Below are 54,597 nucleotides of genomic sequence, written 5' to 3' on the forward strand. Positions count from 1 at the left end.
CGCGCCGGGCCAGCATCCGGCACAGCCCGGCGACCAGCACGCTCTTGCCCGCGTCGGAGGTCGTTCCGGCGACGAGCAGCGCACCCTTCACGACCGGGGCGGGCCCCGACATCATGGCAGCGTGAGGATTTCCGCGCCCGTGTCGGTGACGACGATGGTGTGCTCGAACTGGGCCGTCCACTTGCGGTCCTTGGTCACGACGGTCCAGCCGTCGTCCCAGATGTCGTAGTCGACGGTGCCGAGGTTGATCATCGGTTCGATGGTGAACACCATGCCCGGTTCGATGACGGTGTCCACGTTCGGCTGGTCGTAGTGCAGGATGACCAACCCGTTGTGGAAGGTCTCGCCGATGCCGTGGCCGGTGAAGTCCCGCACCACGCCGTAGCCGAAGCGGTTGGCGTAGGCCTCGATGACCCGGCCGATGACGTTGAGCTCGCGGCCGGGCTTGACGGCCTTGATGGCGCGCATCGTCGCCTCGTGGGTGCGCTCGACGAGCAGGCGGTTCTCCTCGGACACGTCACCGGCCAGGAAGGTGGCGTTGGTGTCGCCGTGCACCCCGCCGATGTACGCGGTCACGTCGATGTTGACGATGTCGCCGTCCTGGATCACCGTCGAGTCGGGGATGCCGTGGCAGATGACCTCGTTCAGCGAGGTGCAGCAGGACTTGGGGAAGTCCTTGTAGCCCAGCGTGGACGGGTAGGCGCCGTGGTCGATCATGTACTCGTGCGCGATGCGGTCGAGCTCGTCGGTGGTCACGCCCGGCGCAACCGCCTTGCCCGCCTCCTGCAGGGCCTGCGCGGCGATCTTGCTCGCCACCCGCATGGCCTCGATGGTCTCCTGGGTCTGCACCCACGGCTCGTTGCCCTCGTTGACGGTCGGCTTCCACGCGTACTCCGGCCGCTCGATGTTGGCGGGGACGGCGAGCGTCGCGGAGACGGTTCCGGGGCTGAGCTGGGTGCGAACTGGCATACGGACAAGGGTAGACGCACCGCGTTGGCGCAGGGTCAGACCCACCGCGTCGCGCCCCACCGCGCCGCGGCGCCATGTCGTGCCGAGGTCACCCCTGCTTGGGCACCCAGTGATCGACCTCCAACTCGAAATCGTGTTTGAGCTCGCCGTACGCCGCGCGAAGGGCGTCTTCGCCCTCCCCGTACCGCTTGATGGCCGTGTCGCGTGCCTCCGCGAAGACCACCTGCGCCTCCTTGGACGATCGCCGCACTGTCTGTGGGAGCTCGGTCCGGTTCACCGCTGCCCCTCCTCCGTCGGTCGAGGCCGTCATTTCTTGCCCCTCGATTGTCCGCCCCCCGGCACCTCCGCGAAAGCGGCCGATGCGATTGCACCGGTCGACTGACACGCCCGGGGAATCCCCACGCTGTCGGCGCCAGGTGGTACCAACGAAGGCAGGATGCCGATCGCCCCGACCCGGAGGTAGCACCATGGCCTGCGCCGCGTGTGCCGACAGTCTCGACCACTGTCACGGAACCCTGATCGTGCACAGGACCGACCCCACCGAGTGCACCGAGGAGCAGTGCGCCGACCTGACGGTGATGCGGCACCCGCTGATCCTGGACTGCGGCGACGTCCCGCTCGGCTGCCGCTGCGCGGATTCGGCCGCGCGGCCGTCGCGCGCGTCGTAGGCGCCCGCCCCGATGACCGTGGACGGCGCGGCCGACGACGGCAGGCACGAGACCGAGACGGAGCGCCTCGACCGCAACTGGGCGAGCATCCTGCAGGAGCTGCGGGTGGCCCAGACCGGTGTGCAACTGCTGACCGGCTTCCTGCTGATCCTGCCGTTCCAGGATCGGTTCGCGGAGCTGTCCACCTACGAACGGGGCGTCTACCTCGCCACCGTGTTCTTCTCGATCGCCGCCACCGTGCTGTTGATCGCCCCCGTTGGGTTCCACCGGATCCTGTTCCGCAGACGGAAGCTGCGCACCATCGTCTCGACGGCGCACCGCCTCGAACTCGGCGGGCTGGTGATGCTGGGGCTCGCCCTCACCGGCGTGGTGATGCTGATCGCCGGAACGGTCGTCACCTCGGCCGTCGGAGCCATCGCCGGCGGCTGCACGGCCATGGCGTTCGCCTACTTCTGGATCGTCCTCCCGCTCACCTACCGACGCGGCTGACCCTTTCGGCGGTGTTCGGCTAGTGCTTGAATTGAGCTGAAGTCAGGACCCTCCCGATTCCACGGATCCGAGATGGTATCGATGCCCGAAGTAGGGCGTTCCCCCGCATGAATCACCCCGCGTGCCCGTCCATGGGCGTGGAGGAGGAATTCCTGCTGGTCGACCCGGACACGGGTCTCCCGCAGATGCGGAACTCGGCGGTGATCTCCACCGCCACCGAACTCGGGGTGTCGCTCCAACTCGAACTCTCGCAGTGCCAGATCGAAACCAATTCCCCGGTCTGCTGGGACAGCAACGGGCTGCGCACCCACCTGCTCGAGGCCCGCAGGCTCGCGGCCGCCGCGGCCGCCCGCAACGGCAGCAGGCTGCTCGCGACCGGCACGCCGCCCGCGGGTCCCGCCCGGATGCCGGTGAGCGACTCTGACCGCTACCGCGCGATGGCGAGGCGGTTCGGCACCCTCGCGCTGGAACAGGGCATCTGCGGCTGCCACGTACACGTCGACGTTCCCGACCGGGAGACCCGGGTGCAGGTCTGCAACCACGTTCGGCCCTGGCTCCCGACGCTGCTGGCGCTGAGCGCCAACTCGCCGCTGCACCGGGGCATCGACAGCGGCTTCGCGAGCTGGCGGACGATCCTGTGGTCGAGGTGGCCGGTTTCCGGGCCGCCGCCGTACTTCGAATCGGCCGATGCGTACGACGACCTCGTCGCGATGCTCGTCGACTGCGACTGCCTCCTGGACGAGCGCATGGTCTATTGGGACATCCGCCCCTCCTCCCACCTGCCCACCGTCGAGGTCCGGGTCTGCGACGTGATGCCGACCGTGGACCAGACGGTGCTGGTCGCGACGCTGGTGCGAGCCCTGGTCATGACGGCGGTGTCTGCCGTCGAGCGGGGCCACGACCCGCCCGGCGTCGAGCTGGCGACGCTCCGGATCGCCAACTGGATGGCGGCCCGGGACGGCCTGTCCGGTCTCGGCCTCGACCCGCGGACGGCGCAGCCCGTCCCCTGCGCGCGCCGGGTCGAGCTCCTGCTCGATCACGTGCGCGAAGCGCTCGACGAGCTCGGGGAGCGTCGCCGGGTCGAGGCGGCGCTCAGGTGTGAGCTCGCGCGGGGCAACGGCGCGATCTGGCAGCGAAACGCCTTGGCGAACAGCCGCAGCGTCGGCCAAGTGGTTCGGTCCGCGACGGAACGGACCCTCGAGCACTGCGAGCCGCTACCGGCGTAGTCGCACCCGCGGGCGTCAGAACGTGGTGTTGATCGGCCCCGGGGTCCACAGCCCGGATCGCGGCGTCGGCATGACGTCGAGGGTCGCGGGATCGGCCGTCGGGTCGAGCGGCGTGAACTGCTCGATCTCGCCCCAGTCCCGACCCCAGTCCTGATCCAGATAGGACGGGATGGTCCTGGCGGTGAGCAGCATCTGCGTCCAGCCGAGCGGCCCGCCGCCGAAGTGGTCCTGCCACAGATTCGTCGTCATGGCGCCGATCCGGTCCGGGAGGATGCGGTACTCGGGGACCTCGGCCACCCCGTCGCGATGGTCGAACGGTCGCTGACACGGGAACGCCAGCCCCACGGACCAGTCCACCAGCACGGGCGTCTGCGACCCCACCACCGAGTTCAGCGTCTGCGTCTGCGGTACCCGCGGCGGGGTCACCGCGAGCCACTGCTTCGGATCCCGGTCGTTGTCGGACGCGACGATCCGGACCACGTCGGCCTCGGCGGGCAGCGCGTCGAGCGGGACCCGGAGGTTCCGCCACGACGGCGCGGGACCGGGATCGAGCGGGGCCACCGCGCCGAGGGCGACCGCAGTACCGTCGCCCCGCCCCGTTCCGTACTCGACCTCGAGATCCTGCCCTTCCGTGACGATTCCGTCGGAGTCGACGGATCGGATCCGGCCTGCCGCGGCGATGGAGATGAGGTCACCCCTCGAACCATCGGAGCCCACGGGTGGGAGCCGGTACCAGCCGGTCGTCAATGTGGCGACGCCGCCGGCCAGGTGGCTGCCGAGCACCGGGGTGGTCGCCGGGTCGAGGCCGTACGGGAGAGCCACCGCGCTGCCGTTGATGCCGACCCGTCCGGCCCCGCCAGCCGTTCCCGCCGCGTTGCCCGACTTCGCCTGGCTGTCGTTCGAATCGACCGAGTTCGCCGTGACCGAATCCGACGATTCCTTGTCGGCACTCAGGTCGGCGGCGACACCGTTCGGCTCGAAGCCGACCGTGCCCGGCCCGGCCAGGCCGGTCGCGGGGCCACCCGAGAGCGGTTGCAGCATGGAGGCATTCGGGTCGGTCTCGAGCAGCACGTCGTTGGCGAGACCACAGACCTGGCCGCCGAGCGTGTTGAAGTTCGCACGTCCGACGGAGTACGCCGGGTACTGCGCGACGGCACCCTTGGCGAGCGAGAGGACCTCGAAGAGCACCATCGCCGCGGCGGCGACGGTGAGCGGAGGGATCGCCCAGAGCCGGCTGGTCCGCGCCGAACCGTTGCCGGAGTGCGGTTCTCGGACGTGACACCAGACCGCGACGAGCAGCATCGCCATCGTGGCTCCGAGCAGCACGGTGCCCGCGCCGAGCCCGCCGATGGAGACCGGCTTGTCCCACCACGGCACGCTGTAGCTCGAGACGTACCACCAGCCGTTGCTGCCGGTGAACGACATGGCGAGCACGAACAGCACGGCCGCGGCGAACAGCGCGCGGTTGCGAGGTGACCGCAGGACCTGGACGCTCACGGCGACCGTGGTCAGCACGGCGACCGCGCCGGCCAGTCCCGCGTAGATCCCCAGGTGGTGCGTCCACTTCGTCGGGGTGAACATCATCAGCACCATCGCGCCGAGGGTGATCCCGAGGATCCGGCGCGCCGGTCCGGCGGCGGTCCCGGGGATGCGGCCGCCCTTGCGGAGCATCGCCAGGATGCTCACGGCCACGCCGAGGATCATGATGAAGATGCCGAATCGGCGGGCCAGCGATCCGTCAGGCGAGATGTTCAGCAGCCACTGGTAACGCAGGTACTCGTCGAACCACTTCTCGTTGGGCCCCGCGACCTCGTGCACTCGCTGCATCTCGAAGACCGCCGCCACCGTCTGGTCCGCGAAGATCACCGCCAGGATCGCGGTGCCCGACGCGAGGAGCGGCAGCAGCAGCGCGAGGTAGCCGACCGTCTTCGCGCGGGCGACGACGATCTGGCCGATGGGGCGCAGTCCGGCGATCAGCGCGGCGAAGCAGATGATCCCGGAGGGGCCGACCGAGAGGGTCATGGCGGCGACCAGGATCGCGCCCGCGGCGGGGAGCAGCCGTCGGGTGGCGATGGCGCGCTCGACCGAGCACCAGGTCAGCAGCACGCCCGCCGCGACGATCGGTTCGGGGCGCAGCCCGTTGTTGTACGGGAGCCAGACTGCGAGGAAGGCCAGGCCGCCGGTCCACAGGGCCAGCCGGTTGGCCCGCGCCGCGACGCCGAGACGGGGCACCACCTCACGGCTGAGCACCAGCCAGGTCACGATGCCCGCGATCAGCGCGGGCAGCCGGACGAAGGGGCTCGCGGGCGTGATGTGGGCCAGCAGCCCGAACACCTCGTAATACGGCGTCCCGAAGGGCGTTTCGGGCACCCCGTAGTACCGGAAGTAGTTCGCCATGTAGCCGGCCTGCTCGGCGGCGCGGGCCATCGTGAACTGATAGCCGTCGTCCGAGGTGGTCGCGCCGATGAAGTGCCACAGCACCAGGGTGCCGATGATCACGGCGTCCACCACGCCGAATTTCCACCAGCGCGCGGGCAGGAACCGGCGCGAGCGCCTGCCGTCGACGCGGTCGAGGCGGTGCAGGGCGAGGAGGGAGGCGAGCATGGCCAGCACGCCGACGACCATCGCGATCAGCTTGAGCGTCGACGGTGTCGAGGTGAAGCGCGAGTCGAGTTCCGCGGTGACCTGGAGGCCGGCAGGCGCCGCACCCTCCAGATCGGTGAACACCCCGACCATCTGGGGACGGAGGTCGCCCTCGTACACGGTCGGGGCGATCGCGGACCCGGTGATCTCGGCGGTGGTCCTCGTCGCGTCGGAGGACACCGCGATCGCGCAGTCGCCGCCTGCGAGCCGGTCGAGCGGCGCGGACAGCAGCACCGTGTCGCGCAGGACCACCTCGATGCGGCCTGGATCATCCGCGCCCGCGGGCGTGACCTTGGCCACGAGGCCGTAGTGCTCGGCGTCGGGGGCACCGTTCGGGGCGGTGGCGACGAGGGTGCCGCCCTGTCCTGCCAACGGGCCGATGGCCGAGCAGGGGATCTCGACGTCGAGGCTCACCGGCGAGTAGGAGACGAGCGGCGCCGAGACGCTGCGCGCCAGGTCCTGCTGCGGCCACGAGAGCACCGTCTCGTCCGTCACGACGGGCAGCAACGGTACCGACAGGGTGAGGAGCATGCCGATCAGGCCCGTGACGATCGCGGTCCAGCGGGCGCCGCGGAGCGAGGACTTCCCGGGCTCCTGGTGGGGATCGTGTTCCGGACCTGGTGCCGATGCGGGTCTCGTCGCCACGATGCTGTCAACCACGGGTTCGGATGCTAACCGCAATCAACTCATGAATGAAACGAACGACTTCCGCGCTCACTCCCGCAGCGTGGCGTGGAATGCGACGCGATCGCCGCGGTAGAGCGAGCGGACCCTCTCGATCGGAACACCCGCTGTGTCCAGGGAGATCCGGTTCAGCAGCAGCATCGGCATCGCGGTCGTCGAGTCGAGAAGGGCGGCCTCGCGCGGCGACGCCAGCACCGTCTCGATCCGTTCGGTGGCCGAGTCGAAAGTCACTCCGGTGGCGCGGATCGCGGCGTACAGCGAGGTGCCCGGGTCGAACGCCCGTGCCATCGAGGCGAATCGGGAGGCAGGCAGGTACGTGCTCTCGAGCCCGATCTTCTGTCCGTCCGCGAGCAGAACGCGCTCGAGGTGGATCACGGCAGCCCCAGCGGCCAGCCCGAGGTCCGCGGCGAGCTCGGAATCGGCCCGCTCATCCTCGAAGGTGACCAACTCCCGACCGGGCACCCGGCCCTGACTGACCGCGCCCTCCGTGTACGAACGGAGTGAGAGCGGCTGGGTGAGTTTCGGGCCGGCGACGACGGTGCCACGGCCGCGACGCTGGATCCTGCCCTCCACCAGTAGTTCGTGCACGGCTTGGCGCACCGTCTCCCTGGACACCTCGAAGCGCCCCGCGAGGTCACGCTCCGCCGGCACGGGATCGCCCTCGTCGAGATCGTCGATGATGGCCGCCAGTTCGGTGCGCACCCGGAAGTACTTGGGCGCTGACTCGCCCGCGTCGCCCCAACCGATCCCGTTGTCGTTCATGCAGGTCAGCGTACCTCAAATTGGTCTATACCAATTGTTCATCCGGCGTTCTCCTCGCCATCACCAGATGGTCTAGACCAAAATGCATGCTCTTCGCCATGCGAATTCTGATTGTGGGCGGAGGCATCCTCGGCACGGCCCACGCCGACGAGGCGATCCGCCGCGGGCACGACGTGATCCAGCTCGAGCGCGAGACCGAGGCCCGCGGCGCGACCGTGCGCAACTTCGGCCTGGTGTGGGTCTCCGGCCGCGCCGAGCACGAGCTCGAGGCGGCGCTGCGCTCGCGCCAACTATGGGAGGACCTCGCCGCCCGCGTCCCGGCGGTCGGGTTCCGCGCGGCCGGCTCGATGACGCTGCTGCGCACTCCCGCGGAGGTCGCGGTCGCCGAGGAGGCGATGGCCCGCCCCGACGCCGGGGCCCGCGGCTTCGCGCTGCTCGACCAGGAACAGGTGCTCGCCGTCAACCCGGCCCTGCGGGGGAAGTTCCTCGCCGGGCTGCACTGCGGCCGCGACGGCGCCGTCGAGTCCCGCGTGGCCCTGCCCGCGATCCGCCGCCACCTCGAGGAGAGCGGCCGCTACACCTTCCACGCGGGCACCGAGGCCCGCGAGGTGACCTCCGACGCGGCGGGCGTGCACGTCCGCGACGACCACGGACGCGTATTCGACGCCGACCTGGCCATCGTGTGCCCCGGCGCGACCCTCGGCGGCCTGGCCCGGGACCTGGCCGGGGAGTTGCCACTGCGCCGGGTCCGGCTGCAGATGATGCAGACCGCCCCGCTCGGCGAGGAGCTGACCACGGCCATCGCCGACGGCGACAGCCTGCGGTACTACCCCGGCTTCGCGGGCGCCGCCCTGGAGAACCTCAGGACCGTCCAGCCGCAGGCCCCGACCGCCGAGGCACACCGGATGCAGCTGCTCTGCGTGCAGCGCCTGCACGGCGGACTGACCATCGGCGACACCCACGAGTACGACGAGCCGTTCGACTTCGACGTCGACGAGGCGCCGTACCAGCACCTGACCGGGGTCGTCGAGGAGCTGCTCGGCCGCAGGTTGCCCGCGATCGTCAAGCGCTGGGCGGGCGTCTACAGCCAGTGCCTCGACCCAGGCGAGCTCGTGCACCGCGGCAGTCCCGCGGACAACGTCTGGGTGGTGGCCGGCCCCGGCGGCCGCGGCATGACCCTCGGCCCCGCCCTCGCCGAACAGACCGCCGACCAGCTCGGCCTCTGAATCACCGACACATCCATCGCCCCAGGAGAAATCGTGACCGCCACCCCCACCGAACTCGCCGTGCTCGACATGGCGGGCACCACCGTCTCCGACGACGGACTGGTGCTGCGGGCCTTCGCCGCGGCGGCCGACGCCGCCGGTCTGCCGCCCGAGGGCGCCGAGGCCGACGACGCGCGCCGGTACGTCCTCGACACCATGGGTCAGTCCAAGATCGTCGTCTTCCGCGCACTGTTCGGGGACGAGGACCGCGCCCAGGCCGCCAACATCGCCTTCGAGTCCGCCTACGACCGGTTGATCGAGGAGGGCAACGCCGAGCCGATCCCCGGTGCGGCGGAATCGATCACCGCGCTGCGCGAGGCCGGGATCAAGGTCGCACTGACCACCGGGTTCAGCCGCAGCACCCAGGACAAGCTGCTCGCCGCGCTCGGCTGGCAGACCATCGCCGACCTCACCCTGTCCCCCGCCGAGGCCGGCCGCGGTCGGCCCTACCCGGACCTGATCCTCACCGCGCTGCTGCGCCTGCGGGTCGACGACGTGAAAAGCGTTGCTGTGCTGGGAGACACGTCCAACGACGTGACGAGTGGGCTGCGCTCGGGCGCATCGATCGTCGCGGGCACCCTCACCGGCGCCCACGACGAGGACCAGCTCCGCTCAGCGGGCGCCACTCACGTCGTGCCCACGGTGCGCGAGTTCGCCCGGCTCCTCCTGAATCCCTAGCACTTCTCATTCACAGCACCTGGCTCGACCGTCCCGCACACGAAGAATCCCTCACCCACAGTTAGGAATCCGTCATGCGCATCCACCCCAGCCTGGCCGCAGCCGCCCTGGCCGCGACCCTGCTCACCCTGACCACCGCCTGCGGTGGCACCGGCACCGCCGCGAGCTCCGACACCGAGACGGTCACCGTCTACAGCGCCGACGGCCTGAGCAACTGGTACAAGGCCCGGTTCGACGAGTTCACCAAGGAGACCGGCGTCGCCGTCAACCTGGTCGAGGCCGGCTCCGGCGAGGTCGTCTCCCGCGTCGAGAAGGAGCAGTCCAACCCGCAGGCAGACATCGTCGTCACGCTGCCGCCGTTCATCCAGAAGGCGGACGCGCAGGGCCTGCTGCAGCCCAGCGGGATCGACACCTCCGCGGTCCCCACCGAGGAGAAGGACCCGGCGGGCAAGTACGTCCCGGTCGTCAACAACTATCTCAACTTCATCGCCAACCCTGGTGCGAACCCGGCCCCCGCGACCTGGGACGACCTCCTCGGCGAGCAGTTCAAGGGCAAGCTGCAGTACTCCACCCCCGGCCAGGCAGGCGACGGCACCGCGGTGCTGCTGCTGCTCCAGCACCTCAAGGGCAAGGAGGGCGCGCTCGACTACATGAACAAGCTGCAGGCCAACAACGTCGGGCCGTCCTCGTCCACCGGCAAACTGCAGCCGAAGGTCAGCAACGGTGAGCTGCTGGTCGCGAACGGCGACGTGCAGATGAACCTCGCGTCCATCGCGGACGACGGCTCCAAGTTCAACGTCTTCTTCCCCGCCGAGGCGAACGGGGCCCGCACCACGGTGGCGCTGCCCTACGTGATGGGCCTGGCCAAGGGCGCACCGCAGTCCGAGCAGGCAAAGAAGCTGATGGAGTACCTGCTCTCGGAGAAGGCGCAGCAGACCGTCGGACCCGACGCGCTGGGCGTCTCGGTCCGCAAGGACGTGCGCGAGGCCGCGACCGTCGACGTCAACGACAAGTCCACCCCGGCTGGCCTGTTGAACGGGGTCACCGTCTGGACCCCGAACTGGAACACCGTCATCGCCGAGCTCGACGCGGACGTCGCGGCCTACCAGAAGGCCACCGGGAACTGACATGAGGAGGATCAACGCCGGGCTGGCCCGGCCGAGGATCGGATCGGCTCCCACCACGAGCAGTGCCGAGTCCGGCATCCTCGGGGCCACCGACTACTCCGCTCCCGCCATCACCTTCGACCGCGTCAACGTGGCCTACGGGCGGGGCAAGAGCACCACCCGGGCGTTGATCGATTTCAACCTGCGGGTGTCCCCGGGAGAGACCGTGGCTCTCCTGGGGCCCAGCGGGTCCGGCAAGTCCACCGCGCTCAAGGCACTGGCCGGCTTCACCCGGCCGGTGTCGGGTTCGGTCCGGCTGGCCGGCAGGGACATCACGGACCTGCCGCCCGCCAAGCGCGGCATCGGGGTGGTCGTGCAGTCGTATGCGCTGTTCCCGCACATGCGGGTCTCGGAGAACGTCGCCTTCGGCCTGCGCTCGCACCGGGTGCCCCGCGCGGAGATCGGCACGCGGGTTGCCGAGGCGCTGGAAATGGTTGGCATGTCCGCCTTCGGCAAGCGACTGCCCCGCGAACTGTCCGGCGGGCAGCAGCAGCGGGTCGCCATCGCGCGAGCCCTGGCGATTCGGCCGAAGGTCCTGCTGCTCGACGAGCCGCTGGCCGCGCTCGACGCCCAGCTCCGGCAGAGCATGCTGGCCGAGCTCCAGCAGCTGCGGGCGGCCCTGCCGGACACCGCGATGCTCTACGTGACCCACGACCAGAGCGAGGCCCTTGCGCTGGCCGACCGGATTGCCGTGATGCGCGACGCCCGGCTCGTCGACATCGACACCGCGGAGAACCTCTGGAAGCGGCCGCCCAGCAGCTTCACCGCGGCCTTCCTGGGCGGCGCGAACCTGCTGCCCTGCACCGTGACCCGGGTGATCGGCACCTCGGCCCTGGTGTCGGTCGGGGGCACGCCGGTGACCGCGCACGCGCCACGGCCGGACATCAGCCCGACCGAGTGGGAGTCCGACGCCGGAGCCCTGCTCTGCCTGCGGCCGCACGCGATCACCCTCACCGCGCCCACCGAGCGCGGCGCGCTCCCCGGGCGGGTCACCGCCAGCGTCTGGCGCGGCTCGACCACCAGGCTCACCGTCGCGCTGGCCGCCCTGCCCGACGCCCTGCTCGAGGTGGACGTGACCGGGCACGACGAGCGGCCGGCCGGAACCGCTGTTGGCGTTCGCTTCCCGGACCAGGGCGCGGTGCTCGTCCCCGCGCCGGGGCAGACGTCATGACCGCCGTCCTCGATCGGGTCCACCTCGATCCCCCTCCGGTCCGGCCGGAGCCGAGCCGGTGGCGGCCGGTGGCCTGGGCGCTGCCGCCGCTGCTGCTGGTGCTCGGCTTCGCCGTCTACCCGATGGCCCGCGTGCTCGCCGAGTCCACCGTCACCGACGAGGGCAGGGGGCTGTCCACCTGGACGGAGGTGCTCGCGTCCGCGCAGTTCCGAAACGCGTTGTGGCGCACCATCGAAATTGCGGTCGCCTCCACACTGGGATGCCTGGTGCTGGGCACCTTCCTCGCGCTGGTGCTCGCCTTCGTGCCCTTCCCCGGCGCCAAGGTGGTCGGCCGGCTGATCGACACCATCCTGTCGCTGCCCTCGTTCCTCATCACGCTGGCGTTCACCTTCCTGTACGGAACTGCGGGCGCGGTCAATGCCCTCCTCACCCAGCTCACCGGCGCCGACAGCGGGCCACTGAACTTCCTGAACACCCCGCTCGGGGTGATCGCCGCGGAGATCACCTTCTTCACCCCGTTCGTGGTGCGGCCCCTGCTGGCCGCCTTCACCCAGATGCCCCGCGAACAACTCGACGTCGCGGCGAGCCTCGGCGCCTCCCCGTGGCGGGTGCTGCGGACCGTCGTGATGCCGGAGGCCTGGCCCGCGCTGATGGCGGGCGGCTCGCTGGTACTGCTGTTGACGCTCAACGAGTTCGGCATCGTGCTGTTCACCGGGGCCAAGGACGTCGTGACGCTGCCGGTGCTGATCTACACCCGCGGCATCGTGACCTTCGACCTGCCGGGCGCCGCGGTGATCGCGAGCGTCCAGGTGGTGCTGTCGCTGTCGCTGTACTGCGGCTACCGATTCCTGTTCAACCGACTGTTGGGAGGCCGCCGTGCTGCTGTGGACCACACGCGCTAGGACGCTGGCCCTGGCGCTCTTCGGCGTCGTGGTGGTCGTGGTGTTCGTCGCCCCCATCGCCACCGTGATCGCAGCCGCCCTCGCGGGGGCCTGGACCGGGCCGCTGCCGTCGAACCTCGGCCCGAAGAACCTCTCCGCCGCACTCTCCGAGGAGAACCTGGCGAGCCTCGCGGTCAGCCTGCAGACCGCGTTCATCGCGGGCGCGCTTGCCTTGTTCGTCGGCACCTGGGCGGCACTCGCGGCCCGCGAGGCGCCCGCCTGGCTGCGCAAGACCACCGACGCGGTCTTCCACCTGCCGATCGCGGTGCCGTCGGTGGCGATCGGCCTCGGGCTGCTGATCGCCTTCAACGCTGAGCCGCTGCTGCTGGGCGGAACCAAGTGGATCGTGATCCTCGCGCACACCGTGCTGGTGCTGGCGTTCGCGTTCAGCTCGGTCTCCGTGGCGCTGGACCGGCTCGACCCCGCCTATCGGCAGGCCGCCGAGTCGCTCGGCGCCGGACCGACGCGGGTACTGCTGCGGATCACCCTGCCGCTGTTGCTGCCCGCGCTCGGCGCGGCTGCGGGCCTGGCGATCGCGCTGTCGATGGGTGAGCTGGGCGCGACCATCATGGTCTACCCGGCCACCTGGAAGACGCTGCCGGTGACCATCTTCGGGCTCACCGACCGCGGACAGGTGTTCCTCGCGGCCGCCGACACCACCCTGCTGATGGCCGTCACCCTGGTCGCCCTGCTGGTGGTCGGGCGCATCCGAAGGCGATAGGCGATAGGCGCTGACGCGCCTGTGCGTGGTTGACGAGTGTCTGGACTCGTCAACCACGCACGGGCGGCGCAGCCGCCTACTTCTGGCGCAGGAGGTAGCGCTGCACCTTGCCGCTGGGGGTCTTCGGCAGCGATGGCACGAAGTGCACGGTCCGCGGGTAGGCGTGCGCGGCGAACTTCTTCTTGACCAGCGTCTGCAGCTCGGCCTCGAGCTCGCCGGTGCCGTCGACGCCGTCGCGGAGCACCACGAAGGCCTCGAGCACCTCGCCGCGCAGCTCGTCGGGCATGCCGACGACGGCCGCCTCGATCACGTGCTCGTGCATCACCAGGACGCTCTCCACGTCGAAGGGCCCGATGCGGTAGCCGGCCATGATGATCACGTCGTCGTCGCGCGAGGAGAAGAAGAAGTGGCCGTCCTCGTCGGTCCTGCCCGCGTCGCCGGTGATGTACCAGCGGCCGTCCGCACTGAAGCGCTGCGCGGTCTTCTCGGGGGCGTCGACGTAGCCGGTGAACCACATCAGCGGGCTGGCCTTGGCGTCGATGGCGACGCGACCGGCGGTACCGGCGGGCGCGACCTCGTCAGCGTCGTCGAGCAGCACGGCGCAGCTCCAGCCCGGCAGCGGCCGGCCCATCGAACCGGGCCGCACGTCCTCACGCAGGCCGTCCGCCCACGCGTTGACGATGAACATACCGTGCTCGGTCTGCCCGTAGTGATCGCGCACCTCGGCGCCGAGGGCGCTCTGGGACCAGGCGACGACGTCGGGGGTGAGCGGCTCGCCCGCCGAGGACGCCCGGCGTAGCGACAACCCCTCGGGCACCGGCGTGGTGTCGGCGCGCAGGCTGCGGTAGACGGTCGGCGCGGCCGCGAAATTGGTGACGCCGAACTTCTCGATGATCTGCCAGGTGAGCGGCGCGGAGAAGCCCGAGTGCAGCAGGAGGCTGCGGGTGCCCGCCGCCAGCGGGCCCAGCAGCGCGTAGTACAGCCCGTAGGCCCAGCCCGGGTCCGCGGCGTTCCAGAACACGTCATCGCTGCGGACGTCGAGGCCGAACTCCTGATAGGCGTGGAACGAGGCCAGCGCGCGCACCGGCACCGGCACGCCCTTCGGGGTCCCGGTGGTGCCGCTGGTGAACAGCTGCACCATCGGGCCGTTGCCGCCGACCGCGACCGCGGCGCCTGCCGGGTCCTCGGCGGTGTGCGCCGCGAGCAGGTCCGCGAACCGAAGCTGGTCCGCGGACTCGGGCTCCCCCGCCGCGACGATGACCCGCCAGGTCGCGTCGGCCGGGATGTCCTCGCCGGGCGTGAGCTTGGCGAGCTGGTTCTGATCGGACACCACGAACTTGGCGCCGCTGGAGGCGAGCCGGAACGCGATGGCCGGGGACGCGAACGCGGTGAACAGCGGCACGTGCACGGCGCCGCGGCGCCAGATGCCGAGCAGCGCGATGACCAGCTCCGCGGACTTGCCCATCAGGGTGGCCACGCAGTCGCCCGGCTCGACGCCGAGCTCGGCCAGCGCGGCCGCGAACTTGGTCGATTCCGCCCGCAGCTCGCCGTAGCTCAGGTCACGCGAGGTCAGATCGCCCTCGATCACCGTGAACGCGACATCGGTGTCGGGGTGCCGGTCACACAGCAGGTCCGCGGCGCAGGCCTGCGGCGTGTCGTACTGCTCCAGCAGCTCGCGCACCCGCGAGGTGGCATCGGTGCCCATGGTTTGCTCCTTCAACAGCGGTCCGGCAGACGCCGAACTTCTCCATGGCCCTATGATCTAGCTCACAAACAACACGCGCCACCCCCGGAAAGGGGTAACCAATGCTCTCCCGCACCCCACCCCTGTTGCGGCCCCGCGACGGCGACGCCCTGCGCGCCGAACTGCGCGCGGTCGCGGCACGGGCGAACGTGCCAGTGCTGTTCGGCGGCGAGGTCTCCGCGAGCACGTTGCACCTGACCGAGTTCTTCGGGACCAGGACCAACGGGCTCAAGGGCCTGGTGATCCCGCCGAACTCGGGGTTGGGCGGACGGGTGGTCCTGCAACGGCAGCCGGTCTCGATCCCCGACTACGGCAGCGCGATGTCGATCACGCACCACTACGACCGGCCGGTCCTCGGCGAGGGCATCCGCTCGGTGCTCGCGGTCCCCGTCCTGGTCGACGGCGCCTCGCGCGCGGTGCTCTACGCCGCGGTCCGGGAATCCATGCCGATCGGCGACCGCACCGCCGAGATACTGGTGCAGGCGGGCCGCAGGCTCAGCACCGAGCTCGCCATCCGCGACGAGGTGGACCGCCGCCTGCAGATGCTCGGGGTGCTCGACAGCAACCGGGGCAACGCGAGCGGAGCGGTGGCCGAGGGAATCCGGGGCGCCCACGCCGAACTGCGCGGGCTCGCCCAGTCGGTGCCCGAGGGCCCGCTCCGGGGGCGGCTGCGCGCGGTGTCCGACAAGTTGGCTGCGCTGGTCAACGACGAAGCGGAAGCCGGCGACGCCTCGGTCACGCTGTCGCCCCGGGAGCTGGACGTGCTCGCCCATATCGCCCTCGGCTGCACCAACAACGAAGTGGCCCATCGGCTCTCGCTCCAGCCCGAGACGGTCAAGAGCTATCTGCGTGCCGCGATGGGCAAGCTCGACGCCCACTCGCGTCACGAGGCGGTGGTCACCGCCAGGAGGTTGGGTCTGCTTCCGTAAGCACCGCGGCCGGCCAGGCCGCCCTCACCGAGGGGATGCGCAGTGACGAAACCACCAGCCGCCGTGAACGAATCGCAGGACGAACCGACACTCAAGCGGGTGATGGGCCCGTGGTTGCTGCTGCTGTTCATCGTCGGCGACATCCTCGGCACCGGCATCTACGCGCTGACCGGGCAGGTCGCCAACGATGTCGGCGGCGTGGTGTGGCTGCCCTTCCTTGTGGCATTCGTGGTCGCGCTGATCACCGCGTTCAGCTACCTCGAACTGGTCACCAAGTACCCCCAGGCCGCAGGCGCCGCGCTGTACACCCACAAGGCCTTCGGCATCCAGTTCTTCACCTTCATGGTGACGTTCGCGGTGATGTGCTCCGGGATCACCTCCGCCGCCACTGCCTCGCGGGCGTTCGCCGCCAACTTCGCCGAGGCCTTCGACCTGGACGTGCGGACCGGGATCGGGATCACGCTGATCGGCATCGTCTTCATGATCGCGGTGGCGGCGGTCAACTTCCGGGGAGTCGGCGAGTCCGTCAAGCTGAACGTGCTGCTGACCTGCATCGAGCTGTCCGGACTGCTGATCATCATCTTCATCGGCATGTGGGCGCTCGGCATCGGCGAGGGCGATTTCTCGAGGGCGGCGACCTTCGACACCGGCGACCGGTCCGCGCTGGGCGGCGTCATCGCGGCCACCACCCTCGCCTTCTACGCGATGGTCGGCTTCGAGGACTCGGTGAACATGGCCGAGGAATGCAAGGAGCCGAGCCGGATCTTCCCCAAGGTCCTGCTCATCGGCCTCATCTCGACCGGCATCATCTACGTGCTGGTGTCGGTCACGGCGATCGCCCTTGTCCCCGCAAACGATCTCGGCGAGGGCGACACCCCGCTTCTCAAGGTCGTGCAGGCGGGCGCACCGGGCTTCCCGATCGGGATCTTCGCGTTCATCACCATGTTCGCGGTCGCCAACTCCGCGCTGATCAACATGCTGATGGCGAGCCGACTGCTGTACGGCATGAGCCGTCAGCACGTGCTGCCGCCGCAGCTCGGCAGGGTGCACCGCACCCGACGCACCCCGTACATCGCGATCGGATTCACCACGCTGCTGGCGCTGGGACTGATCACGATCGTCGGCGAGGTGCCCCAGCTCGGCGGCACCACCGCGCTGCTGCTGCTGTGCGTGTTCACCGTCGTGAACATCGCCGTCCTGGTGCTGCGCAAGGACACGGTGGACCACAAGCACTTCCGCGCGCCGACCGTGCTGCCGATCATCGGCGCGATCAGCTGCGCCTTCCTTGCCACGCCGCTCACCGACCGCGATCCCGCGCAGTACAAGATCGCGGGCGTGCTGCTGGCGATCGGCGTGGTGCTGTGGTTCGTCAACAACCTGGCCAACAAGAAGCTGGGCGTGAAGGCTGAGCTGCACCCCGAGTTCCTCGGCGAGGAGGGCGTGCCGCCCGGACCGATGAACTGAGCGGACGTAAGGACAGAATCTAGAACAAGTTCTACCTTTCCTGGCATACTCCGATCGACCGTCCGACGCCGATCCCAGGGGTGCCATGTCCGCGAATCCGTCCACCGACGACCTGCTGGCCCTCGCGCGCTGCTCCCCCTCGGCTGTTGCCGTGCACGACAAGGTCGCGTGGCTCGGCCTGTTCGCACGCCAGCACATCATCGAGGACCCGGTCGGCGGACGCCCCGTGCTCGGCGGCCTGTACGACCGGAAGTCGGGCCGACGCGGGGGCGACCCGCTGGCCCGGTTCTGGGACACCTTCATCGCGCCCAACGACATCAGCTTCGACATCGAGCACGAGGACATCGTCGACGGCCTGCACGTGGTCCGCGACGTGACCATCGAGACCCGGCTCTCGGCCGGGGTCGTGGCCAGGGCACCGATGCACCTGCTCTACGAGGCCACCCTCGACGACGGCGAGCCGCGGATCCGCCGCATCGCCGCGCACTGGGAGGTGACGCCGATGTTCGCGCAGGTCGCAGGCGTCAGCCCCGAGCGGTTGACGGTCGCCGGCTCGATGAGCGCACGGATGCTGCGCCTGCAGGGCCTCGGCGGCACCCTCGCCTTCGGCAAGGCCGCGCTGAGCGTGGGCAAGAAGGGCAAGGACGCGGTTCGGCGACTGGTCGACTCGGCCCAATGCGGCGACGCGACTGCGCTGAAGATGCTCGGCGGCAACGCGATCACCGACCTGACCAAGGTGATCGCGGCGGGCGACGCGGTCACCGCCACCGGGACCGTGGACGGCGCCCACGCTGTGCTGTTCGCCTACCTGGACCGCAAGACCCACACCGTCAGCGAGTGCAAGGTGTACCGCGCCGCCTGATCGTGGTCGGGCGCCGAGTTCACCAGGCGGTCACGGTGTTCACGATCAGCGGACGGGCGTTCCACAGCTCTCCGCCGATCTCGAACCGGGCAGGCGTCGCACAACACGGCAACCTGTCCAGACGAACAGCACACCACCGATGACGAACCACGGATTCCACAGCGCCAGACTCCATCGCGTCTGCTCCGGCCCGACCGCTGTCCGGACACCGCCTGCATCCGTGATCAGCAGAAGCTCCACCACGACACCGCGTGCGACCATGACCAGCCCGGCCGCGCCGATCAGCCATCCCAAGATCCGGCGGAGTTGCGGGGGGAGTTGAGCGCTCGCGGCACCGCCGACAACACCCGCAGCCGCCAGGAGAAGCGCAGCGACGCCCCACAAGCCGAGCACTACGAACACAGTCGGTCGGCGGGCTGCCAGCTCCGCTCCCGCCGACGACGCCAAACCTGCCGATCCACCCAAAGCCCAGAACACATGCAACGCGGCAAACGCACAGCACCACGAAACCGCACTGACAGCGACCCAGTCCCGACCTCTCATCCGCGGCATCCTGTGCCGGCAACGGCAGGCATCATCGCCCGGTCAGTACCCCTCGGGCAACGCCACGAACATGTCCCGGGTCACGGCCACCGCGTTGTCGGAGCTGCCGCCCCTGACCACCAGCGTCGCGAACGCGATGTCGCCGCGGTACCCGACGAACCACGCGTGCGAGCCGCCGTCGACCTCGGCCTCACCGGTCTTGCCGTAGATCTCGCCCTGGTCGGCGATCCGGGTGGCGGTACCGCTGGTGACCACGTCTCGCATCATCCCGCGCAGGCCCGCGACCATCTCCGGGCTGATCGGCGGGTGTGCACCCTCGATCTTGGTCTCCTCCCCCGAGATCAGCGTCGGCACCGGCGTCGACCCGTTCGCGATCGTCGCCGCCGCCAGCGCCATCCCGAAGGTGCTCACGACGACCTTGCCCTGCCCGAAACCGTCCTCGGTGCGCTGTACCAGTTCCGGTGCGGGCGGGACGGATCCGGAATCCGTCGGCAGGCCCGGCACGTCGTAGTCGGGTCCGATGCCGTAGCGCGCGGCCGCCACCGTCAGGGCGTCGGGCGCCATCTCGCTGGCCAGCTTGGCGAAGGTGGTGTTGCACGAGCGCGCGAACGCGGTGCTCATCGGCACCGTGCCCAACGCGAACTCGTTGTAGTTGGGCACCGACCGTTCCCCGATGACGATCCGTCCCGGGCAGCCGACGGGGGTGCCGGGCTGGGCGAGGCCGTTGTCGATCGCCGCGCCCGCGGTGACGATCTTGAAGGTGGAGCCGGGCGGGTACAGACCCGTCGTCGCGACCGGGCCGTCCTTGTCGGCGGCCTTGTTCTGCGCGACGGCGAGGATCGCGCCGGTGGACGGCTGAAGCACCACCATCATCGCCTGCTCGGCCCTCGCGTTGACCGCGTTCTGCGCGGCCACCTGGATGGGCCGGTCCAGGCTCACGGAGAAGGACGGCGCCGGTTGGGGTTTGGTCTCGGTGAGCACATCGATGTCCACGCCGTTCTTGTTGACCGTGACCACGCTCCAGCCGGCCTTGCCGTCCACCTCGTCGATGACCCGCTTCTTGACCTGGCCGATCAGATCGGGGGCGAAGTCGCGATCGGTGGAGACCAGGTCCGCCTCCTCGGTGATCGAGACCCCGGAGACGCCGCTCAGCGCGGCGGCCACCGTGTCGTAGTCCTCCTGCCGCAGGCTCGCCACCAGGTAGTCGCCGCTGACCGAGGTCGCCGACTCCACGATGGACTGCGGGGTGAGGGACGGGACGAACGGCTCCAGCGCCGACGCCAGCGCGGTCGCTGCCGCGGTGGGGTTGCCGGAGTCCTTGGCGTTGAACTTGATCCGCTGGATGGTCCCCGGCACCAGCACGTCCGAGCCGGCCCGCTCGTTCACCCGGGCCCGCGGCGCCGGGGTGGCCCGCAGCGTCATCGTCTGGGTGTCGCCGAGCTTCGGATGCAGGTCGGTCGCGTTCCAGCGGACCGCCCACTCGCCGTTACGCCTGCCCATCTGCAGGTCGCCGGTGTAGGTCCACACCCGGTCCTTGGGTAGATGCCATTCGTAGGTGTAGCCGACGGTCGCGGTGTCGCCGTCCATTCGGACCGATCTGGTCGTGGCGCCGAGGGATTCGGCCTGCAGTCCCTCCCACGCGGCGTCGAGCGCGGAGCGGGCGTCCGCCGGCCGGTCGGACAGTGCGGCGGCACGCTCGGTGTCCCGATCGGCGACGGCGTCGAGGAACTCCTGCGCGGCCGGTTCGGGGCCGTCCGGTTTCGGGGTGCACGCGACCGCGCCGAGCACGAGCGCGCCCGTGACGACGAGCGAGGAGAGGATGCGGGGTGCGGCGGTGGAGATCATCGCCTGCCATCGTAGGTGGGCTCACCGCCCGCGCCGGGTAGGCACCCGCACTGTGAGCGCTTTTCGCCCCGCTAGTCCAGCAGGACCGTCGAGAAGGTGCCCACCTGGGTGAATCCGATGCGCTGGTAGGTCCGCCGCGCCTGGTGGTTGAAGCTGTTCACATAGAGGCTCGCGGTGCGGCCCGACGCCACCACCGCCGCCGCCACCGCTGCGGTCCCTGCCGCGCCGAGACCGTGGCCCCGGTACTGCGGGTGCACCCACACGCCCTGGATCTGGCCGACCTGCGCGGACATCGAGCCGACCTCCGCCTTGAAGGTCACCTCTTCGCCGTCGAACCTGGCCCAGGCCCGGCCCGCAGCGATCAGGCCCGCGACCCGGCGACGGTAGCCGCGGCCACCGTCGTTGGAGCGCGGGTCGACCCCGACCTCCTCGATGAACATCGCGATCGCGGCCGTGAGGTACGGCTCGAGCTGATCCATCCGTACCGGACGCACGTATGGATCCGGCGCGACGACGGGCGGCGCCGACAGCGCGAGCAGCGGCTGCTCGGCGCGCACCTCGCGCGCCGGACCCCAATCGGTCTCGAGCATCTCCCACAGCGGCAAGGCCAACTCGCTGCGGCCGACCACCGACGAGCACATCCGCGGTCCCCGGCACGCCCGGTCCGCGAAGGCCCGCAGGTCGTCGAGGTCGCCGCGCAGCGGAACCATGTTCGCGCCCGAGAAGCACAGCGATTCGGCAGGGCCGCCCCTGCTCCAGAGCTCGCCGTTGATCGCTCGCGGGTCGATCCCGAGGTCCTGGATCCGCGCCGCGACCATGCACGAGGCGATCGGGTCGGCGTCCAGCACGCGCAGCACATGCACCCTGTCGCGCGCACCGAGCTGCCTGGCGCCGAGCAGTTTGAGCACCGAGTCACCCCCGGGTCGGGTCGTCGGGATTCGGATTGTCTGGTGATCCCACGATACGTGTGGGCGTCAGCTGACGGTAACGACCGGGGAACCCGATGCAGACTGGTCCTCGCCGAACTCCTCGGCGATCCGCATCGCCTCCTCGATCAGCGTCTCCACGATCATCGCCTCGGGCACCGTCTTGATGACCTTGCCCTTGACGAAGATCTGACCCTTACCGTTGCCGGACGCGACTCCGAGGTCGGCCTCGCGGGCCTCACCGGGACCGTTGACGACACACCCCATCACGGCCACCCGCAGCGGGATCTCCATGCCCTCCAGGCCGGCGGTCACCTGCTCGGCGAGCGTGTATACGTCCACCTGGGCGCGCCCGCACGACGGGCAGGACACGATCTCCAGCTTGCGCGGACGCAGGTTCAGCGACTGCAGGATCTGCGTGCCGACCTTGATCTCCTCGGCCGGCGGCGCGGACAGCGAGACGCGGATGGTGTCGCCGATGCCCTCCGAGAGCAACGCACCGAACGCGACAGCGGACTTGATGGTGCCCTGGAACGCGGGGCCCGCCTCGGTCACGCCGAGGTGCAGCGGGTAGTCGCACTGCGCGGCGAGCTGGCGGTAGGCCTCGACCATGATCACCGGGTCGTTGTGCTTGACCGAGATCTTGATGTCGCCGAAGCCGTGCTCCTCGAACAGGCCCGCCTCCCACAGTGCCGACTCGACGAGCGCCTCAGGGGTGGCCTTGCCGTACTTCTGCATCAGCCGCGGGTCCAGCGAACCGGCGTTGACGCCGATCCGGATCGGGATGCCCGCGTCGCCCGCGGCCTTGGCCACCTCGCCGACCCGACCGTCGAACTCCTTGATGTTGCCTGGGTTCACCCGCACCGCCGCGCACCCGGCGTCGATGGCGGCGAAGATGTACCGCGGCTGGAAGTGGATGTCCGCGATGACCGGGATCTGGCTCTTCTTCGCGATCGTCGCCAGCGCGTCGGCGTCCTCCTGGCGGGGGCAGGCCACACGCACGATGTCGCAGCCGGACGCGGTGAGCTCGGCGATCTGCTGGAGGGTGGCGTTGATGTCGTGCGTCTTGGTGGTGCACATCGACTGCACCGACACCGGGAAGTCGCTGCCGACCCCGACGGATCCGACCTGGAGCTGTCGGGTCTTGCGGCGCGGCGCGAGGACGGCGGCCGGGCCTTCGGGCATGCCCAATCCGACGGGGCTGGTCACGTGGATGCCTTCTTTCGTAGCGTCAGGACAAGTTTAGCGAGCACTAGAAGATCTTGATCGGGTTGACGATGTCCGCGGTCAGCGTGAGCAGCATGTACGCGCCGCCCAACGCGATGACCACGTAGGTGATCGGCATCAGCTTCATGTAGTTGACCGGTCCGCCCGCGGGCAGCCCGCGACGCGCGCGGATCGAGTCGCGGATCTTCTCGTAGATGGTCACCGCCATGTGCCCGCCGTCGAGCGGCAGCAGCGGCAGCAGGTTGAAGATGCCGAGGAAGAAGTTCAGCGTCGCCAGCAACCCGATGAACAGGTCGATGTATCCGCGTTCGGCCATCTGGCCGCCGATGACGGAGGCGCCGACGACGCTGATCGGGGTCTCGATGTCGCGTTCGCCGCCGGTGACGGCGGTCCACAGGTCCGCGACCTTCGACGGCATCTGGACAAGGGCATCGACGCTGCGGACGAAGACATCGCCGGTGTAGACGAAGCTGCCCGGTATGGCGGAGAGCGCCGAGTACTCGAGGAAGCTCGGCGGCGCCTTGATGCCGATCGCGCCGACGTCGCGGGAGACGGGCGGCAGCGGGTTGCTGTTGGTGGACGCCGGATCGTTGACCCAGCGCTGCGCCTGCTGCACCTGCACGTCGACCACCTGGGTCTCACCGTCCCGGTCAACGGTGAACTCCGCGGTGCCCGAGAGCGGCTGCGTCGCCGTGACGACGTCACGGAAGGTCGAGGTCGGCGTCCCGTTGACCGCGACGACCACGTCGCCGGGCATGATGCCCGCCTGCTGCGCGGGCCCCTCGCCGGTGCAGTCCGCGAGCGCGTAGTCGCCGTCCTTGCCGCTCTGCGTCGGCGCCACGCAGGTGACTCCCTCGACGACGGCCCTGGTCTCGGTGTTCGGCAGCCCCCAGCCGACGGCCTGGATGTAGACGAGCACGAAGCCGAAGATGAAGTTCATCGCGATGCCGCCGGACATGACGACCAGCCGCTTCCACGTCTTCTGCTTGTACATCGCCCGGTCGATCTCGTCGGGCGCGAGCTCGTCGTGCTGGGTCATGCCCGCGATGTCGCAGAAGCCACCGGCGGGGATCGCCTTGAGTCCGTATTCCGTCTCGCCGCGGCGGAAGGAGAAGATCTTCGGCCCGAAGCCGATGTAGTAGCGGCGGACCTTCATCCCCAGCGCGCGGGCGGTCCACATGTGGCCGGCCTCGTGCAGAGCGATGGAGACCGTGATGCCCAACGCGAACAGCACCACACCTATGACGAACACCATGCGGCTCTAGTCCTCCTGCTTGACGAGCTCGTGTGCCCGTGCGCGCGCCCACCCGTCCGCGGCGAGCACATCCTCCACGGTAGCCGGTGGCGCGGTCCACTCGTCGCCACCAGCGAGAACGCGTTCGACGGTGCGCACGATCGCCGGGAACCGGACGGTCCCGTCGAGGAACGCCTGCGCGGCGACCTCGTTGGCCGCGTTGTAGACCGCGGTCAGGCAGCCGCCTGCCTTGCCTGCCGCCCTGGCCAGGTCGACGGCCGGGAACACCGACGAGTCGAGCGGCTCGAACGTCCAGGTCGACGCTGTGGAGAAGTCGCAGGCCGCGGCGGCACCGGGCACCCGGTCCGGCCAGCCGAGCGCCAGCGCGATCGGCAACTTCATGTCCGGCGGGCTGGCCTGGGCCAGGGTGGAGCCGTCGGTGAAGGTGGCCATCGAGTGCACGATCGACTGCGGGTGCACGGTGACGTCGATGCGGTCGTAGTCGATGCCGAACAGCAGGTGGGTCTCGATCAGTTCGAGCCCCTTGTTGACCAGGGTCGCCGAGTTGAGCGTGTTCATCGGGCCCATCGACCAGGTCGGGTGCGCGCCTGCCTGCTCGGGGGTGACGGCCTCGAGGGCGTCGGCGGTCCAGCCGCGGAACGGGCCCCCTGACGCGGTGAGCACCAGCCGGTCCACCTCCTCGGCGCGTCCGCCGCGCAGGCACTGCGCCAGCGCCGAGTGCTCGGAGTCCACCGGCACGATCTGGCCGGGCGCCGCGGCGGCGGTGACCAGCGGGCCGCCCGCCACGAGCGACTCCTTGTTCGCCAGCGCCAGCCGGGCGCCGGATTCGAGTGCCGCGAGCGTCGGCTCGAGGCCGAGGGATCCGACGAGCGCGTTGAGCACCACGTCCGCCTCGGTGGTGCGGACCAGTTCGGTGACGGCGCCGGGGCCGCTGAGGGCGCGGCCGTCGAGGCGGGCAGCGGCCTCGGGGTCGGCGACCGCGACCGCACTCACCCCGGTCTCGCGGATCTGGCGGGCCAGCAGGTCGATATTGCCGCCGCCCGCGGCCAGACCGACGACGGTGAACTTGTCAGGATTGGCCGCGATGACCTCGAGGGCCTGGGTGCCGATTGATCCGGTGCTGCCGAGCAGGAGCACGCGCGTAGGTTCTGCCACCCGTCCATTCTTCACGACGGCACCTGAGAAGAAGCTGACAGGACTCCGACGCGCGCGGCGGAGGGATACCGTCGCGCGGCCTAACGGAAGGTGTCGGCGTTGGCCGCGGCCCACTGCGCGAAGGTCGTGGCCGGGCGTCCGGTGACCTCCGCGACCGTGTCGGTCGCCCGCTGCGGCGCACCGACCAGCGACGCGACGGCAGTCTCGAGGTAGAACCGGGCATTGACACCCATGACCGGCTCGAGGATCTCGACGGCCTCCTCGACCGGCACCCGGACGTACTCCACGGGCAGGCCCAGCACCGCGCCGAGTTCGTGCACCCGCTCGGCGCGCGAGAGGGCCGCCGGCCCGGTCAGCTCGTAGGTCCTGCCCTCGTGCCCGCTGCCGAGCAGCACGGAGGCCGCGACCCTGGCGATGTCGTCCATCGCGATCGGCGCGCTGACGACATCGGGGTACGGGTCGCGCACCTGTCCGGTGCGCCGCACCTGGTCACCCCAGACGAGGTCGTTCTCGAGGAACTCCCCCGCCCACAGGTGGGTCCAGGCGATCCCCGACCGCTCGACGGCCGATGTGACCGCGCCCCACCACGATTCGTGCTCCCCGGACAGGTCCACGATGTGCCGGACCCCGGCCTTGCGGGCCAGCGACACGACCTCCAGGGCGGTCTCCGGGGTCGGCGCCAGGTACATCCTCTCGACCCCCTCGAAGGCCGCAGGCAGCGACTCGGGCCTGCGCAGGTAGCCCTCGGCGACCTCGACGCCACTCGGCAGCATCGCCTTCCTGGGGTTGTTCGTCAGGGCCCGGACATTCGTCGCGCCTGCCGCCAGAAGGTGGTCGACGACCAGTCGGCCGATGTTCGCGGTGGATCCGGTCACCAGAATCGTCATGTAGTACACCGTACGGTTGAGCTCGGCGCCCGGCCACCCTGACAGGATGGGTGCGTGAACCCGGATGCGCTGCGGACCGTGCCGTGGACCTACCCCGAGGTCGGCGGCACCCGCACCGTGCTGCCCGGCGGTTACCACCACGTTCACGAGAGCGCCGTCATCGGCGTCGGCCCCGAGGACTTCGAGCGGGCGAAACGCGTACTGCTGCACTGGGACATGCACCGCCGCGCCGGCCTGCGTGTGCGATCCACCGATGACGAGGCCACCCCGGGCGCCGTCGTGATCCTGCGGCTGGGACCGGGTCCGCTGGCCGTCACGGCGCCGTGCCGGGTGGTGTACCGGATCGACGAGCCGCGGCGGTCCGGCTTCGCCTACGGCACCCTGCCCGGGCACCCCGAGCGCGGCGAGGAACGCTTCGCGATCGAGCTCGGCGAGGACGGCCGGGTGCGGGTGGTCATCGACGCCTTCTCGACCGGCGGCGGTGCGCTCACCCGGCTCTTCGGCCCGGCTAATCGGGTGGTGCAGCGGTTGATCACGCGTCGCTACCTCGACGCGTTCACGCGAGCTCCCCTGGCGCGCCGACCCAGCTAGGTACGACGCACGGTCGTATGCCACGATATGCAGGCACACGCACACCCGTACGAGCAGGAGGATCGACCGTGGCCACCGAGCTGGATCCCAGCGTGAACGAGCCCCTCGTCGCCGCACACGTCGACACGGCAGAAGTTCCGTCCGCAGCCTGGGGCTGGAGCGGCGAGGCGCCGCGACTGTTCCGCTTCCTTGGCTGGTTCTTCGCAGCCTTCCTGCTCGTCTACACGATCGGCAACCACGAGGGCAAGGTCGAGGACCTGTGGCTCGTCGGAATCTCCGCCGGCATGGTGTTCCTACTCGTGCGCGACATCATCCGTCGCCGCAAGCCCCGGTAGACAAGCACTTTCGACAACGGCCGCGCCGCTCCTCTCGGAGCCGCGCGGCCGTTGTGCTGTTCGGACTGATCGCACGAAAACCCGCCGAAATGGCAGATTCCCGGCGATCGGCTCACAGAATGTGAGAGAAATCCGGCAGGTCAGTTCTCGGCGGCGAGCTGCCCGCAGGCGGCGGCGATCTCCTGGCCGCGGGTGTCGCGGACGGTGCAGGACACGCCCTGCGCGATGACCCGGCGCACGAACTCACGCTCGACGTCCTTGGGGCTCGCGTCCCACTTGCTGCCCGGCGTCGGGTTCAGCGGGATCAGGTTCACGTGCACCCGCGAGCCCAGCGCCTTGTGCAGCTTCTTGCCGAGCATGTCGGCGCGCCACGGCTGGTCGTTGATGTCGCGGATCAGCGCGTACTCGATCGACACCCGGCGACCGGTCTGATCGGCGTAGTACTTGGCGGCGTCGAGCACCTCGGCGACCGTCCAGCGGTTGTTGACCGGGACCAGGGTGTCGCGCAGCTCGTCGTCCGGGGTGTGCAGCGACACCGCCAGCGTCACCGACAGCCCCTCGTCGGCCAGCTTGCGGATGGCAGGCGCCAGCCCGACCGTCGACACGGTCACCGAGCGCTGCGACAGCCCGAGGCCGTCCGGCGCGGGCGAGGTGATCCGCCGGACCGCGGCGACCACCCGCTTGTAGTTCGCGAGCGGCTCCCCCATGCCCATGAAGACCACGTTCGAGAGCCTGCCCTCGCCACCCGCGACGTCGCCATCCCGCATCGCCGCGGCGGCCGAGCGGACCTGATCCACGATCTCGGCGGTGGACAGGTTCCTGGTAAGTCCGGCCTGGCCGGTCGCGCAGAACGGGCACGCCATCCCGCAGCCGGCCTGGCTGGAGATGCACAGCGTCGCGCGGTCCGGGTAGCGCATGAGCACGCTCTCGAGCAGGGTGCCGTCGTTCGCCTTCCACAGCGTCTTGCGGGTGGTGCCGTCGTCGCATGCGACGTGCTTGACCGCGGTGAGCAGCGTCGGGAAGAGCGCCTCGCCCACCTTCTCGCGCACCGACGCGGGCAGGTCCGTCATCTTCTCGGGATCGGCCTCGAGCCTGCCGTAGTACTGACGGGCCAGCTGATCCGCCCGGAATCCGGGCAGGCCCAGCTCCTGAACGGCCGCCTTCCTGCCCTCGGAGTCGAGGTCGGCGAGGTGCGTCGGCGGCATGCCGCGACGCGGAGCGTTGAACACGAGCGGGACTGAAACGGCCATAGTGTGATCCAGTGTCCCATCCGGCACCCGCGACATGCGAATTCTCGTCGCGATGCGCGTGCAATCACACATCCGGTGCGAAATGATCGGGGCATGGCGCACAGCGACGGACCCGATCCGGACACCACCTCCGAGCCGGTCGACGACCCGCGTGGTGCGGCCCAGCCGGCGCCCGCCACCGAGCCGCCGGCGGACCCCTCCCAGGCCGCACTCGATCGGCACACCAGCCTGGGCCATACCAAGGCGGCGGCCACCTGGACCGGCCTGGTCATCGGCGTCCTGGTCCTGATCCTGCTGCTGGTGTTCATCCTGCAGAACCTCGACCAGGTCGCGCTCCAGTTGTTCTTCTGGGAGTTCTCGCTGCCGCTCGGCGTGAGCCTGTTGCTCGCCGCAATCGCGGGCGCGCTGATCATGGCCCTCGCGGGCGGCGTCCGCATCGTGCAGATCCGCCGGTTGGCGAAGAAGACCAGATCCACCACCCGCTGACCCGCCTGTGCGGCTGCGCACATTACTTACGCAAACTGGCTCGGCACCCCCGGCGAGAGGACGATGAAGGCGTCGTCCCGATCATCGGAGGAGTTGCTGTGACCATTCACGCGGAGCGTCGAGGGGTTGCCGCCCCACCCGATCTCGCCCGGTCCTGGCTGCTGGTGCCCGCCACCAAGCCCGAGGCCTTCACACCCCCCGCCGAATCCGGGGTGGACGCGGTGATCCTCGACCTGGAGGACGCGGTGTCCCCGCCCGCCAAGCCCGCGGCCCGCGCCCGGGTGGTCGAGTGGCTCAGCCGCGGCGGCAGCGCCTGGGTCCGGATCAACGACGCAACCACGCCGTACTGGGCCGACGATCTCGCGGCCCTCGCGGCGGCGCCCGGCCTCGCCGGTGTGATGCTCGCCAAGACCGAGAGCGGCAACCAGGTGGACGCGACCGCGGACCGGCTGCCCGAGGGCACCCGCATCCTCGCGTTGATCGAATCGGCGATGGGCCTGGAGGCCGCGCCCGAGATCGCCAGGGCGGACGGGGTGTTCCGGCTCGCGTTCGGCAGCGGCGACTTCCGCCGCGACACCGGCATGAGCGACGATCCGATGGCGATGGCGTACCCGCGGTCCCGCCTCGTCGTCGCCAGCCGCGCGGCCCGGCTCGCCGGGCCGATCGACGGCCCGACTATCAGCACGAACGAGACCGTCCTGCAACGTGATTCGGTGCTGACGGCATCCATGGGGCTGACCGGCAAGCTCTGCATGCACCCCGATCAGGCCCTCGCGGTCAATCGCGCGCTGAGCCCGAGCCCGGACGATGTCGCCTGGGCGCGGGATGTGATCGCCGAACTCGGCGAGGACGGCGAACGCGTGCGCGACGGCAGCGACCTGCCGCGCCTGGCCAAGGCGAAGAAGGTCGCGGATCTCGCCAGGTCGTTCGGCCTGGACTAGGCCCCGGCCCCGCGATTCACCGAATACGGCCCAGGTCCCGATCGCGGGGCCTGGGCCGTACTCGGTGGTGTCGACTGGCCGCTAGTGGTGTCGTTGCGGCATCCAGTGGTGTCGTCGCGACCGCCGGCACCGTCGTCATGCCCGAAACGCCATGAGAACGCCCCATCGTGTCGCATCTCCAAGCTTTCTCTCGCGAGCATCGCGATTGCCGTGACCTGCTCATTCATCGATTCCGCACCACAGTGACACCAGTTTGTCACCAGAAGTGACACCCCACCCCTTGCTATGACACCCGAGTGGTGTCATAGTGGTGTCATGAACCTGACAAGATACGTCGACGAGCTACAGCACCAGCTCGCCACCGCAGCCGCAGCCGGCGGCGACGAGGCACGTGAGCTCGCCGACCGCCTGACCGCCCCGCTCGACGCCGCCGTCCGGCTCGTGCTGCTCGAGGCACTCTCGACAGCCGCGAACGAGATCACGGCCGAGCTCGCCCCCGGGTCCGTCGACGTGCGCCTCCAGGGCCGCGACCCGGAGTTCGTCGTCACCCCCGCCCCGGCCTCGGCATTCGAGAACGCAGAGCCCGCGACGGCGGAGCCCGCGCTGCCCACGGCCCTCGACCCCGACGACGTCAGCACGTCTCGCACCACGCTCCGCCTCCCCGACCAGCTCAAGACCCAGGTCGAGGCGGCGGCGGCTCGTGAGGGCGTATCCCTCAACACGTGGCTCGTACGCGCGGTCGCGGCAGCTGTTCAGCCCACCTCACCGTCCCGAGCGACAGCACGCAGCTCCAGCACCGCCGGCCGGTTGACCGGCTGGGTGCGCTGACCCACCACCCCGAACCCCAGACCCGCGCCCCGCACACAGGGGCCGACACCACACCCCGAGGACTCACCATGCCTACTTTTGCGACCCCAGAATCGATCACCGTCGCCGTCGACATCGCCGCAGGCGCCGTCAATCTCGTCGCGAGTGACCGCGCCGACACCGTGGTCACCGTCCGCCCCAACGACCCGAGCAAGTCCGGCGATGTCAAGGCCGCCGAGGAGACCCGCATCGACTTCCACGACGGCACCCTCACCGTGCAGACGAACACCAGGTGGAAGTACCTCACCAAGTCCTCCGTCGACATCACGATCGAGCTCCCGACCGGTTCCGCCCTGCAGGGCAGCGCGCTTGGCCCCCTGTTCGCCCAGGGTCGGCTCGGCGCCTGCTCGTTCACGAGCCGCGCAGGCGACGTCCGGATCGACGAGGCCGGCCGGCTCGACCTCCGCGCGAGCGCGGGCTCCGTCGTCGTGGGACGCGCACTCGGCTCCACCGAGATCGTCGTCACCGCAGGCGGCGTGCGCATCCGCGAGCTCGACGGAGACGCCAGCATCAAGAACCCGAACGGCCCCACCGAGATCGGCGAGTCCACCGGGATCCTGCGGGTGAACGGCGCCCACGGGCCCATCTCGATCGAGCGGTCGCTCGGTGACACCACCGCCCGGTCCGCGCACGGAAACATCCGCGTCGAGCAGGCCATCGCGGGCCGCGTCCAGCTCGAGAGCTCGACCGGCGCGATCGAGGTCGGGGTGCCCGAGGGCACTGCCGCCTGGCTCGACGCCACCGCGCAGCACGGCAAGGTCCGCAACCTCCTGCACGACGCCACCGGCCCCGACGAGAACGACCGAACCGTCGAGGTACGCGCAGGCAGCAGCTACGGCGACATCGTCGTCCGACGTCCGCACGCCTGACCCGAGCCCACCAACAACCCACCATCGAAGGAGAACCCATGACCACCACCGTCCGCGGTCCCGCGATCGAGGTCGCCGGCCTGCGCAAGTCGTACCGATCGAAGGCAGGCGAGCAGCTCGTGCTCGACGGCGTCGACCTGGTCGTGCCTGCCGGCACCGTGACCGCGCTGCTCGGCCCCAACGGGGCGGGCAAGACCACCGCCGTCGGCGTCATGTCCACCCTGCTCGCCGCCGACGCAGGCACGGTCCGCGTCGCCGGCCACGACGTGGCACGTGAGCCCGAGGCGGTGCGCGCGTCCATCGGCGTGACCGGCCAGATCACCGCCGTCGACGAGCTGCTCAACGCCACCGAGAACCTGCGGCTCATGGCCGACCTCAACCACCTCGGCCGCACCGAGGGACGCCGCCGGATCACCGACCTGCTCGAGCGCTTCGACCTCGCCGACGCCGCGCGCAAGCCCGTGGCGACCTTCTCCGGCGGCATGAAGCGCAAGCTCGACCTCGCGATGACGCTCGTCGGCGCACCGTCCGTGGTGTTCCTCGACGAGCCGACGACGGGCCTCGACCCGCGCAGCCGTCGTGTCCTGTGGGACGAGGTCCGGACGCTCGTCGCCGCGGGCACGACGATCCTGCTCACCACGCAGTATCTCGAGGAGGCCGACAAGCTCGCCGACTCAGTCGCCGTCTTGAACGAAGGCCGCATCGTCGCCGAGGGCACCCCCGCCGAGCTCAAGGCCGCGCACGACACCGGCTCGCTCGACGACGTGTTCCTCGCCCTCACCGAGCCGCCCACCGAGACCGAGAACGACCCCGCCACCAGCAAGGAGAACGTCCGATGACCGCCATCGCCACCACCGCTCCCGCCACCACAGTGCGCTCGCGCCCGGCGACGGATGTCCTCACCATGCTGCGCCGCAACCTCCTACGCGCGGTGCGCTACCCGGGGCTCACCATGTTCCTCGTCGCAGGCCCGCTGGTGATGCTCGTGCTGTTCGTGTACATCTTCGGCGGCGCCCTCGGCGCAGGCGTCATGCCAGGGGTCGCCCCCGGTGCCGACGGGCGGGCGGCGTACCTGGACTACATCACGCCGACCCTGTTCATCCTCACCATCGTCGGCGCGGGCCAGTCCGTGGCCATCAGCGCCGCCATGGACGCCGCGAGCGGGATCATGGCGCGGTTCAAGACCATGGCGATCTCGCCGGGGTCCGTGCTCTCCGGGCAGGTTCTCGGCACCGTTCTCCAGTCGCTGGCGGCGCTCGTCCTCGTGCTGGGCGCGGCACTCGCGATGGGCTACCGTCCCGACGCCGACGTGCTCGACTGGGCCGCCCTGCTGGGCCTGTTCGTGATGTTGGGCCTCGCCCTCAGCTGGCTGTGCGTCGCGATGGGGCTGAACGCTCGGAGCGTCGAGACCGCCAGCAACACCCCGATGATCCTGCTGCTGCTGCCCTTCCTGGGTAGCGGGTTCGTGCCGGTCGAGACCATGCCGACGGCGGTGCGCTGGTTCGCGGAGTACCAGCCGTTCACGCCGATCATCGAGACCGTGCGCGGGCTGCTCGCCGGCGGCGAGGGACTCGAGGGCGCGGTGGTTGCGCAGGCCGTCGGCTGGACAGTGGCGATCGGCGTCGCCGGATACGCGTGGGCGCGCTCCCTCTACCGCCGCGAGCGTCGCCTCTGAGCGTCCACCCACCAGCTGTCAGGGCCACACCGGGATACGTCCCGGAGTGGCCCTGAAAGCTCGTTGGTGGAGGGAGTCGGTTGGTGTGGCGAACCGGTCAGCGCGCGGCGTCGATCTCCTCGCGGCGCAGGGCGATGATGCGGGTGAGCACCTGCGGCGGCAGCGGCCGGTCCGCGGTGAACCTGATGGTGCCCTTCGACAGCGAGTATCCGTCCAGCTCGGGCGCGACCGCCTCGACGACCGCCGCGCTGAACGGGAACACCGACAGGTGCGTTGCGGCGGCTCGCACGCTGAGCAGCGGCCTGTCCCGATAGCGCAACGCAGGCATGCCGTAGCTCACGCCCTCGGTCGCGTCGGGGGCCAGTTCCAGCGCGCGCACCCGGATGCCGTCGAGCAACGACCGCTCGGGTTCGTCGAGCGTCGCCAGATAATCGGTCAGCTCAGCCATCAGGCCATCATGCCCCCGCCCCGCTGTCGCGGGCAGGAGGAACGACTCAATACAGCAGCCCGGCGGGGGCGCGCCTGGTGTGGACCCGGTAGCCGACCTCGAGCGACAGTCCCGGGGTCTGCGCATAGGCGCGCTGCGCGATCTTGCCGCTGAACTCGATCCCGAGCACGGCGCGCAGGGACTCCCTGGTGTCGAACTCCCACCGGGTCCGCACCCGCGAGAGCTCGAATCCCTGTGCGGCGAAGAAGGACTCGACCCCGGCCGGGTCGTAGTGCGGCAGATCCGCGCGCATCCACTCGCCGTACGGGCCGACGGTGGCGTCCAGGTCGACCACCGCGAGCACTCCCCCTGGCCGCAGGACCCGCATGGATTCGGTGATGCCGGGCCCGCAGCCCGCGCCGAAGAAGTACGCGGTCCGCGCGTGCACGACGTCCACGGAGTTCTCGGGCAGCGGGATCCGCTCGGCAGAGCCCGCCAGCACCGTGACGGTGTCGAGTCCCGCCGTGCGCCTGCGCGCCCGGTCGACCAGCGGCGGGTGCGGCTCGACGCCGACCACCGACCGAGCCCCCGCCGCGAACACCGGTAGGTGGAAACCGGTGCCGCAGCCGAGGTCCAGCACGTCGCGCCCGGCCCAGTCGGCGACCCGGCGCAACTCCGCGAACACCGCGCCGTCCACGTCCTGGGCGCGGTTCTCCACCTCGTAGACGTCCGGCCAGTGCCAGATGTTGGGGCTCGGGATCGGTGCCGTCACGACTGCGCTCGCACGTTCACAGCAGCGCGGTGAACACCAGCCAGGTGACGAACGCGGACGGCAGCAGCGAGTCCAGCCGGTCCATGATCCCGCCGTGCCCGGGCAGCAGCGTGCCCATGTCCTTGATGCCGAGCTCGCGCTTGACCTGCGACTCGATCAGGTCGCCGGTGGTGGCCACCAGGACCAGCACGACGCCGAGCACCACACCGACCACCGCGTCGGCATCGAGGATGAGGGTGACGGTGAGGACCGAGCCGATCACACAGAAGACCAGGGAACCGGCGAAGCCCTCCCAGGACTTCTTCGGGCTGATCGCGGGCACCATCGGGTGCTTGCCGAACAGCACGCCCGCCGCGTAGCCGCCGACGTCGGAGCACACCACCCCGATGATCAGGCAGAAGATCCGTCCCGGACCGTCCTCCTGACGCACCATCAGCGTCGCGAACGAGGCCAGCAGCGGGATCCACGCGGCCACGAAGACCGCGACACCGGTGTCGCGGAGGAAGTTCTGCGGGGTGGCCTTCAGCCCGCCCTGCAGCAGGCGCCACACCATGCACGCGAGCACCGTGCCTGCGAACCCGCCGAGCACTCCGGTGGTGCCGTACGGCCAACCCAGCCAGATCGTGGCCTGCCCACCGAGCAGGAGCGGGACGAACGGGACCGCGATCCCGCCCTCGCGCAACCGCTTGGTGACCTCCCAGGTCGCGACGGCCATGGCGGCCGCCACGATGGCGAAGAACAGGTTCGGGACGTAGAGCAGCGCGGCGACGAGCATCGCCCCGAGTCCAACGCCGACCCCGATCGCCGCGGGCAGGTCGCGTCCTGCCTTGGCGTTCACGGCCGCGGCGGCGCCCTGGGGCGCCGAGCCTTCGGTTGACACTAAACCTCCAGCAATTCAGCTTCCTTGTGCTTCACAAGTTCGTCGATGTGCGCCACATACTTGGCGGTGGTCTTGTCGAGTTCCTTCTCGGCGCGCCCGACCTCGTCCTCGCCCGCATCGCCGTCCTTCTGGATGCGCGAGAGCTCGTCCATCGCCTTGCGGCGGACGTTGCGGATGGAGACCTTGGCGTCCTCGCCCTTGCCCTTCGCCTGCTTGACGAACTCGCGGCGACGCTCCTCGGTCAGCTGCGGCACCGAGATGCGGATGATGCTGCCGTCGTTGCTGGGGTTGAGCCCCAGGTCCGAGTTGCGGATCGCGGTCTCGATCGGGCCGAGCTGCGCGGCCTCGTAGGGCTTGATGATGACCATCCGCGCCTCGGGCACGTTGATGCTCGCCAGCTGGGTGATCGGTGTGATCGACCCGTAGTACTCGATCACGATCCGGTTGAACATGCCCGGGTTCGCCCGGCCGGTGCGGATTCCGCCGAGGTCCTCCTTGGCCACCGCGACGGCCTTCTCCATCTTCTCCTCGGCGTCGAAGAGAGCTTCATCAATCACGGTGTTCCTCCAGGCTCGGCGGGTGCGGTGGGATGGTTCATGACTTGACGAGTGTTCCGATCTTCTCACCGGCCACCGCGCGCGCGATGTTCCCCTCGGTGAGCAGGTTGAACACCAACATCGGCATCTGGTTGTCCATGCACAGGCTGAACGCGGTGGCGTCGGCCACCTTCAGTCCCTGCTCGATCACCTCGCGGTGGGTGATGTCGGTGTACATGGTCGCGTCCGGGTCCTCGCGCGGATCCGCGGTGTAGACGCCGTCGACGGCCTTGGCCATCAACACGACCTCGGCCCCGATCTCGAGGGCGCGCTGCGCGGCCGTCGTGTCGGTGGAGAAGTACGGCATGCCCATGCCGGCGCCGAAGATGACGACGCGGCCCTTCTCGAGGTGCCTGCGCGCCCGCAGCGGCAGGTACGGCTCGGCGACCTGGCCCATGGTGATGGCGGTCTGCACGCGGGTGGCGACGCCCTGCTTCTCGAGGAAGTCCTGCAGCGCAAGACAGTTCATCACGGTGCCGAGCATGCCCATGTAGTCGGACCGGGACCGGTCCATGCCCCGCTGCTGCAGTTCGGCGCCGCGGAAGAAGTTGCCGCCGCCGATGACGACCGCGACCTGCACTCCGGAGTTGACGACATCGGCGATCTGCTCCGCCACGGTCTGCACCACGTCGGGGTCAAGACCGACCTCGCCACCACCGAACATCTCGCCACCGAGCTTGAGGAGGACGCGCTTGAAGCCGTCCCGTCGGGGCGCGGAATCGGTCGGTGCGGGTTCGGTCATGGCTCTCCTCGATCGTCGGTGCCGCGCTGGGCGGTGTGTGGCCAGCATGAATAGGCCACCCGATGTTCTGGCCACAGATGACCACTCCATCCTGCCTTATCCACCCCCGCGAACGGCGCCCGGGGCCGACGACGCGCGCGGCACACGCAGAAAGGCCCCGCACCCGGAAACCGGGGCGGGGCCTTTCGGTGGAGCTGGTGCCGTCTAGCTGGCGCCGACCTCGAACCGCGCGAAGCGGGTGATGGTCACGCCGGCCTCGTCGAGAAGGGCCTTGACGGTCTTCTTCGAGTCGGTGACGGAGGACTGCTCGGTGAGCACGACGTCCTTGAAGAAGCCGTTGACACGGCCCTCGACGATCTTGGGGAGCGCAGCCTCGGGCTTGCCCTCCTCCTTGGCGGTCTCCTCGGCGACGCGGCGCTCGGCCTCGACGATCTCCGCGGGGACCTCGTCACGGGTGACGTACTTCGCCTTGAGCGCGGCGACCTGCATGGCGGCGGCGCGAGCGGCCTCCGCAGCGGCGTCGCCCTCGCCCTGGTACTCGACCAGGACGCCGACGGCGGGCGGCAGGTCGGCACTGCGCTTGTGCAGGTAGGTCGCGACCGGGCCGTCGAACGCGACGACGCGACGCAGCTCGAGCTTCTCGCCGATCTTCGCGGACAGCGCCGCGACGAGCTCGTCAGCGGTCTGGTCGCCAGCGGAGGCGGCCTTGAGGGCGTCGAGGTCGGCAGGCTTGGCCGCGGCGGCCGCGGTGACGACCTTGTCCGCGAGCTCCTGGAACTCGGCGTTCTTTGCGACGAAGTCGGTCTCGCAGTTGAGCTCGACCATGACGCCGTCCTTGGCGACGACCAGGCCCTCGGCCGTGGTGCGCTCGGCGCGCTTGCCCACGTCCTTGGCGCCCTTGATGCGGAGTAGCTCGACGGCCTTGTCGAAGTCGCCGTCCGTCTCGGCAAGCGCGTTCTTGCAATCCATCATTCCGGAGCCGGTGAGCTCGCGGAGCCGCTTCACGTCAGCGGCGGTGTAGTTCGCCATTGGGGGCGAGCCTCCTTGAGTGAGATTCGATGCCTGGGGTGGAGCATGAAGTGAAGCGGCCCTGACCTTGGAAGGTCAGGGCCGAGTCACTAGGCCTGCGGGGCCTCGGCTGCGGGAGCCTCGGTCGCCTCGGCTGCGGGAGCCTCGGTCGCCTCGGCTGCGGGAGCCTCGGCTGCTGCCTCCGCTTCGGCGGCGGGGGCGGCCTGCGAGAGCAGCTCCTGCTCCCACTCGGCGAGCGGCTCGGCGCCGGCCTCGGGCTTCGCGTCGTCCGCGGAACCGCGGCCCGCGCGGGCCTGCAGGCCCTCGGCCACCGCGGAGGCGACGACCTTGGTCAGCAGAGCGGCGGAGCGGATCGCGTCGTCGTTACCCGGGATCGGGTAGTCGACCAGGTCGGGATCGCAGTTGGTGTCCAGGATCGCGATGACCGGGATGTTCAGCTTGCGAGCCTCGGAGACCGCGAGGTGCTCCTTGTTGGTGTCGACGACCCAGATGGCCGACGGGACCTTGGCCATGTCCCGGATGCCACCGAGGGTGCGGTCGAGCTTGGTCATCTCACGCGTGAGCATGAGGATTTCCTTCTTGGTGCGACCCTCGAAGCCACCGGTCTGCTCCATCGCCTCGAGATCCTTGAGGCGCAGCAGACGCTTGTGCACGGTGGTGAAGTTGGTCAGCATGCCGCCGAGCCAGCGCTGGTTCACGTAGGGCATGCCCACGCGGGTCGCCTCTTCGGCGATGGACTCCTGCGCCTGCTTCTTGGTGCCGACGAAGAGGACGGTGCCGCCGTGGGCAACGGTCTCCTTGACGAACTCGTACGCCTTGTCGATGTACGTGAGGGTCTGCTGCAGGTCGATGATGTAGATGCCGTTGCGGTCCGTGAGGATGAAACGCTTCATCTTCGGGTTCCAGCGACGGGTCTGGTGCCCGAAGTGGGTACCACTGTCGAGCATCTGCTTCATGGTTACGACAGCCATGGCTGTGTACCTCTTTCATAGCCGGTTGACGCAGGCGATCGGTGATCCCTGCCCTGGCGCCCGCCAGCCCCCGGACCTGCACGAGTGCAGGACCAGCCGGAGGCCGTTGTTCATGCGCGGGCGCGCGAAGTCGGACTGTGCGAGCACAGACCGCATGGACAGTGTACGGGCTGACACCAGGAGGTCATAACCGGCGCTGTGGACAGCCGATCGGTCATCCACAGATGGCCCGAGGCGGCCCCGGCGGCGACCCGGAGTGGCCCAGGGTGGAGTGATGCGGATCCTGACCGTTCTCGGATTGTGCGCGATGGTCCTGCTCGGCGGTCCGTCGCCGAGCACGGCCGCACCCGACGGCTACTCCTGGCCGCTGCGTCCGCGCCCGGCGCTCGCGCGGGCCTTCGACCCACCCGAACACGACTGGCTGCCCGGACACCGCGGCGTCGACCTGGTCGGCAGCCCCGGCCAGGCGGTGCTCGCGGCGGGCGAGGGGGTGGTGGCGTTCGCGGGCGTGGTGGCTGGCAAACCGGTGGTCTCGATCGATCACCCCGGCGGGCTGCGGACCACCTACGAGCCAGTCCGCGCGGCGGTCGCCGTCGGCGGGCGGGTTGGGCGCGGGACGCCGCTCGGCACCCTTGAGTCCGGACATCCGGGGTGCGGGACGTGCCTGCACTGGGGGCTGCGGCGGGGCCGCGAGTACCTCGACCCGCTCGGCCTGGTGCGCGCGGCGCCGGTCCGACTCAAGCCGCTACGCGCGGAGGGCAGGCGGAACTAGCTCCACTCGGCGACGGCATGCCTGCCCGAGGAGGCCGGGAAGTCGTCGGCGACCATCGCCGCGAGCTCGACGAAGGCTCGGCGGGTGGCGGGCCGGAGCAGGTTCAGGTCGATCTGGGCGCCCTCGGCGAGGTGCTCGTCGAAGGGCACCACCTGCACGGCCCGGCAGCGGGCGAGGAAGTGCCTGCTCAGCTCGTCGAGGTCGATCGTCGACGCGCCCGGCCGGGCGGAACTGATCACCACGACCGTCCGTTCGACCAGGTGCCCGTAGCCGTGATGCTGCAGCCAGTCCAGGGTGGCCGCGGCGCTGCGGGCCCCGTCGATCGCGGGCGAGCTCACCAGCACGAGCGAATTGGCAAGCTGTAGAACGCCATTCATCGCCGAGTGCATGATACCGGTGCCGCAGTCGGTGAGGATGATGTTGTAGTACACCTGCAGGATGTCGATGACCGACCGGTAGTCGGCCTCGCTGAACGCCTCCGACATGGCCGGGTCCTGCTCGCTGGCGAGCACCTCCAGCCGGCTCTCGGCCTGCGAGGTGTGCCTGCGCACGTCGGAGTAGCGGTGCAGGTTCGGCGCGTCGGCGAGCAGATCACGCACCGTCGAAGCTGTCTGCAGCGGGACCCGGGTCGCCAGGGTGCCCATGTCCGGGTTCGCGTCGACCGCGATCACCTGGTCCCCACGCAGCGAGGCGAAGGTCGAACCGAGCCCGACCGTGGTGGTGGTCTTGCCGACGCCGCCCTTGAGCGAGAGGAACGCGATCCGGTAGTCGCCCCGGATCGGCTGGTTGATCCGCTCGACCAGCGCCTGCTGTCGCAGGTCCTCGCCGGACTGACCGGGGTTGATGACCCCGCCGGAGATGCGGTGCACGGCCGCGCGCCAGCCGGCGTCGGGGGCACGGCGCGGCCGCTTGAGCAGCGCCCCGGCGACCAGGTCCCGGTTGGTGGGCTGGTGCGGCGGCGCCGGTGGGCGGATCGGCTCGGTCCAGGTCGGCTCGACCGGGGCGGGTTCGGGCTGCGCCCAGCCGGGTTCGACTGCGCGGTTGGGCCCGGTCCACAGTTGTTCGGCGGCGGGCACGGCGGGCGCTGCTGGCGCGGCTGCCGACCACGCGGGCACGGCGCTGAGCGGCGCACTCCGATCCGTCCAGGCCGGCTCCTCCGCGGGCGCGGCGGCTCCCTGCAGCCAGGCCGGCGTCGAATGATCGCGGTTCACAATTCCCCCGAATGTGTGGCAGATCTGCGGGTACGACCCGCAGCAGTCTGGGCGAGGCTACCAAGTGGAGCCTGGACATCGCCCCCTGCCGGGGAGAAGCATCGGTGACAGGCAACCACAGGAGGCAGGCCATGTCCGGATTGGTTCGCAAGAGTTTCGATTCACCCGAGGAGACCCGCCCGTTCGAGGACGGCAAGGGCAAGATCGATCTGGTCGACCTTGCAGGCGGAGCGGTCGGGCGTGGGGTTTTCGAACCCGGCTGGAAGTGGTCCGACCACGTCAAGCCGATCGCGAAGACCGACAGCTGCCAGGCCGCCCACGTGGGCTACTGCGTCTCCGGACGCATGGTCGTGGTGATGGATGACGGCGAACAGCAGGAGTTCGGTCCCGGCGACGTGATGATCGCCCCGCCCGGTCATGACGCGTGGGTGGTCGGCGACGAGGCCTGCGTCCTGGTGGACTGGCAGGGCTTCGCCGACTACGCGAAGCGGTAGCGGCCGTCAGGCGCGAGGGTGCGCCTGGTCGTGGACCGCCCGCAGCCGCGCCACCGACACGTGGGTGTAGAGCTGCGTGGTGGCCAGGCTGCTGTGCCCGAGCAACTCCTGCACCACCCGCAGGTCGGCGCCGCCCTCGAGCAGGTGGGTCGCCGCCGAGTGCCGCAGCCCGTGCGGGCCGAGGCTCGGCGCGCCGGGCACCGCCTCGAGCACCTCGTGCACGACGCTCCTGGCCTGCCGCTGATCGATGCGGCCGCCGCGACGGCCGAGCAGCAGCGCACGGCCGGAGCGGTCGTTCACCAGTGCGGGGCGTCCCGACGTCAGCCAGGCGTCGACGGCGGCGGCCGCCGGTCCCCCGAACGGCACCGAGCGTTGCTTGTTGCCCTTGCCCAGCACCCGGAGCACCCGGCGTTCGAGGTCGACGTCGTCGAGGTCGAGACCGCACAGCTCCCCGACCCGGATTCCGCTGGCGTACAGCAATTCCACGATCAGCCGGTCCCGGACGGCGATCGGTTCGAGCTGCGCCGCACCGGATTCCGCGGCCTGCATGGCCTCCGCCGCCTGACCCTGGCGCAACACGGCAGGCAGGGTGCGGTGGGCCTTGGGCGCGACGAGCCGGACGCCGGGATCGCGCGGGATCCGGCGGGTGCGGGTCAGCCAGGAGGTGAACGTGCGGGCGGCAGCGGTTCGGCGGGCCAGGGTGGTGCGCGCCACCCCCGCCGATGCCTGCGCGGACAGCCAGGACCGCAACGCCCGCAGGTCGATGTCCTCGAGATCCGCGTCCGGCGATGCGGCAGCGACGTGCGCGAGCAGCGATCGGGCGTCGGCCAGATACGCCCGGACCGTGTGCTCGGACCGGCCGCGCTCGAGCGACAGATACTCGCCGTAGGCGTCGAGGTGCGACGCCAACCGCGTGGGCACCTCGCCCGGTTCCTGCCGCTTCGCATGCGAACTCATGTTCGCACCGTCTCCCCCGGACGGGAATAAATCAAGCACCCGCGCCGCTGGGTCCCTCATGTGAGCCGAACCATTCCGATCCCGATGCTGTTGATCCTCGCCCTGCTGTCCGCGATCGCACCGCTCGCCACGGACATGTACCTGCCGGGCCTGCCCGCCCTCGGCGAGGACCTCGGCACCTCGGCCTCGACGGTGCAGCTCACCCTGACCACCTTCATGGCGGGTCTCGGCATCGGCCAGCTGATCGTCGGCCCGCTCTCCGACGGATGGGGGCGGCGCAAGCTGCTCATCGGCGGCACCATCATCTGCGCGATCAGCGGCGTGGCCTGCGCGCTCGCACCGTCGGCGGAGGTGCTCATCGGCGCCCGACTGCTGCAGGGCCTCAGCGGCGGCGCGGGAATCGTGTTGGCGCGCGCGGTGATCGCCGACCGGGCCAAGGGCGACAACGCCGCAAAGCTGTTCAGCATCATGATGATCATCGGCGGCGTCGCCCCCGTGCTGGCGCCGCTGATGGGCGGCGCGCTGCTCGGGCCGATCGGCTGGCGCGGCATCTTCTGGGTGCTCGCCGCGGCCTCCGTGATCATGCTCGTCGGCGTGCTGACGCTGGTGCCCGAGACGCTGCCCGTCGAGCGCAGGCACGGCGGCGGCCTCTCGGCTCTCGCACACAACATGCGGTACGTGACCGGCAACCCCCGCTACGTCGGGTACGCGCTGACCTTCATGTTCGGATTCGGCGCGCTGTTCTCCTACATCTCCGCCTCGCCCTTCGTGGTGCAGGACGTGCTCGGCCTGACCCCCGGCCAGTTCTCGATCGTGTTCGGCGTCAACTCGATCGGCATCGTCGCGGGCAGCATCGTCAACACGAGGCTGATCGGGCGATTCCACGCCCGACAGCTGCTGAGGTTCGGGGTGTCGATGCTGCTCACCGCAGGCACCCTGCTGCTGCTCGAGGTGACCGTCGGCGCCGCCGCGACCGCGGTCGTGCTGCCCCTGCTGTTCCTGGTGACCACCAGCCTCGGATTCATCATGGGCAATGCCACCGCGCTCGGGCAGTCCGAGGTGACCGCCGCCGCGGGCACCGGGTCCGCGCTGATGGGCGCGGGCCAGTTCGGCCTGGCGGCGCTGATCTCGCCGCTGGTCGGCGGGTCCGCGCTGGGGATGTCGATCGGCATCGTGGTCTGCGCGGTCGCGGCGATGACGGCGCTGCTCACCCTCGGCAGGCCGGCAAAGCCGGCGGCCACCGATGCCGACGTCGCGGCGGCCCGGGTCCAGACGACGGCGTGACGCGCCCGGCGGCGACTACACCGTCTGGGACCCGGTGTCCGCGATGATGATCCGGTGAGCAACCGCAACAGGACTGGCAGCAGGTTCCTGGCACTGGTCACCGCGCTTGCCCTGTTCGGGCTGGCAGCGGGGGTGCTCGGCGCGGTGGGGTGGCGCCACGCGACCCCGTATGCCGACTACTCGCCCACCGAGCCGAACGGCCGCCTGGGCGTGCGGACGATCTACTACGGGTTCATGTACTTCCCCGGCCCGCCGTGGCTCCCGGCGCTGCTGATCTTCCCGGCCGTCGGCGCGACGATGCTGGCCGCCGTCGGTGCGCTGGTGGGGTTGTCCGGCTGGCGGTTGGTCCGCCGCGGGGGCGACGGCCGAGGGCCGTTGTTCGCGGTCTTCGTGATCTGCGGCCTGGTCTACGGCGCCATCGTCGCGCTCGTCGGCGGTATCCATCCGCCCCAACTGGGCCAGCCCTTCGCGCTGGACCGAACACCGACCGGCGATCCCACCACCGCATCACTGCCGTGGCACATAGACCTCGGGCCGACCTGGCTCAGCTTCCCCGCCATCGGCCTCGCGCTGGGCCTGGTCATCGCGATAGCGCTCAGCGGCATCGGGATTCGTCTGGTTCGCCGCGGCGCGCCGGTCCCCGTCGGCTAACGCGGGCGTTCCGGGTTCTCGGTGGCCGCGAGCTCCGATTTCCACACCCGGAACCCTTCCTCCGTGCGACCGCGTCGCCAGTAGCCGGAGATCGACGCCCATTCGGCGGCGACCCCGCGCTCCTTGCGGATGTAGGCGCGCAGACCGTGCATGACGGCATGGGCCTCGCCGTGGATGAACACATGTGGCTGACCGGGCAGCCACGGCACGGCCCTGACCGCCTCGATCAGCGGCGCGTTGTCGCCCGCCCGGTCGTCGCCCACCTCGTGGGCGGCGCCGCCGCGGTGCACCCAGGTGACCTCGACGGGCGCGGCCGACGGCAGGGGCACCTCGTCGTCCGGTCCCGCGACCTCGAGCACCACCCGCGCCACCGCGTTCGCGGGCAGCGCGGCGACCGCCGCCGCGACCGCGGGGATCGCCGATTCGTCGCCCGCGAGCAGGTGCCAGTCGGCGTCCGCGCGCGGCGCGTAGGCCCCGCCGGGGCCGTACAGTCGCACGCTCTCCCCCGGCTGGGCGGAGGCGGCCCACGGTGCGGCGACGCCCTCGTCGCCGTGCACCACGAAATCGATGGCGACCTCGCGCTTTTCGTCGTCCACGGAGCTGACGGTGTAGGTGCGCAGCACCTGATCGTCGTCCGGCCCGAAGATCAGCTTGACGTAGGCATCGGTGAAGTCGTTGGGGACGAACTCCTCGAAGCCGGGGTCTCCGAGGTAGACGCGCACCAGGTGCGGGGTCAGCCGCTCGGTGCGCGAGACCGTGAGGGTGGTGATACGCCTGGCCATTCCGACACCTCTCGCTAGTTAGCGTTACCTAACACAGTACCGGCCGGCTCGGGCCGGATGGCGTGATTTGCCTCTCGCTCGGCCACGGCCTGAGATACTGCTGCCTGGCCGATTCGCCGCGTGCGTTCGACCGTCCACGCCGGGCGAGGTGAACCAACGCCGGCGCCAACGACTTCCGCGTCTTTCTCGAGGGGCAATGACACACATCCGCCGCATCCGTTCGCTCGCCGTCCTCGTGCCGCTGACCGCCGTCCTGCTCGGCGGGTGCTCGGCGGCCTCCTCCGAGCCCGGGTCGGCGGAGGCGGCGGAATGCGTCGACGCAACGCTCCCCAACGCCACCGCCGAGGAACTCGTCGACGTGCTCCGGCCGAGGGGCGACGGGACCACAGACTCCGTCGAACAGAACCTGGTGGACCAGTTCGCCGCCTCGCGCCCGGCCCAGGTCGAGCGCGTCGGACAGAGCACGGTCTTCCGCAACGTGCCCGAGGGCGGCGACGCCGGGTACGCGGGTGCCGTCTGTGAGGACAGTCGCTGGGACGACATCACCGCGGGCGCGATCACGCTGAGCCCGCGCGCCGAGCGCGCCGCCATCGTGTCCGCGGGCCACGGCTACTGCGAGGCCTACGAGCAGATGCTGCCGGCCGCCGTGTCGACCGGCTCCTGGGACGACTGGGCGGGATACACGGTGGCCCTGATCGGTGCCCGACAGTCCGCGCTGGACGCCGCCAAGGCTGCGGGTCGCGACTCCTCGGCGGAGCAGCAGGCGCTGGAGGAGGAGACCAGGGCGTACGAGGCGGCGCGGCAACACATCTGCCCGCAGTTCGGCTGACGCCCGGCTACGCCTCGCAGACGACGTCTTCGCTCGGCAGTGTGCCTTCCCTGAGGTAGTCGTTCACCGCGTCGCGCGCGCAATCGTTGGGGTAGTCCGGGAACACGGCATGCGTGCGTCCCGGCACAGTGACCAGCCTCGACCCTCGCATTGCCCGGTGCATGCCCAGGCCCTCCTCGTAAGTGGTCCTGGTGTCCCCGAGCGACTGCACCTGCAGCGCGGGGGTGTCATTGCCGATCTCGACCTGCTCGATCGGTTCCCCACGCCAGAACGCACACGGCGTGATGGAATTGTGCACGGATCCGAAGATGGGCTGGTCGGCGCGAGCGCGTTCGATGTTCAGCCAGTACCACTCCGGGTCCGTCGGCATCGCGCGGTCGCCGCAGAGGATGGCCAGGGTCGACGCGTAGTCGGGTCCCGTGCCCGACTCCGGGCGGAACATCGCCTGCAGCAGGCCCGCGAGTTTCGGCATCGGCGTCACCTGCTTGCCTGCCGCGAACTGACGGAGCTGCACCAGGGCCTCCGCGAAGGCGGCGTTGTCCGTGTCGCTGGTGGCATTGAAGTACAGCACGAACGGAAGCGTGTGGTCGTCGAGCGTGAACTGCCCCACCGTGATCGGGGTCACCGCCGCGTCGGCGATCAGTTGCTCGATGCCCACCCGCACCAATTGCGGCGTGGCGCCCAGCCCGTACTCGGCGTGGCGCGGCGCCGCCCACGCGGCGAAGTCGTCGATGGCCTTCTCGTTGGCCGGGCCCATGTCCCGGAACATCTCGATGCCGTACTTGGCCGGATCGGCAGCGCTGTCGAGCACCAGGCGGTCGATCCTCTCCGGGAACATCTGGCTGTACGTCGCGCCCAGCACGGTGCCGTAGGACCAGCCGTAGTACGAGGCCTTCTCCTCCCCCAGCGCCTCGCGGATCACGTCGAGATCCCTGGCGATGTTGGCGGTGTTGGTGTGCGGCAACACATCCGGGTACTTGTCCCAGCACAGGTCGGCGGCCTTGGACGCCCGTTGCACGTTCTCGTCGAACCCCGATCGCCCGGCGCCGGTCGCGCGGAACCAGGTCATGTCCGTCAGCCCGCAGTCGAGCGGGGTGCTGGCGCCGAGCCCGCGGGTGTCCATCCCGATGACGTCGTAGGCGTCGGACACGTCGGGGGCCATCCCTTCGCGCAGGTTGGCAGGCATACCGAGGCCGCGGCCGCCCGGTCCACCGGGGTTGGTCAGGATGATGCCGCGCCTGCTGTCGGGGTCGGTGGACGCCATCCGGGAGATCGCGAGTTCGATGCTCGCGCCCTGCGGATCCCGGTAGTCGAGCGGGACGTCGACGGTGGCGCACTCGCTGCCGGTCGCCGCGAGTTGCTCGTCGGCGCAGGCCGCCCACGAGACGGGCTGCCGGTAGTAGCGGTCGAGGTCGGCGGCCGACGCGCTCGGGGCCGCGGGCGCCGGATCCGGCTGGGGCTGAGTACATCCGGTGAGGATGGTGCCCACGGCCGCCGCGGCGGCCGTGATGACTGTCAGTTTTCGCATGCGCGTGTACCTCCTGAGTTCGGGCATGGCAGGTAGACCCGCGGGTGACGCGGGCCTGAATGGGTGAATCGGTGGTGTGCGGCGCTAGGCGCCGTCGGCAAGCCGGGTGGCCACCGCCCGGACGAACCTCTCGTAACCGGTGGAGGCATTGCCGAAGCGATGCTCATCCATCAGGGCGGACATCCGCTCGTCATCCCTGATGTACGGGACCTCGCTTGGACGCATCTGGTCGGGCAGCACCTCCGCCATGAAGGCGCAGTAGTCCGCTGCGAGCGCGTCGATCTCGGCTGCGCCGGCGTGGTCGTCGAGCCGGGAGACCCGACCGATCAGGTCGACGCCGCGCGCCCGGTGGGGTTCCGCGAGCACCCGCCGGTGGATGCCGAGCAGCCGCTCGCTCACGTCGGGACTCCCGGCCGAGACCGTGAGCGCGAGCAGCAGGAACTCCTTCTCCTGCGCGACCCATTCCGGCGACACCCCCGCGGCGAGGTACTCCGACATCACCTGCGCGAACTCGTCGGGCAGCTCCGGATCGAGGCTTCCTCGCAGGTCCGCGATGGTGCGGCGGCGGAGCGCGATGAGCCGGGACTGCTCGGCCAGTTCATCGTCCAGCGCGTCGAGCGCCTCGTGGATGCCGCCGGTCTCGCCATCGAGCAGATCGCCGATCTGGGCGATGGACAGGCCGAGGTCGCGAAGCCTGCGGATGCGGCTGAGCTGGACCAGGTCCCGCGCGCCGTAGCGGCGGTACCCGTTCGCCTCCCGCGGGGGCTCCATGAGCAGGCCACGGGCGTGGTAGTGCCGCACGGTCTTCACAGTGGTGCCCGCCAGTGATGCGAGTTCGCCGACCGTGAGCATCACCGATCACCGCGCCTTCGGGCGTCGCTCGGGGTCTCGGTGCTCATCATGCCGACCATTCTGCAAGCCTGCCCCAGGGTCAGGGTCAAGTCAGAGCGTCATTCCCGCCTGAACCATCCCGTCTCGTCCGATCCCACCAGCCCCGCCAGCTCCGGCACCGGCAGCGCGCCCTGCACTGACTCGATCGGCACACCCGCCCCCAACCGCTCATGCAACTGCATAACCTCAGCTCAGGCCGATCCTCTGATTGAACGACAGCAGTTTTAGGGGACTGCCGACCCGTACCGTTCGGTCTGCCAGACTCTCCGAGCAACCACTGAGCTTGACCCTCCAGAGACGGACTTGGAATGCTCCCTCCCGCTGGCTGGCACCCGGACCCATACGATCCAAGCGCAAGTGAGCGCTACTGGGACGGCGAGAGATGGACCGACCAGGTGCGTCCGCGTGTGGCCAGTATTGGGGTCAAGAAGAAGCATCAAAATTGGCCTTGGCTGGTCGGTGCGGCTGTGGTTGCGTTCATCGCATTCGGGGCAATGACCGACGGCGGTGACACCGGATCCGATGCCGGAACGACGGTTACCGCGACGGTTCAACCGGTTTCCTCGACGCCGCAAGCAACGACAACAGCGAGGACGGTTCCGCCCTCATCGCAACCGGCGACGGTACCGGTTTCACCGGTTGTCGAGTCCACGCCGCAGCGGCCGATCACCACCGAACCCACACTGTCACTCGAAGCCTCGTGCAGCGACTCGGAATGGCGAGAGTCGATGGGGCTCGAGGGCGACAGACTCTGCGGATCGACGTGGGTCCCGAGAAACCAGCCGCCAGCTCCTGCACCGCTATTCTCCCCTCCCACGACAACGGTGGCACCTGCGCCCGCACCGGTCTACTCGCCTCCAGCAGTGGAGCGATCCGGAGGAACAGTTCACCCGGGGTCGTTCTGCTCCACTCCAGGAGCGACTGGTGTCACCACGAAGGGCAAATCAATGGTGTGCGATGTCGCCAGCGACGGAAAGGATCGTTGGCAGTCCGCGTACTAGCCGGTGCCGAGCAGCCTGAGTCCCGAACCCTCCGGGCCTGCCACGATGGCCGGAACCCGCGGATTCGTAACTCTTTCTCCCGATTTCACCCGCGCCTGAACCACCCCGTCCCGTCCGAGCCGACCAGCCCGGCCAGCTCCAGCACCGGCAACGCGCCCCGCACCGATCCGATCGGCAGCCCCGAGCCCTCCGACAGCTCGCGGACGCCCACCGACCCCGACGCGGGCAGCGCGTCGTACACCAGCGCCGCCTTGGCGGAGAGACCGTCGAGCGCGCGCACCGGGCCGCCGTCCTCGCCTGCCACCCCCACCGGCCCGGCCGCCTCCACCACATCGGCGGCCCGCGCCGCGAGCAGCGCCTCACCCTCCCGGATCATCCGGTGGCACCCCACCGAGGACGCCGAGGTGACCGGGCCCGGCACCGCCAGCACCGGACGGCCCAGCCGCGACGCCCACGTCGCGGTGTTACGCGCCCCGCTGCGGGCACCCGCCTCCACCACCAGCACCGCGTCCGCGAGCGCGGCGACCAGCCGGTTGCGGGCCAGGAAGCGGTGCCGGGCCGGGGTGATGCCCGGAGCATATTCGCTGACCACCGCGCCTTCCCTGGCGATCTCCCGCAACAGCCGCGCGTGCCCGGCCGGATAGGCCCGGTCCACCCCGCACGCCAGCACCGCCACCGTCGCACCGCCCGCGGCCAGGGCTGCGCGGTGCGCGGCGCCGTCGATGCCGTACGCACCTCCCGAGACGACGGTCCAGCCCCGGCCCGCGAGGTCGTCGACGAACTGCCCGGTGACGTGCTCGCCGTAGCCGCTGGCGGCCCGGGTCCCGACCACCGCGACCGCCCGATCGGTCAGCTCGGTCAGCGGCCGCTCCCCCAGCACCCACAGCGCCAGCGGCGGCGCCGACTCACGGTCGCGCCGCGAGTCGAGACCGTCGAAGGCCAACAGCCGCCACGCCGGCCAGTCCTCGTCGTCGGGCGTGAGCAGCCTGCCGCCCAACCGCCCGACGAGGTCGAGGTCGCGGGCCGCGGAGTCGATGTGCCTGCGCGCCTGCGTCCGCGTGCGCAGCGCCTCCGGCAACTCCGCGCCATGCACGGCCCGCGCCGCCTCCTCCGGCCCCACCGCCTCGACCAGTTCCACCAGCGGAGCACACGGACCCTGTGCCACCTGCGACAGATACGCCCAGGCCTCCCGTCGCGCGCTCATTCGCCCCGCCGATCCCGGTAGCCCAGCGCGCACCCCACCTGGTCCTCCTCTGGCAACGCCAGGCCGGCGAGGTCCGCGAGCGTCCACGCGACCCGGAGCGCGCGATCGGCGCCGCGGGCGGTGATCTGCCCCTCCCGCAGCGCCCCCTCCAGCGGACGGAGCGCGGCACGGGAGATCCGGAACCGTTGCCGCAGAGCCGGACCCGGCACCTCCGCGTTGGTCCGCCAGCCGAACTCACGCCACCGCTCGACCGCCGTCGCGCGGGCGGCGGCCACCCGCCCGCGAACCTCCGCCGTCGACTCGGCGGCCTCCCCGTTCAGCGCGCCGACCGAGAGAGGCTGCATGCTCACCCGCAGATCCACCCGGTCGAGCAGCGGACCCGACAGCTTCCCCAGGTAGCGCCTGCGCGCGGTCGGCGCGCAGACGCAGTCCTCCGTGCGGGGCGGCGCGCACGGGCACGGATTCGCCGCCAGCACCAGCTGGAACCGCGCCGGATAGCAAGCCACCCCGTCCCGCCGCGCGATCCGGACCTCACCGTCCTCGAGCGGGGTGCGCAGCGCCTCCAGCGCCTTCACACCGAGCTCGGCGCACTCATCGAGGAAGAGCACGCCCCGATGCGCCCGGCTCACCGCGCCGGGCCTGGCCATCCCGGACCCGCCGCCGACCAGCGCGCTGATCGAACACGTGTGGTGCGGGGCAACGAACGGCGGTTCGGTGATCAGCGGCCGCTCGCTGGTGAGCAGCCCCGCCACCGAATGGATCGCGGTCACCTCGAGCGCCTCCTGCTCGCTCAGCGGGGGCAGCACCCCCGGAAGACGTTGGGCCAGCATCGTCTTCCCGATGCCGGGCGGACCGGTCAGCATCAGGTGGTGCGCGCCCGCGGCCGCCACCTCAAGCGCCAGGCGCGCGTCGCCCTGGCCCGCCACGTCGCTGAGGTCGGCCGTCGTCCGCTCGGGCGGCACCTCCAACGGGGCAGGCCCCGGCAGCACCAACTCCCCTCGCAACCACTCGATCACCTCCCGCAGGTTGCGCGCCCCCCACACCTCGATGCCGTCCACCAGGCCGGCCTCGGCCAGCGCCTGGTACGGCACCACCACGGCGGGCCGTCCCGCGGACTTGGCCGCCAACACGGCTGGCAGCACGCCGCGGACCCCGCGCAGCCGGCCGTCCAGGGCGAGCTCGCCGAGCAGCACCGCCTTGTCCAGGTCCGCGCTCGGCACCCGTCCGTCCGCGACCAGGACCGCGCAGGCCAGCGCGAGGTCGAAGCCGCTGCCACCCTTCGGCAGGGTCGCGGGCGAGAGCGCCAGGATCACCCGCGAATCCGGCCATCGCTCACCGGAGTTGGTGACCGCGGCCCGCACCCGGTCCCGCGATTCCTGCAGCGCGGTGTCGGGCAGCCCGACCAGGTGCACCCCGGGCAACCCACGCCCGATGTCCGCCTCGATCTCCACCAGCTGACCGTCGACGCCGCGCACCGCCACCGCGTAGGCCCGCCCGAGCGCCATCAGAACACCGCGCGCAGGTGCTCGAGCACCGGATCTCGGCCGGACTCGACAACGACGGCGACCACGTCGAACCGCACGTGCCGCCAGCCGTGCGGCTGCTCGGCCAGCCACAACCCGGCCAGCCGGCGGATCCGGCCCTGCTTCGCGAACGTGACCGCCTCGGCCGGCGTGCCGTAGCCCCGGCCCGATCGCGTCTTCACCTCGACGAAGACGACCGCGTCCCCCTCCCTGGCGATGAGATCCAGCTCCCCGTAGCGGCACCGCCAGTTCCTCGCGAGGATCGTCAGGCCCGCTTGGGCGAGGTGGCCCGCCGCCAACTCCTCACCCCATGCCCCCAGCTCCAGGTTTCGTGCCATGACCAGACCCTGCACCGCGGCCGGGACGAATCGCACCCGGCGACGGCCGATTTCGCGGTGCCTGTGGACGGATCCCGGCCTGTGGAGAACGCAGCAGACCGACCCTGTCACCGGCGGCACCTACACTCGGCCGGTCGCCCGATTCCCGCCCACAGACAGGAGGCTGCGTGGCCAACCGCACGTACCTCTACACCACTCCCCTTGACCCACAGACGGATCCGCCCGCGACCGGCACCCAGCGTCTCGCCGGCGTCTCCGAGTGGTCGTATGCGATACCTCTGGTCCCCCGGATCCTCGTCTCCGTGGACCCCCGTGCCCGCCCGTCGATCATCTGGGACGACACCCCCGACCTGATCGCGGTCACCGCGCGCTGCGGCCCCGGCATCGCCCGGCTCGAGAAGTTCCTGAGTCGCATCGACCACCCGGGTCTCGGCACGATGGCCGAGGACGCGCTGCGCTTCCTGCGCGCCCACACCGACCCGGACGACCACTTCGTCCTCGAATGCGGCGAGATCTTCGCGATGGACGACGAGCCGTTCGCCGACCAGGGTGCGGCGCTGCTGGCAGGCCTCGCGGACATCGACGCCGAGATGGAGGCCGCGATGGCTCAGCTCGCGCCCACAAGGCCGAGTTTCTGGCAGCGGCTGTTCACGCCGTCACAGGAGAGCATCGAGGAACCCCTCCGCGAGCTCGGCCTGGGCTACTGGTCCGACGCGCTGTACTTCGAGCTCGACGGCCCACGATAGGCGCGGCGCGTCGGTGCCGCGGTCTACGCTCGTCCGGGTGAGTTCCGAGAAGATGCTGGCCCGGATCGGCGGTCTGCTCCGCCAGGCCGAGTCCACCACCAATCCGCACGAGGCCCAGGCCTTCATGGAGGCCGCGCAGCGCCTGGCCACCGCGACCTCGATCGACCTCGCCGTCGCGCGCTCGCACACCTCGCGCCGCGAGCAGCGCGTCACCCCCACCCAGCGGGTCGTCGCGATCGGCGAGACCGGCAAGAAGGGCCTGCGCACCTACGTGCACCTGTTCGTCAGCATCGCGGCCGCCAACGACGTGCAGTGCGACGTCGCGCACAACTCGACGCAGGTGTTCGCCTACGGCTTCGGCACCGACATCGACGCCTGCGAGGCGCTGTACTCGAGCCTGCTCGTGCAGATGGTCCGGGCCTCGGACGCGTTCATCAAGTCGGGCGCGCACCGGCCGGTCGCCGGGGTCACGGCCCGGCTGAACTTCCAGCTCGCGTTCGCCGCCCGGATCGGCGAGCGGCTGGCCACCGCGAAGAAGGCCGCCGAGGCCGAGGCGGTGCGCGCGGACGAGTCCACGGGCACCGAACTGACAGGTACCGCGCTGGTGCTGCGCGACAAGCAGCTCGAGCTGTCCGACTTCTACCGTCAGACCTCGCAGGCGCGCGGGACCTGGCGGGGGTCCAAGGCCACAGCGGGGCACTCCTCGACCGCGCGGCGGGCGGGCGACAGGGCAGGCCGGGCCGCGCGCCTCGGCCACGCGCCGGAGCTCGCGGGCGCGAGGAAGCAGCTCGAGTGAGCACCGACCGCGACAGCCAGCGCTCCCGGGTGTACGAGGCGGAGTCCGTGGTGCGGAAGGTGTTCGACCGCGCCGACAAGGGGGCACGCGAACTCGAGCTGTTCGGCTCCACGATCACGCTGCCGGTGGAGCGGAAGTTCGCCTCGGTCGACTCGGTGCAGGACTACGCGGACCGGGTGCTGGCCCTGAACTGGGTGCGCGAGCGCTGGCCGGGCGCGGCCGTCCCGGTCACCGTCCGCGCGCGGGCCGGGGCGGCCGCCGCCCACTACGAGTCCGGCGCGGCGACCATCGCTGTCCCGCTGCACACCCGCGGCACGGCCTGGGCGCTGCGCGAGCTGGTGGTCCTGCACGAGCTCGCCCATCACCTCGAGCCGGACGGCGCGGCGCTGGCCCCGCACGGGCCGGAGTTCGTCGATCGCTACCTGGTCCTGGTCGACGAGATCATCGGCGGCGAGGCCGCCTTCGTGCTGCGGACCACGATGCTGGAGAACGGTGTCCGGATCGCCTGACCCGCGCCCGCCCGACATCGCGCACACCCATTGACGAGAACGCACACCCGTTCAGCGATCAACGGGTGTGCGATCTCGGCAAAAAGTGTGCGGCGGCGTGCTCGCCCTACTCCCCGAACGGCCCGTTCTCGGGCAGCCGCAGGTCGGACTTCTCCAGCTCCTCGATGTTGACGTCCTTGAAGGTGATGACCCGGACGTGCTTGACGAACCGCGCGGGGCGGTACATGTCCCACACCCAGGCGTCGGCCATCCGCACCTCGAAGTAGATCTCCCCGTCCGCGTTGTGCGGGATCAGCTCGACGGAGTTCGCCAGGTAGAACCGGCGTTCGGTCTCCACTACGTAGGCGAACTGGCCGACGATGTCCTTGTACTCACGGTAGAGCGAGAGCTCCATCTCCGTTTCGTACTTCTCGAGATCTTCGGCACTCAT

General features: G+C 70.4%; 59 protein-coding genes (1 of these 59 only partly in view). 29 read left to right on the plus strand and 30 right to left on the minus strand.

What is annotated here, in order from left to right; all coding sequences use genetic code 11:
- From FCG67_RS00445 to FCG67_RS00455, 3 genes are all read right to left on the minus strand, one after another.
- Positions 1-112: the 5' end (the start) of a cobyric acid synthase gene (locus FCG67_RS00445; RefSeq protein ID WP_136906210.1), read on the minus strand. 1,445 nt of this gene lie to the left of the window's left edge; only the first 112 of its 1,557 coding nucleotides appear in the window; it begins with the start codon at positions 110-112; its stop codon lies off the left edge, out of view.
- The gene (gene map / locus FCG67_RS00450; RefSeq protein ID WP_136906212.1) at positions 112-969 is read right to left on the minus strand and encodes a type I methionyl aminopeptidase; all 858 of its coding nucleotides are present in this window, start codon (positions 967-969) and stop codon (positions 112-114) included. The genes FCG67_RS00445 and map overlap by 1 nt, the downstream gene beginning before the upstream one ends.
- An 88-nt stretch (positions 970-1,057) precedes the next feature.
- Positions 1,058-1,246 carry a ChaB family protein gene (locus FCG67_RS00455; protein WP_097212804.1) on the minus strand — a complete coding sequence of 63 codons (189 nt, stop codon included), beginning with the start codon at positions 1,244-1,246 and terminating at the stop codon, positions 1,058-1,060.
- 244 nt (positions 1,247-1,490) lie between these two features.
- On the opposite strand from FCG67_RS00455, the gene FCG67_RS00460 reads away from it, so the two are divergent.
- From FCG67_RS00460 to FCG67_RS00470, 3 genes are all read left to right on the plus strand, one after another.
- Complete coding sequence (locus FCG67_RS00460) at positions 1,491-1,637, plus strand: hypothetical protein (protein WP_246044697.1); 147 nt, start codon at positions 1,491-1,493, stop codon at positions 1,635-1,637.
- 12 nt (positions 1,638-1,649) lie between these two features.
- Complete coding sequence (locus FCG67_RS00465) at positions 1,650-2,126, plus strand: DUF6328 family protein (RefSeq protein ID WP_136906216.1); 477 nt, start codon at positions 1,650-1,652, stop codon at positions 2,124-2,126.
- A gap of 107 nt (positions 2,127-2,233) precedes the next feature.
- Positions 2,234-3,352 (plus strand): carboxylate-amine ligase, encoded by a 1,119-nt coding sequence (locus FCG67_RS00470; protein WP_246044698.1) that lies wholly within the window; start codon positions 2,234-2,236, stop codon positions 3,350-3,352.
- 15 nt (positions 3,353-3,367) lie between these two features.
- Here FCG67_RS00470 and FCG67_RS00475 read toward each other — a convergent pair whose 3' ends face one another.
- Both FCG67_RS00475 and FCG67_RS00480 read right to left on the minus strand, forming a co-directional pair.
- Positions 3,368-6,655 (minus strand): arabinosyltransferase domain-containing protein, encoded by a 3,288-nt coding sequence (locus tag FCG67_RS00475; protein ID WP_136906218.1) that lies wholly within the window; start codon positions 6,653-6,655, stop codon positions 3,368-3,370.
- 54 nt (positions 6,656-6,709) lie between these two features.
- Positions 6,710-7,441, minus strand: coding sequence for a GntR family transcriptional regulator (locus FCG67_RS00480; protein ID WP_136906220.1), 732 nt, complete (start codon positions 7,439-7,441; stop codon positions 6,710-6,712).
- Positions 7,442-7,539: 98 nt separating this feature from the next.
- On the opposite strand from FCG67_RS00480, the gene FCG67_RS00485 reads away from it, so the two are divergent.
- The 6 genes from FCG67_RS00485 (at position 7,540) to FCG67_RS00510 (ending at position 13,383) form a co-directional block, all read left to right on the plus strand.
- Complete coding sequence (locus FCG67_RS00485; RefSeq protein WP_136906222.1) at positions 7,540-8,667, plus strand: TIGR03364 family FAD-dependent oxidoreductase; 1,128 nt, start codon at positions 7,540-7,542, stop codon at positions 8,665-8,667.
- A 33-nt stretch (positions 8,668-8,700) separates the two neighbouring features.
- Entirely contained in the window at positions 8,701-9,384 is a 684-nt protein-coding gene (locus tag FCG67_RS00490; protein WP_281282307.1) for a phosphonatase-like hydrolase, read from the plus strand.
- A 74-nt stretch (positions 9,385-9,458) separates the two neighbouring features.
- Positions 9,459-10,511 carry a 2-aminoethylphosphonate ABC transporter substrate-binding protein gene (locus tag FCG67_RS00495; protein WP_136906224.1) on the plus strand — a complete coding sequence of 351 codons (1,053 nt, stop codon included), beginning with the start codon at positions 9,459-9,461 and terminating at the stop codon, positions 10,509-10,511.
- 1 nt (position 10,512) lies between these two features.
- Positions 10,513-11,721 (plus strand): ABC transporter ATP-binding protein, encoded by a 1,209-nt coding sequence (locus FCG67_RS00500; RefSeq protein WP_136906226.1) that lies wholly within the window; start codon positions 10,513-10,515, stop codon positions 11,719-11,721.
- Positions 11,718-12,623, plus strand: coding sequence for a 2-aminoethylphosphonate ABC transporter permease subunit (locus FCG67_RS00505; protein WP_136906228.1), 906 nt, complete (start codon positions 11,718-11,720; stop codon positions 12,621-12,623). Before FCG67_RS00500 ends, FCG67_RS00505 begins: the two co-directional genes overlap by 4 nt.
- Positions 12,598-13,383, plus strand: coding sequence for an ABC transporter permease (locus FCG67_RS00510; RefSeq protein ID WP_136906230.1), 786 nt, complete (start codon positions 12,598-12,600; stop codon positions 13,381-13,383). The genes FCG67_RS00505 and FCG67_RS00510 overlap by 26 nt, the downstream gene beginning before the upstream one ends.
- A 76-nt stretch (positions 13,384-13,459) precedes the next feature.
- On the opposite strand, the gene FCG67_RS00515 is transcribed toward FCG67_RS00510, so the two are convergent.
- A complete protein-coding gene (locus tag FCG67_RS00515; protein WP_136906232.1) occupies positions 13,460-15,088 on the minus strand; it encodes an AMP-binding protein in 1,629 nt (542 codons plus the stop codon).
- A gap of 101 nt (positions 15,089-15,189) precedes the next feature.
- Between FCG67_RS00515 and FCG67_RS00520 the strand changes: the two genes are divergently transcribed.
- From FCG67_RS00520 to FCG67_RS00530, 3 genes are all read left to right on the plus strand, one after another.
- Positions 15,190-16,056 carry a LuxR C-terminal-related transcriptional regulator gene (locus FCG67_RS00520; protein ID WP_136906234.1) on the plus strand — a complete coding sequence of 289 codons (867 nt, stop codon included), beginning with the start codon at positions 15,190-15,192 and terminating at the stop codon, positions 16,054-16,056.
- A 102-nt stretch (positions 16,057-16,158) separates the two neighbouring features.
- Positions 16,159-17,520 (plus strand): APC family permease, encoded by a 1,362-nt coding sequence (locus tag FCG67_RS00525; RefSeq protein ID WP_136907086.1) that lies wholly within the window; start codon positions 16,159-16,161, stop codon positions 17,518-17,520.
- A gap of 85 nt (positions 17,521-17,605) precedes the next feature.
- Positions 17,606-18,382 carry a transporter gene (locus FCG67_RS00530; protein WP_136906236.1) on the plus strand — a complete coding sequence of 259 codons (777 nt, stop codon included), beginning with the start codon at positions 17,606-17,608 and terminating at the stop codon, positions 18,380-18,382.
- A 45-nt stretch (positions 18,383-18,427) separates the two neighbouring features.
- Here the strand turns inward: FCG67_RS00530 and FCG67_RS25655 are convergent, their stop codons facing one another.
- The 7 genes from FCG67_RS25655 to FCG67_RS00565 form a co-directional block, all read right to left on the minus strand.
- A complete protein-coding gene (locus FCG67_RS25655; protein ID WP_136906238.1) occupies positions 18,428-18,934 on the minus strand; it encodes a DUF3995 domain-containing protein in 507 nt (168 codons plus the stop codon).
- 33 nt (positions 18,935-18,967) lie between these two features.
- Positions 18,968-20,770 carry a penicillin-binding transpeptidase domain-containing protein gene (locus tag FCG67_RS00540; protein ID WP_136906240.1) on the minus strand — a complete coding sequence of 601 codons (1,803 nt, stop codon included), beginning with the start codon at positions 20,768-20,770 and terminating at the stop codon, positions 18,968-18,970.
- Positions 20,771-20,841: 71 nt separating this feature from the next.
- A complete protein-coding gene (locus FCG67_RS00545; RefSeq protein ID WP_077043607.1) occupies positions 20,842-21,678 on the minus strand; it encodes a GNAT family N-acetyltransferase in 837 nt (278 codons plus the stop codon).
- A gap of 66 nt (positions 21,679-21,744) precedes the next feature.
- Positions 21,745-22,905, minus strand: a complete 1,161-nt coding sequence (gene ispG, locus FCG67_RS00550; RefSeq protein ID WP_136906242.1) for a flavodoxin-dependent (E)-4-hydroxy-3-methylbut-2-enyl-diphosphate synthase — start codon at positions 22,903-22,905, stop codon at positions 21,745-21,747.
- Positions 22,906-22,948: 43 nt separating this feature from the next.
- Complete coding sequence (locus tag FCG67_RS00555) at positions 22,949-24,178, minus strand: M50 family metallopeptidase (protein ID WP_136906244.1); 1,230 nt, start codon at positions 24,176-24,178, stop codon at positions 22,949-22,951.
- Positions 24,179-24,184: 6 nt separating this feature from the next.
- Positions 24,185-25,333, minus strand: a complete 1,149-nt coding sequence (dxr, locus tag FCG67_RS00560; protein WP_136906246.1) for a 1-deoxy-D-xylulose-5-phosphate reductoisomerase — start codon at positions 25,331-25,333, stop codon at positions 24,185-24,187.
- A gap of 80 nt (positions 25,334-25,413) precedes the next feature.
- Positions 25,414-26,220, minus strand: coding sequence for an NmrA family NAD(P)-binding protein (locus FCG67_RS00565; RefSeq protein WP_136906248.1), 807 nt, complete (start codon positions 26,218-26,220; stop codon positions 25,414-25,416).
- A gap of 54 nt (positions 26,221-26,274) precedes the next feature.
- Here FCG67_RS00565 and FCG67_RS00570 point away from each other — a divergent pair, with 54 nt between their 5' ends.
- Together FCG67_RS00570 and FCG67_RS00575 are read left to right on the plus strand one after the other, a co-directional pair.
- The gene (locus tag FCG67_RS00570) at positions 26,275-26,811 is read left to right on the plus strand and encodes a DUF1990 domain-containing protein (protein ID WP_246044699.1); all 537 of its coding nucleotides are present in this window, start codon (positions 26,275-26,277) and stop codon (positions 26,809-26,811) included.
- Between the two features lie 17 nt (positions 26,812-26,828).
- The gene (locus FCG67_RS00575; protein ID WP_051636856.1) at positions 26,829-27,146 is read left to right on the plus strand and encodes a DUF2631 domain-containing protein; all 318 of its coding nucleotides are present in this window, start codon (positions 26,829-26,831) and stop codon (positions 27,144-27,146) included.
- A gap of 140 nt (positions 27,147-27,286) precedes the next feature.
- Here FCG67_RS00575 and rlmN read toward each other — a convergent pair whose 3' ends face one another.
- Positions 27,287-28,396 (minus strand): dual-specificity RNA methyltransferase RlmN, encoded by a 1,110-nt coding sequence (gene rlmN, locus FCG67_RS00580; protein ID WP_077041253.1) that lies wholly within the window; start codon positions 28,394-28,396, stop codon positions 27,287-27,289.
- Between the two features lie 93 nt (positions 28,397-28,489).
- Between rlmN and FCG67_RS00585 the strand changes: the two genes are divergently transcribed.
- From FCG67_RS00585 to FCG67_RS00610, 6 genes are all read left to right on the plus strand, one after another.
- A complete protein-coding gene (locus FCG67_RS00585; protein ID WP_136906250.1) occupies positions 28,490-28,882 on the plus strand; it encodes a lipopolysaccharide assembly protein LapA domain-containing protein in 393 nt (130 codons plus the stop codon).
- A gap of 104 nt (positions 28,883-28,986) precedes the next feature.
- Positions 28,987-29,823, plus strand: a complete 837-nt coding sequence (locus FCG67_RS00590; RefSeq protein ID WP_425467787.1) for an HpcH/HpaI aldolase/citrate lyase family protein — start codon at positions 28,987-28,989, stop codon at positions 29,821-29,823.
- Positions 29,824-30,138: 315 nt separating this feature from the next.
- Complete coding sequence (locus FCG67_RS00595; protein ID WP_136906253.1) at positions 30,139-30,651, plus strand: YlcI/YnfO family protein; 513 nt, start codon at positions 30,139-30,141, stop codon at positions 30,649-30,651.
- A 68-nt stretch (positions 30,652-30,719) separates the two neighbouring features.
- Positions 30,720-31,559 carry a DUF4097 family beta strand repeat-containing protein gene (locus FCG67_RS00600; RefSeq protein ID WP_136906255.1) on the plus strand — a complete coding sequence of 280 codons (840 nt, stop codon included), beginning with the start codon at positions 30,720-30,722 and terminating at the stop codon, positions 31,557-31,559.
- Positions 31,560-31,597: 38 nt separating this feature from the next.
- Entirely contained in the window at positions 31,598-32,398 is an 801-nt protein-coding gene (locus FCG67_RS00605) for an ABC transporter ATP-binding protein (protein WP_136906257.1), read from the plus strand.
- Complete coding sequence (locus FCG67_RS00610) at positions 32,395-33,234, plus strand: ABC transporter permease (RefSeq protein WP_136906259.1); 840 nt, start codon at positions 32,395-32,397, stop codon at positions 33,232-33,234. Before FCG67_RS00605 ends, FCG67_RS00610 begins: the two co-directional genes overlap by 4 nt.
- A 97-nt stretch (positions 33,235-33,331) precedes the next feature.
- Here FCG67_RS00610 and FCG67_RS00615 read toward each other — a convergent pair whose 3' ends face one another.
- The 7 genes from FCG67_RS00615 to rpsB all read right to left on the minus strand — a co-directional run bounded on the left by FCG67_RS00615 (position 33,332) and on the right by rpsB (position 38,651).
- Positions 33,332-33,682: an iron chaperone gene (locus FCG67_RS00615; protein WP_136906261.1), complete on the minus strand. Its 351-nt coding sequence runs from the start codon at positions 33,680-33,682 to the stop codon at positions 33,332-33,334.
- Between the two features lie 46 nt (positions 33,683-33,728).
- Positions 33,729-34,433, minus strand: coding sequence for a class I SAM-dependent methyltransferase (locus FCG67_RS00620; RefSeq protein ID WP_136906263.1), 705 nt, complete (start codon positions 34,431-34,433; stop codon positions 33,729-33,731).
- Positions 34,434-34,449: 16 nt separating this feature from the next.
- Entirely contained in the window at positions 34,450-35,313 is an 864-nt protein-coding gene (locus tag FCG67_RS00625) for a phosphatidate cytidylyltransferase (RefSeq protein ID WP_246044700.1), read from the minus strand.
- Positions 35,313-35,870, minus strand: coding sequence for a ribosome recycling factor (gene frr / locus FCG67_RS00630; RefSeq protein WP_097212693.1), 558 nt, complete (start codon positions 35,868-35,870; stop codon positions 35,313-35,315). Before frr ends, FCG67_RS00625 begins: the two co-directional genes overlap by 1 nt.
- 37 nt (positions 35,871-35,907) lie before the next feature.
- Positions 35,908-36,651 (minus strand): UMP kinase, encoded by a 744-nt coding sequence (pyrH, locus tag FCG67_RS00635; protein WP_077041244.1) that lies wholly within the window; start codon positions 36,649-36,651, stop codon positions 35,908-35,910.
- Between the two features lie 204 nt (positions 36,652-36,855).
- Positions 36,856-37,680, minus strand: a complete 825-nt coding sequence (gene tsf / locus FCG67_RS00640; RefSeq protein WP_077041243.1) for a translation elongation factor Ts — start codon at positions 37,678-37,680, stop codon at positions 36,856-36,858.
- 89 nt (positions 37,681-37,769) lie between these two features.
- Entirely contained in the window at positions 37,770-38,651 is an 882-nt protein-coding gene (gene rpsB, locus FCG67_RS00645; RefSeq protein ID WP_136906267.1) for a 30S ribosomal protein S2, read from the minus strand.
- Between the two features lie 274 nt (positions 38,652-38,925).
- Here rpsB and FCG67_RS00650 point away from each other — a divergent pair, with 274 nt between their 5' ends.
- Positions 38,926-39,423: a M23 family metallopeptidase gene (locus FCG67_RS00650; RefSeq protein ID WP_136906269.1), complete on the plus strand. Its 498-nt coding sequence runs from the start codon at positions 38,926-38,928 to the stop codon at positions 39,421-39,423.
- Here FCG67_RS00650 and FCG67_RS00655 read toward each other — a convergent pair.
- Positions 39,420-40,397 carry a MinD/ParA family ATP-binding protein gene (locus FCG67_RS00655; RefSeq protein ID WP_211243095.1) on the minus strand — a complete coding sequence of 326 codons (978 nt, stop codon included), beginning with the start codon at positions 40,395-40,397 and terminating at the stop codon, positions 39,420-39,422. The genes FCG67_RS00650 and FCG67_RS00655 overlap by 4 nt on opposite strands.
- A 368-nt stretch (positions 40,398-40,765) precedes the next feature.
- Here FCG67_RS00655 and FCG67_RS00660 point away from each other — a divergent pair, with 368 nt between their 5' ends.
- The gene (locus FCG67_RS00660; RefSeq protein ID WP_136906271.1) at positions 40,766-41,128 is read left to right on the plus strand and encodes a cupin domain-containing protein; all 363 of its coding nucleotides are present in this window, start codon (positions 40,766-40,768) and stop codon (positions 41,126-41,128) included.
- 6 nt (positions 41,129-41,134) lie between these two features.
- On the opposite strand, the gene FCG67_RS00665 is transcribed toward FCG67_RS00660, so the two are convergent.
- The gene (locus FCG67_RS00665; RefSeq protein ID WP_136906273.1) at positions 41,135-42,085 is read right to left on the minus strand and encodes a tyrosine recombinase XerC; all 951 of its coding nucleotides are present in this window, start codon (positions 42,083-42,085) and stop codon (positions 41,135-41,137) included.
- A gap of 84 nt (positions 42,086-42,169) precedes the next feature.
- Here FCG67_RS00665 and FCG67_RS00670 point away from each other — a divergent pair, with 84 nt between their 5' ends.
- On the plus strand, positions 42,170-43,369 hold the full coding sequence (locus FCG67_RS00670) for a multidrug effflux MFS transporter (protein ID WP_136907092.1): 1,200 nt from the start codon (positions 42,170-42,172) through the stop codon (positions 43,367-43,369).
- Between the two features lie 54 nt (positions 43,370-43,423).
- Positions 43,424-44,020, plus strand: a complete 597-nt coding sequence (locus tag FCG67_RS00675; protein WP_136906275.1) for a hypothetical protein — start codon at positions 43,424-43,426, stop codon at positions 44,018-44,020.
- On the opposite strand, the gene FCG67_RS00680 is transcribed toward FCG67_RS00675, so the two are convergent.
- The gene (locus FCG67_RS00680) at positions 44,017-44,802 is read right to left on the minus strand and encodes a siderophore-interacting protein (protein WP_136906276.1); all 786 of its coding nucleotides are present in this window, start codon (positions 44,800-44,802) and stop codon (positions 44,017-44,019) included. The genes FCG67_RS00675 and FCG67_RS00680 overlap by 4 nt on opposite strands.
- A gap of 196 nt (positions 44,803-44,998) precedes the next feature.
- On the opposite strand from FCG67_RS00680, the gene FCG67_RS00685 reads away from it, so the two are divergent.
- Entirely contained in the window at positions 44,999-45,631 is a 633-nt protein-coding gene (locus tag FCG67_RS00685) for a hypothetical protein (RefSeq protein ID WP_136906278.1), read from the plus strand.
- Positions 45,632-45,638: 7 nt separating this feature from the next.
- On the opposite strand, the gene FCG67_RS00690 is transcribed toward FCG67_RS00685, so the two are convergent.
- Both FCG67_RS00690 and FCG67_RS00695 read right to left on the minus strand, forming a co-directional pair.
- A complete protein-coding gene (locus FCG67_RS00690) occupies positions 45,639-47,159 on the minus strand; it encodes an alpha/beta hydrolase (protein WP_136906280.1) in 1,521 nt (506 codons plus the stop codon).
- Positions 47,160-47,243: 84 nt separating this feature from the next.
- Positions 47,244-48,011 carry a MerR family transcriptional regulator gene (locus FCG67_RS00695; protein WP_136907094.1) on the minus strand — a complete coding sequence of 256 codons (768 nt, stop codon included), beginning with the start codon at positions 48,009-48,011 and terminating at the stop codon, positions 47,244-47,246.
- 347 nt (positions 48,012-48,358) lie between these two features.
- Here FCG67_RS00695 and FCG67_RS25660 point away from each other — a divergent pair, with 347 nt between their 5' ends.
- Positions 48,359-49,051: a DUF2510 domain-containing protein gene (locus FCG67_RS25660; protein WP_136906282.1), complete on the plus strand. Its 693-nt coding sequence runs from the start codon at positions 48,359-48,361 to the stop codon at positions 49,049-49,051.
- 85 nt (positions 49,052-49,136) lie between these two features.
- On the opposite strand, the gene dprA is transcribed toward FCG67_RS25660, so the two are convergent.
- The 3 genes from dprA to FCG67_RS00715 are packed head-to-tail and all read right to left on the minus strand — an operon-like array spanning position 49,137 to position 52,116.
- Positions 49,137-50,255, minus strand: coding sequence for a DNA-processing protein DprA (dprA, locus tag FCG67_RS00705; RefSeq protein WP_136906284.1), 1,119 nt, complete (start codon positions 50,253-50,255; stop codon positions 49,137-49,139).
- Entirely contained in the window at positions 50,252-51,760 is a 1,509-nt protein-coding gene (locus FCG67_RS00710; RefSeq protein WP_136906286.1) for a YifB family Mg chelatase-like AAA ATPase, read from the minus strand. The genes dprA and FCG67_RS00710 overlap by 4 nt, the downstream gene beginning before the upstream one ends.
- A complete protein-coding gene (locus FCG67_RS00715) occupies positions 51,760-52,116 on the minus strand; it encodes a YraN family protein (protein ID WP_136906288.1) in 357 nt (118 codons plus the stop codon). The genes FCG67_RS00710 and FCG67_RS00715 overlap by 1 nt, the downstream gene beginning before the upstream one ends.
- Before the next feature lie 167 nt (positions 52,117-52,283).
- On the opposite strand from FCG67_RS00715, the gene FCG67_RS00720 reads away from it, so the two are divergent.
- From FCG67_RS00720 to FCG67_RS00730, 3 genes are read left to right on the plus strand one after another with little or no spacing between them, the layout of a single operon-like run.
- Complete coding sequence (locus tag FCG67_RS00720) at positions 52,284-52,862, plus strand: DUF7822 domain-containing protein (RefSeq protein ID WP_136906290.1); 579 nt, start codon at positions 52,284-52,286, stop codon at positions 52,860-52,862.
- A gap of 37 nt (positions 52,863-52,899) precedes the next feature.
- Positions 52,900-53,658 carry a DUF2786 domain-containing protein gene (locus FCG67_RS00725; protein ID WP_136906292.1) on the plus strand — a complete coding sequence of 253 codons (759 nt, stop codon included), beginning with the start codon at positions 52,900-52,902 and terminating at the stop codon, positions 53,656-53,658.
- The gene (locus FCG67_RS00730; protein WP_136906294.1) at positions 53,655-54,167 is read left to right on the plus strand and encodes a TIGR04338 family metallohydrolase; all 513 of its coding nucleotides are present in this window, start codon (positions 53,655-53,657) and stop codon (positions 54,165-54,167) included. Before FCG67_RS00725 ends, FCG67_RS00730 begins: the two co-directional genes overlap by 4 nt.
- Before the next feature lie 106 nt (positions 54,168-54,273).
- Here FCG67_RS00730 and FCG67_RS00735 read toward each other — a convergent pair whose 3' ends face one another.
- Entirely contained in the window at positions 54,274-54,597 is a 324-nt protein-coding gene (locus FCG67_RS00735) for a DUF2469 domain-containing protein (protein WP_072750096.1), read from the minus strand.

It is taken from the genome of Rhodococcus oryzae, from assembly GCF_005049235.1.
Classification (GTDB): domain Bacteria; phylum Actinomycetota; class Actinomycetes; order Mycobacteriales; family Mycobacteriaceae; genus Rhodococcus_G; species Rhodococcus_G oryzae.

Bases quoted from the DNA above. Each gene is read 5' to 3' on its own strand.
- map (WP_136906212.1), bottom strand. From the start codon at position 969: ATGCCAGTTCGCACCCAGCTCAGCCCCGGAACCGTCTCCGCGACGCTC.
- FCG67_RS00465 (WP_136906216.1), top strand. From the start codon at position 1,650: ATGACCGTGGACGGCGCGGCCGACGACGGCAGGCACGAGACCGAGACG.
- FCG67_RS00470 (WP_246044698.1), top strand. From the start codon at position 2,234: ATGAATCACCCCGCGTGCCCGTCCATGGGCGTGGAGGAGGAATTCCTG.
- FCG67_RS00480 (WP_136906220.1), bottom strand. From the start codon at position 7,441: ATGAACGACAACGGGATCGGTTGGGGCGACGCGGGCGAGTCAGCGCCC.
- FCG67_RS00485 (WP_136906222.1), top strand. From the start codon at position 7,540: ATGCGAATTCTGATTGTGGGCGGAGGCATCCTCGGCACGGCCCACGCC.
- FCG67_RS00495 (WP_136906224.1), top strand. From the start codon at position 9,459: ATGCGCATCCACCCCAGCCTGGCCGCAGCCGCCCTGGCCGCGACCCTG.
- FCG67_RS00500 (WP_136906226.1), top strand. From the start codon at position 10,513: ATGAGGAGGATCAACGCCGGGCTGGCCCGGCCGAGGATCGGATCGGCT.
- FCG67_RS00505 (WP_136906228.1), top strand. From the start codon at position 11,718: ATGACCGCCGTCCTCGATCGGGTCCACCTCGATCCCCCTCCGGTCCGG.
- FCG67_RS00515 (WP_136906232.1), bottom strand. From the start codon at position 15,088: ATGGGCACCGATGCCACCTCGCGGGTGCGCGAGCTGCTGGAGCAGTAC.
- FCG67_RS00520 (WP_136906234.1), top strand. From the start codon at position 15,190: ATGCTCTCCCGCACCCCACCCCTGTTGCGGCCCCGCGACGGCGACGCC.
- FCG67_RS00525 (WP_136907086.1), top strand. From the start codon at position 16,159: ATGGGCCCGTGGTTGCTGCTGCTGTTCATCGTCGGCGACATCCTCGGC.
- FCG67_RS00530 (WP_136906236.1), top strand. From the start codon at position 17,606: ATGTCCGCGAATCCGTCCACCGACGACCTGCTGGCCCTCGCGCGCTGC.
- FCG67_RS25655 (WP_136906238.1), bottom strand. From the start codon at position 18,934: ATGCCGCGGATGAGAGGTCGGGACTGGGTCGCTGTCAGTGCGGTTTCG.
- FCG67_RS00540 (WP_136906240.1), bottom strand. From the start codon at position 20,770: ATGATCTCCACCGCCGCACCCCGCATCCTCTCCTCGCTCGTCGTCACG.
- FCG67_RS00555 (WP_136906244.1), bottom strand. From the start codon at position 24,178: ATGGTGTTCGTCATAGGTGTGGTGCTGTTCGCGTTGGGCATCACGGTC.
- FCG67_RS00565 (WP_136906248.1), bottom strand. From the start codon at position 26,220: ATGACGATTCTGGTGACCGGATCCACCGCGAACATCGGCCGACTGGTC.
- FCG67_RS00575 (WP_051636856.1), top strand. From the start codon at position 26,829: ATGCCACGATATGCAGGCACACGCACACCCGTACGAGCAGGAGGATCG.
- rlmN (WP_077041253.1), bottom strand. From the start codon at position 28,396: ATGGCCGTTTCAGTCCCGCTCGTGTTCAACGCTCCGCGTCGCGGCATG.
- FCG67_RS00585 (WP_136906250.1), top strand. From the start codon at position 28,490: ATGGCGCACAGCGACGGACCCGATCCGGACACCACCTCCGAGCCGGTC.
- FCG67_RS00595 (WP_136906253.1), top strand. From the start codon at position 30,139: ATGAACCTGACAAGATACGTCGACGAGCTACAGCACCAGCTCGCCACC.
- FCG67_RS00600 (WP_136906255.1), top strand. From the start codon at position 30,720: ATGCCTACTTTTGCGACCCCAGAATCGATCACCGTCGCCGTCGACATC.
- FCG67_RS00605 (WP_136906257.1), top strand. From the start codon at position 31,598: ATGACCACCACCGTCCGCGGTCCCGCGATCGAGGTCGCCGGCCTGCGC.
- FCG67_RS00610 (WP_136906259.1), top strand. From the start codon at position 32,395: ATGACCGCCATCGCCACCACCGCTCCCGCCACCACAGTGCGCTCGCGC.
- FCG67_RS00615 (WP_136906261.1), bottom strand. From the start codon at position 33,682: ATGGCTGAGCTGACCGATTATCTGGCGACGCTCGACGAACCCGAGCGG.
- pyrH (WP_077041244.1), bottom strand. From the start codon at position 36,651: ATGACCGAACCCGCACCGACCGATTCCGCGCCCCGACGGGACGGCTTC.
- tsf (WP_077041243.1), bottom strand. From the start codon at position 37,680: ATGGCGAACTACACCGCCGCTGACGTGAAGCGGCTCCGCGAGCTCACC.
- rpsB (WP_136906267.1), bottom strand. From the start codon at position 38,651: ATGGCTGTCGTAACCATGAAGCAGATGCTCGACAGTGGTACCCACTTC.
- FCG67_RS00650 (WP_136906269.1), top strand. From the start codon at position 38,926: ATGCGGATCCTGACCGTTCTCGGATTGTGCGCGATGGTCCTGCTCGGC.
- FCG67_RS00660 (WP_136906271.1), top strand. From the start codon at position 40,766: ATGTCCGGATTGGTTCGCAAGAGTTTCGATTCACCCGAGGAGACCCGC.
- FCG67_RS00665 (WP_136906273.1), bottom strand. From the start codon at position 42,085: ATGAGTTCGCATGCGAAGCGGCAGGAACCGGGCGAGGTGCCCACGCGG.
- FCG67_RS00670 (WP_136907092.1), top strand. From the start codon at position 42,170: ATGCTGTTGATCCTCGCCCTGCTGTCCGCGATCGCACCGCTCGCCACG.
- FCG67_RS00680 (WP_136906276.1), bottom strand. From the start codon at position 44,802: ATGGCCAGGCGTATCACCACCCTCACGGTCTCGCGCACCGAGCGGCTG.
- FCG67_RS00685 (WP_136906278.1), top strand. From the start codon at position 44,999: ATGACACACATCCGCCGCATCCGTTCGCTCGCCGTCCTCGTGCCGCTG.
- FCG67_RS00690 (WP_136906280.1), bottom strand. From the start codon at position 47,159: ATGCGAAAACTGACAGTCATCACGGCCGCCGCGGCGGCCGTGGGCACC.
- FCG67_RS00695 (WP_136907094.1), bottom strand. From the start codon at position 48,011: ATGCTCACGGTCGGCGAACTCGCATCACTGGCGGGCACCACTGTGAAG.
- FCG67_RS25660 (WP_136906282.1), top strand. From the start codon at position 48,359: ATGCTCCCTCCCGCTGGCTGGCACCCGGACCCATACGATCCAAGCGCA.
- dprA (WP_136906284.1), bottom strand. From the start codon at position 50,255: ATGAGCGCGCGACGGGAGGCCTGGGCGTATCTGTCGCAGGTGGCACAG.
- FCG67_RS00710 (WP_136906286.1), bottom strand. From the start codon at position 51,760: ATGGCGCTCGGGCGGGCCTACGCGGTGGCGGTGCGCGGCGTCGACGGT.
- FCG67_RS00715 (WP_136906288.1), bottom strand. From the start codon at position 52,116: ATGGCACGAAACCTGGAGCTGGGGGCATGGGGTGAGGAGTTGGCGGCG.
- FCG67_RS00735 (WP_072750096.1), bottom strand. From the start codon at position 54,597: ATGAGTGCCGAAGATCTCGAGAAGTACGAAACGGAGATGGAGCTCTCG.